Source organism: Paenibacillus sp. FSL R7-0302 (assembly GCF_038006885.1).
Lineage (GTDB): Bacteria > Bacillota > Bacilli > Paenibacillales > Paenibacillaceae > Paenibacillus_AQ.
Genome location: NZ_JBBOWB010000001.1, coordinates 3,919,794 through 3,975,946, shown reverse-complemented (window position 1 = coordinate 3,975,946; position 56,153 = coordinate 3,919,794). Strand labels below are relative to the sequence as shown.

Here is a 56,153-nt window from a genome sequence, read left to right as displayed (position 1 = left end):
TGCATGTGGACATGAATGCCTTTTACTGTTCTGTGCATGAGGCGGAAGATCCGGAGCAATATAAAGGCAAGGCGACTGCGGTGGCGGGCAGCGTGGAGGCTAGAAGGGGAATTATTGTCACCTGCTCCTACGCCGCGCGCAGGCTGGGCATCTCCACGGGCATGCAGGTGCAGAAGGCGCTGCGGATTTGTCCTTCCTTAATGCTTATTAAGCCGGATTTCCATCTATACCGCAAGTACTCCAATGCATTCATGCAGATTGCCTACAGCTATACTCCGCTGCTCGAAGCCGTCTCCATAGACGAATGCTATCTCGATATCACCGGCTCCCGCCAATTCGGAACGCCGCCGGAGATTGCCGAGGCGCTGCAGCGGCGGATTATGGAGGAGCTGGGTCTGCCTTGCTCCATCGGAATTGCCCCCAACAAGCTGCTGGCGAAGATCGCTTCCGATCTGAAAAAGCCCAGCGGCATCTCCGTGCTGCGGCTGCGCGATGTGCCGTCCGTGTTGTGGGACAAGCCGTGCAATGAGATGTTCGGCATTGGCGGCAAGACGGCTGAGAAGCTGCGCAAGCTGGGCATCTACAGCATCGGACAGCTGGCGGCGGCGGATGAGGCGATGCTGGTCGGCCATTTCGGCGTCATGGGCGCCTGGCTGAAGCGGGCGGGGAACGGGATTGATCACGGGATCGTGAATCCTGAGCGGGAGCAGAGCAAATCCATCGGCCATACCACCACGCTGCCGCATGATGTGGTAGGGCTGGCTGAGGCGCGCCCGATTCTGCTGAACCTGAGCGATCAGGTTGCGCGGAGGCTGAGGAAGCAGGGGCTGGTTGCAGCGGGAGTACAGCTGACGATCCGCACGCCGGATATGAAGACGATCACCCGCTCCCGCCAGCTTGAAGCTCCCACCGAGAGCGCCGAGGACATTTATAAGGTGGCATGCGACCAGTTCGCGCGCCACTGGAAGGGCGACAAGCCGGTGCGGCTGCTGGGGGTAACGCTCCAGGGGCTGATGCCCAAAGAGGAATCGGCCATTCAGCTGGATCTGTTCGACTACGAACGGCAGCCGAAGAAGGAGTCGCTTAATAAGGCGATGGATATGCTGCGCAACAAGTTCGGCGAGAATGCGGTGCTGACCGCAGGCATGCTGAGCGACAGCCACTCGGCGCGGCTGCGTAACCATAAGGAGCGGGGAACCTCGCTGCAGAAGGACAATCTGGGCGGCGCAGACAAGGATATAGACTTAAGTTAAGGCCCGGCATCAGCCGCTCGCAGCCTCGCAGAGAATGAGGCAATAATGTCAACACATTGAAAATTCATTGAAATTGTATCCTATTTATATTAATATGAGAAAAATAACAGGCTGCGACTGCAGGCTGTATAGTTAAGCGGGAGGCAGAGAAAAAATGGCTAAGTACACTTGGGTCGAGAAGGACACATGCATCGCTTGTGGTGCTTGTGGCGCGACGGCCCCTGATATTTTTGATTACGATGATGAAGGTTTGGCAGAAGTGATCTATGAGAACGACGGCAACCACGGTAATGTAGTGATTCCGGACGACTTGTTCGATGACCTGCAGGATTCAGCTGACGGATGCCCTACAGACTCCATTAAGATTGCAGATGCACCTTTCAACAAAGAGGGCTAAGCTACTGCCGTCTAACATAAAGACATCTCCGGTCCGCAATAAATGCGGCTTGAGGTGTCTTTTTTTGCGTCCACTGCCGATATACAATAGAAGGTACATACGAATACATAACCATACCACCAATAGTGGAGGCCAACATGAAGAATGCTCAGCATCTAAAAGCCTATGTACAGATGCATCCGGATAATAAGATGGCATGGTACTTGCTTGGTAAGGAATACTATAAGAACGGGCAGTATGGAAAAGCGAATTACTGCTATAATCAGGCCGGGGAAGTGTATGAGGCTTTTGAACGCAGCAAGGTGCCGGCGGATATGCTGCAGCAGTACGAGGAAGGGCTGCTGGAATCGGCCCGGGAACGGCAGACTGCGAGGCTCAGGAAGCGCCGGGTGCTGCTGGCCCTAATGCTGCTGCTGCTCATGCTTATTCCGGCTGCCGTCGCACCGGGAATTCTGCCGGACAGCAAGGGTGCAGCTGCGCCGGTCGCCAATATCTCAGCCGTGCTTACGGAGACAGCCGATGAGGCGCAGGTAAGTCCGCAAGAACCGGCAAGTCTGGATTTCACGGCGGTAGCAGCGGATGCTGCTGCGGGGGGCGGGGGCCTGGCAGCCATCCTGAAGTCGGCGAAGACGCCTTCCGCCGCCGCGCTGCTCGGTATGAAGCGCTCGGGCAAATGGCTGCTGTGGAAGAAAGGGCTGCCGCTGGAGGCTACTCTTGCCAAGAGCGGAGAAGGGCGTATAGTCTATCAGTCCTATAATCCGGCAGCGTGCGCATGCCAGCCGCCGGATTCGGCGGAGCTTAAGCAGCAGGGCCTGGACTGGCAGAAGCAGCAGGAGGAGCTGGCTGTGCTCTGGAGTGCGCTGCGTGCGTACAAGACCAGCAAGGGGGCTTATCCCGAAGCGGTACAGGAATTAGTGAAGCCGTTCCCGGCAAACGTGCTGGGCGGCATCACCCCGCTGATGAAGGAAGCCTTCGCTCCTCTGCGCAGAGCCGCACGAGGAGAGGCGCCGCTGTTCTCAGCAGCACCGCAGCCGTCCGGCGGCCAAGATGCAGGTATTCCGGGGCAAGAGCAGACGGGCGGCGGAGGTCCGGCGGCGGGGCCGGGGGAGAAGCTTTTTTTCAAAGAACCGATTGCTATTATTGTAGATAAGCAAAACCACCGTCTGGCGGTCACCAGCGGCAATGTGATTCTACGGAATTATGCCGTAGGACTCGGCGGAGATAAAACCCCTGAAGGGGAGTTCTTCATTAAGGATAAGGTTGTGAACCCGAACGGGCGCGATAACGGGGAGTTCGGCAGCCGCGGCATGCAGCTCTCGGACAGTAATTATGCAATTCACGGGACGAATGAGCCGGATAGCATTGGCAAGGATGAGTCGCTGGGGTGTATCCGGATGAGCCGGAAGGATGTGGAGGAGCTGTTCGCCATGGTGCCGATGGGCACGAAGGTTCAAATCAGTCAAGGGGTTCTGCCTGAGGAGCTGGTCGTACCGGAGGAACGTTTCCCTTCGGATTCGCCCCGTAATCAGACCAACCCCCATAAAGTATACCATTGGCTGAACTAATTCCCGACAAAGACAAATAAAACGGCGATCAGCGCAATCAGCAGTACCAGGCTGGCGCTGATCCACAGAATGGCTTTGCGGTTGACTTCTTCTTTTTTCTGCTGGAGTGTGGGAGGTTTGCGTTTCGTTGACATTTGGTCACCCTTCTTTCTCTCTTAGTCTGTGATAACCCTTACATGTGAGGATTGGTGGTGGTGCATGGAACTTGTACCCGCTCCTCTATTCTAGTCTGGATGAAAAGACAAGTCTAGCTGCAATCTCTTACGGTAGGGACTGGATGGCCGAAGTCTTGGTCTATACAGAGGAATACCGGCTGGAGTATCATAAGGAAGGTTTTATGCTGGAGCGTGAAGAACACAGAAGCAGGAGTGATGCTGCCATGGCAAGCAGGTCCAAAAGCGAAATTCCGGTACTGCTCTACCGCTACACAGGTCCGCCGAGGAATATAGGGTTCACCTTTTCCCGGTATAATTTGAACATGGACGCGGGCGGGAATGCACCGGGAGAGATGCTGTTTATTTATGAAGGCGATTTCGAATATCTTAAGCCTGCGGTCAGCAGGGTCTTCCCTCTATCCGATCCGTTCAACGGGGAAGAGATGACATCGCTGGACCCGTGCTGGGAGAACCCGATTCCGAAGAGCCAGTGGGAATCTATTTTGTCTGAACTGGAGCTGCAGCCGGTTACAGACTCTGAACTGCAGGATTTCCTGAACCAGTTCATAAGCTGGGCAAGGAATCATCTGCGCACTGCGGACGGAATTGAAATTACGGGGAATCTGTGAGAATTGGCGGCGGCGTGAAGGAAGTGCGGCAGGGCGGGGACAATCGCTGCGGCAAAAAACTTTTCTTTTCCCCCGGAAACGGATAAAATTAAGAAGAAACCTATAGATACGGGAGTCGTTATGTCAATTGTGGTTCCCTTGAAGGAGCGAGAACGGTGCTGTATCGACATTTTGGTAAACCAATTTTCTTTAAAATGGACCCGGAGACGGCGCATCATCTCGTCATCGGCGGACTGAATAAAGCAGATCTGGTTCCCGGCGGGAGCGCGGCCATGCGCCTCATGTACGGGGTTCCTGAGACCGCTGACCTTGCAGTGGATCTGTTCGGGGTACATTTCCCGACCCCAGTGGGCTTAGCGGCAGGACTGGATAAGAATGCAGAAGCGGTAGGAGGGTTCTCTTCGATCGGCTTCGGATTTATGGAGGTAGGCACGGTAACTCCGGTAGGCCAGCCCGGCAATGACAGTCCCCGGCTGTTCCGGCTGCTGCCCGACAAGGCGCTCATTAACCGGATGGGCTTCAATAATGAAGGCGCGGAGGCCATGGCTGAACGCCTCAAGAAGCTGAAGAAGCGCAGAATTCCGGTGGCGGTCAATATCGGACGCAACAAGGCTACCCCGAATGAATTAGCACATGAGGATTACCGCAAGTGTATCCGTACGCTGTATCCGTACGGTGATTTTTTTGTGGTCAATATCAGCTCGCCGAATACCCCGGATCTCCGGAGTCTTCAGCATGGCAGCGAGCTCTCGAACCTGCTTAGCGAGGTTAAGGAAGAGATGGAGCTGCAGCGGGCGAAGACGGGCGCCGCGAAGGGGCTGCTGGTCAAGATTGCTCCCGATGTCAGTGACGCTGAGCTGGAATATATGGTACATACCATCACGGAAGCCGGAATGGACGGTATCATTGCCACTAATACGACCCTCTCCCGTGAAGGGCTGCAGAGCGAGAAAGCCGGTGAGACGGGCGGGCTGAGCGGCCAGCCGCTGCGCGAACGTTCTACAGAGATTATCCGCAGAATCTATAGCCAGACGGGCGGCAAGCTGCCGATTATCGGGTCGGGCGGGATTTTTACAGCCCAGGATGCTTACGATAAGATACGGGCAGGCGCCAGTCTGGTCGAAATTTATACAGCACTCATCTATGAAGGGCCGGAGGTTAACCGTAGAGTGCATGCCGGACTACGGCAGCTGCTGCGGCGGGACGGCTTCGAGAGGCTCCTTGATGCGGTAGGCGCTGATCATCACTGAAGGATGAATGGACAGGAGGACAAGGCGATGGACGTCAGGGACTGGGGAACTTTTCTGCTTCCTTATGAACAAACGGTGGAGGAATTGAAGGTTAAATTCAAGACGATGCGCTCTGAACTCAAGAAAAGGGAAGAATACACTCCGATTGAATTCGTTACCGGCCGTGTGAAACGGCTGTCTAGCATACTTGAGAAGGCCAAACGGTTAAACGTAAAAATGGAGGATCTGGAAACGGGCATCGAGGATATCGCCGGCATTCGCATTATGTGCCAGTTCGTCGAGGATATCCGCAGAGTGGCGGAATACATCCGCGCCCGCAAGGATCTTGAAGTCCTCTATGAGAAGGACTACATTACCAATTATAAGGAAAGCGGCTACCGCAGCTTCCATATGATCATCCGCTATCCGGTACAGACTGCGCTGGGTCAAAAGATTGTACTGGCTGAAATTCAAATCCGTACACTGGCGATGAACTTCTGGGCAACCATTGAGCATTCGCTGAATTATAAATACCGGGAGAGCCTCCCCGATGAAATGCGGGTGCGCCTGAAGACGGCAGCAGAAGCGGCTTCCATTCTGGACAGCGAGATGTCGAGCATCCGGGAAGAGATTCTGGAGGCCCAGAAGACCTTCGAGGAGAACTCGAACATGACGACACAACTGCTGAAGGCTATTCATCAGCTGTATTTCTATCATCTTGTGAATGAAGCGATTGAGAGCCAGGAACGGTTCAATGCGATCTGGCAGGCTCAGGATATGGATGCGATGAAGGAACTGCTGGACCATGTGCGCGAGCTGCTCTCGAATGCCAAGAAGGGCAGCGAGCCGGATGGCTTATGAGCCGCTGTATCTGGCCTACCTCATCTACTTCAACCGGGACAGGGATTATTTCGAATGTCATGAGGTGCTTGAGGAATTATGGCTGGAAAAGCAGCGTGATCCGTTATACAAGGCTCTGCTGCAGGTAGCAGTGGGGCTGTACCATTTCCGTAATGCCAATGTGCGCGGGGGCCTGATTCTGCTGAAGCAGTCACATGAAGTACTGGGCAGATATCCGGCGGTGACGCTAGGTATTGATCTGGCGAAGCTGGTCCGGGAAGCGGGAGCGTATGTTGCCCGTCTGGAAGCTTACGAAGATCAGCCCTTTGATTATTATGATCTCACCATCCGCATCGTAGATCCCGTGCTGAAGGAAGAGGTCAGGCTGGCCGCTGAGTCCATTCAGCCTGTGCTGCCTCAGCGGCGCGGGCCACAGCGGCCGGACAGACCCAGGCACAGGCCGGATGGAGCTTGACCATAGTAAGTTAGAACAGGAGCACCCGCAGGGGTGTTCCTGATTATTTGAGCGGGAGGAAGGCATCATGACGGCACAACTGCCCGGAGCTTTCGCAGAGCGTATGAAAGAGCTGCTGGGACCGGAATATGAGCAATTTACAGATACCTATCAGCAGTCACCCTACGGGGGAATCCGTGTCAATACACTGAAAATAACGGTGGACGGGCTGCGGGAGCGTTCCCCCTTCACCCTGGAGCCGATTCCCTGGTGCCCTTCGGGCTTCTATACCGGTGAGGGAGCCAGACCCGGCAAACACCCCTATTATCATGCCGGGCTGTACTATATTCAGGAGCCGAGTGCCATGGCCCCGGTTGAACTGCTGGATGTTCAGCCGGGGGACCGTGTGCTTGATCTGTGCGCAGCCCCGGGCGGAAAGTCTACCCAGATTGCCGCCAAGCTGCAAGGCGAAGGACTGCTGGTCAGCAATGACCTGCATCCTGAACGGACGAAGGCGCTCGCCAAGAATCTGGAGCTGTACGGGGTACGCAACGGCATTGTACTTAACGAAAGCCCTGAGCGGATTGCGGGAGCGTTCCCCGGGTTCTTCGACCGGATTCTAATTGATGCTCCCTGTTCGGGAGAGGGCATGTTCCGCAAGGACGAGGATATGGTCAAGCAATGGGAGCCGGGGACACCGGACAAATACGCGGAGATGCAGCAGGAGATTCTGCGGGCCGCAGCTTCAGCGCTGAAGCCCGGCGGTACTATGGTGTATTCCACCTGCACGTTCGCTCTGGAGGAGAACGAGGAGATGATTGCCGGATTCCTGTCCAGGCATCCGCAGTTCTCGCTGGTTCCCGTAGGCGGAACCGGCCCGTTCGCTGCCGGACTCGGCCCATTGCCGGGTGCGGCGCGGCTGTGGCCGCATAAGGTCAAGGGGGAAGGGCATTTCATGGCGGTACTGCGCCATGACGGAAGTGGCGGACCTGCGAGAGAGGCATTTGAGAACGGGGCAGCAGAGAATGGAGCTGCGGTGACAGATACTTTAGAGAACGCAAAAGCACGAAATGATAAGAGAGAGAGAAGTCTGTCTGCCGCGCCCCGGAGCAAAGCTGCGAAAACAGACTTTCACAGTAAGGCAGTTCCCGGCAGGGCAGATCACGGCCGGGGCGGCAAGGGAGGACGCGGATCTGGACACGGCTCCGGCTCTGGTAGAGCCGGAACGGGTCCAGGTCCGCAGTCACAGCGAACTGGCGGGGAAGTGATAGCGCTCGCGGTCTATGCGGACTTTATTCAAAAGCTGCTGGGGACACAGCCGCCCGGACATGCCATATGGTTCGGCGATCATCTATATATCTCCCCGTTGCCGCGTGAAGCGCTGGACGGTCTGAAGACGGTTCGGCCGGGCTGGTATGTGGGGCAGATCAAGAGCGGCAGATTCGTTCCCGGTCATCCGCTCGCTACAGCACTGCGTCCTGAGGAATGTAGCCGCTTCGTATCGCTATCCAGCGCCAGCGGGGAAGCGGTATCCTACCTGAAGGGGGAGACCCTGTCGATCCCCGCAGAGCGCTTGTCGATTAAGGAAGGACATGCATACAAAGGCTATACCCTCGTCTGCATCAACGGCTTCAGCGCAGGCTGGGGCAAATGGCAGGACGGATTGCTGAAGAACGAATATCCCGCAGGCTGGAGGTGGACTTAGAGTATGGCTACAGGAGGAACTGCGAACAAGAAGCAGCGGCTTGACAAGGTGCTGTCCCACATGGGGATCGGCTCGCGCAGCGATATCCGTAAGCAGGCCAAGCAGGGCCTGATCACAGTAAATGGAGCTGTCGTCAAAGACAGCGGGTTCCATGTAGACCCGCAGCAGGACCGCATAGAGGTGGGCGGAGAGCCGGTCCTCTACCGGGAATTCATCTATCTGATGATGAATAAACCGCCGGGCGTATTGTCCGCCACTGAGGATAAACGGGACCGCACGGTTCTGGATCTGCTGAAGCAGGAGCATGCGCTGTTCGAGCCGTTCCCGGTCGGGCGGCTGGATAAGGATACCGTAGGTCTGCTGCTGCTCACGAATGACGGGAAGCTGGCACATGAGCTGCTGTCCCCGCGCAAGCATGTCCCCAAAACCTACGAGGCCACCGTCGAGGGTGAGGTCGATGCGGCGGATGTGGCTGCTTTTGCCAAGGGTGTTACGCTTGAGGATGGTTATGTGACCCTGCCCGCGCAGCTTAGCATTCTGAGCAGAGAACGGGGCAGCCGCGTGCTGTCGTATATCTCACTCACCATTACGGAAGGCAAATTCCATCAGGTGAAGCGGATGTTCGTAGCTGTGGGGAAGAAGGTAGTGTTCCTGAAGCGGGTGTCGATGGGCGAACTGAAGCTCGACGAGACGCTGCCCGAGGGAGCCTGCCGGGAGCTCACGGCCCGTGAGCTGGAGCTGCTGCGCGGCGGCGGGGCTGCGGAATAAAGGTATACTATACAGAGATAGGATGATGGGGTATGAAATACAAACTGATTGCACTGGATGTAGACGGAACACTGCTGAATGATGATCATCAGCTCAGTGAAGAGAACAAAGCGGCGGTTGCCGAGGTCACGCGTCAGGGCGGGCAGATTGTACTCTGCACAGGGCGCAGTCCGCAGAATTCGATTCCTTTTATGGAGGAGATGGGCTTGTCGGGGTATGTGCTGGGCCATAACGGAGCGGCTACAGTGAGTGTCAAGGACCGTAAGGTGCTGCACCAGTATGGACTGGACGCCAGAGGGCTGGACCCGTATATCGCCTATTGCCGCGAGCGTGATATCCATTTTGATGTAAACACTGCGTTTGAGATGTATGTGGACAATGTGGAGAACCTGACGAAGGAAGCCCACTTTATGTATGAGCATTTCCGCATTATGCCTGCATCTCTTCCAGCCTGGGAGGAGTTCCGCGAACCGATTGTGAAATTCACTGTGTTCACGCAGTCCGATATTCTGGATGAAGCGCAGCGGGAGTGGGCTACTTGGGGAGAGCAATACAATATTCTGCGCAGCGGAGAGTTCTTCGTTGATCTCATGCACCCGGAATCCTCCAAAGGCAATGCCCTGAAGCATCTGGCAGCTGAGCTTGGCATTCCGCAAGAGCAGGTGCTGTCGATCGGCAACTATTATAATGATATCTCCATGCTGACGTATGCCGGTCTGGGCGTGGCGATGGATAACTCTCCGGTAGAGGTCAAAGCAGCCGCAGATGTGATCACCGGTACCAATAATGAGAACGGTGTGCGCGATGCGCTGGTGAAATATTGTTTGTCTTGATGATGCGAATAACGGAAAAAGCAGCCTGCCCCCATAAAGGGGGCGGGCTGCTTGAGGTCCGTGTGCTGTGCTGCTTACAGCGGAATTAGACGAACAACGAACGGGAAATGATTACGAGCAATATGAAGAGTACCAAGATCGCACCGGTCGAAGTGAAGCCTACACCTGCACCCATGTTTGATTCCTCCCTTGATTCATGTCTGTTCCCACTTGCCGCCTTAAGTCCGGCGGACCGCCATGGGATAATGACATCATATGCTTATGAAGGCTTCATGAACTGGTCAACTGCCTAAACCTCGTCAAGATGGGCTTTTAGAATCCGCAGACCCTTGGGCAAATGATTCTTGAGCTGGCCGGAGCTGGCTTTGCCCCAGCCTACGGGCAAGCCGTCTACGGTTACCAGCGTCCAGCCATGCAGGCTTGGCGGAACCGGCAGACTCTCGCCGCGCAGCCAGGCCTGGATCTCCGTGCCGTCCGCAGGCATATCATAGCTGCGCGCCGCCTGATCCGGCCGGAGTGCCATAGCCAGAGCGTGGGCAGGCTCGATCCGGTTTTTCTTAAGATGGGCAATATGCAGTCCGGCACGCGGCACCTTGAGCCCGTCCAGTATCCCGGTGTGCAGCCGCTCATTGAATGCCTCAGGCAGCAGATACAGGGATTCGCCGAAGAGGAGCGGGATGCCGCGATCGGCGAATCCGGGCAGCTCTGCCGCCGCCCAGCTCATGAACTGTTGATAGGACTCTCTGAGCGTGGCATTTGTCTTCGGACCATTATTGCCGCGTTCGCCGCGTTTGCCCCGGCTCTTGCGCGGAGCAGAATCCGCCGGGTCTGCTGAAGCCGCCTTGTGCAGCAGGGCCACGAAATGCCCTTCGCCCCGCTCCAGATGCGGCCACAGCCGCTTCGTAACGATCAGCTCCATATCGGGATAGGTCTGCACGAAGCGCTCCATCGTCTCCTCATTCTCCTGGCGGTTGAAGGTACAGGTCGAATAGACCATATGGCCGCCAGGCTTCAGCATCAGATACGCATCCTGCAGAATATCCCACTGTCTGGCTACACAGATCTCCACGTGCTTCGGGGACCATTCGTCTATCGCCGCAGGGTCTTTGCGGAACATTCCTTCACCGGAGCAAGGCGCGTCCAGCATAATGCGGTCGAACACCTCAGGGAATCTTTTGGAGAGATCACCAGGGGCTGCGGAGGTAACCAGCGTGTTGCTTATACCGAGCCGCTCGACGTTTTCGGCCAGGATTTTGGCCCGCTCCGGGTGAATTTCATTGGAGATGAGCAGCCCTTCCCCTTGCATCAGTGCGGCGATATGGGTGGTTTTGCCGCCGGGAGCGGCCGCAAGGTCGAGAACGATCTCTCCGGGAAGCGGCTTCAGCAGCTCGGCTGCGGACATTGCGGAGGGCTCCTGAATATAATATAGTCCGGCGGTATGATACGGATGTCTCCCCGGGCGAGCGGGGTCTTCGTAATAGAAGCCTGACGGACACCATGTTACCTGTGACAGGCCGAATTGCGGGATTGCCTGCTCCGCTGCGGTGCGGCCGGAAGGTGTACTGCTTTTTAAAGTATTAAACCGCAGACCCTGGGTCCGCGCAGCAAGATAGCTCTTCAGAAAAGCGTCCGCTGAATCCCCCAGCATCTCTCTAATATTGGCGGTGTAAGCGGCAGGCAGTCGTTCTTCATTCATAAATCACTCTCCTCTAGTCCAAGTTCAAGATAAGTAAAGCTGTCATCTTAGTTGCTGTTTCTGGTGGATACCGATAAAATTAAGATATGGAACCTTAGCGTACCTATACCTGCAGCAGTACCCGAAATTGTAATTGTACATATACACAACTATATCATAATTGCCGGGCTTCACCGTAAATAGGGCAATTGTAAAGGGAGATGTACCTATATGAACTTGCTGCAAGCGCTATTCTTCCCGCCGGAGCAGCCCGGTGGTGTATCTTCTATGATTCCTTATCTCCAGGAACGCTTCCGGTCCAGCCGCTGGGAGATGGATTTGTTCTGGCTGCCCAAGCGCATCCGGGGCAAGGGACGCGAAGACATCGTCTTCGAGACCTTCGACTGGACAGTGTACGGCGAAAGTCCGGTTGTGCAAAAATACATTCAGACCTACCGGGATTACATTTGGTGGACCAAGCTGCGCATGAGCAAAAAATATGATCTGATCCATGCCCATCATCCGATTGCCGGGCTGGCGATGAAGAGAATTTATCCTGATGTTCCCTTGATTCAGACGCTGCACTCCAGCTATGAGCGTGAATTGATTCTGAACGGGCTGATCCGCGAGGGGGGGCTTGAGCATCAGTTCCTGGTCGCGATTTACCGGGAGCTGGAGCAGGTGAGTGACCGGCTGATGACGGTTTCGCGTGCTTTTGCCGATTATGTAACTCCTTATATTGACCAGCCTGACAGCATTGGAGTCATTCCCAACGGATTCGATGAGAAGCGGTTCAAGCCTGTCCCGCATGAGAATGACATTCCGCAGCTGGTCACGGTTACCCGTCTCGTACCGGCCAAAGGCATAGATATTCTGTTCAAGGCCTGTGCCGAGCTGAAGAAGCGGGGGCATGAATATGTGCTGCATATCATCGGGGACGGACCGAGCCGGGCGGAGCTGGAGCAGCTTGCGCAGAAGCTGGGCATCTATAATGAGACTATTTTTTACGGCTATACGCTGCATCCTGAGGAATTCATGCCGTTCTTCGATATCTTCGTATTGCCTTCGCGGGCGGAGGCGTTCGGTTCGGTGTTTGCCGAGGCTGCGCTGAGCTGTCTGGCGCTGGTCGGGACGAATGTGGGCGGTATTCCCGAGCAGATTGAGGACGGGGTGAATGGGCTGCTGGTGAATCCGGATGATGAGCTGGGACTGGCGGATGCCCTGGAAAAAGTAATTACGGACCCCGGCTACCGCTATGAGCTGTCGCGTTCGGCCTGGGATAAAGCAAAGAGCCTCTACTCCCTGACCCGTGTAGCCAATGAGCTGAAGAAAACCTATCTGCAGTTCCAGCCGGGAATGAAGGGGTGAGGCTATGATTCCTTTTCGTTTCCTGCATGCTGCGGATCTGCATCTGGACAGCCGGTTCGCCGGTCTGTCCCATCTCCCGCAGGATATCCGCTCCTATCTCCGGGAGTCTACCTTCGCCGCCCTCGGGCGGCTTGTTGGCGTAGCCATCCTGCAAAAGGTAGATTTCGTAGTCATTAGCGGCGACGTCTACGATGTCTCAGAAGCTTCGCTTCAGGGGCAGCTCCGGTTCCGGGAGGCCCTGGAGGAACTTGGACGCCACGGGATTCAGGTGTTCCTGATTCACGGTAACCATGATCCGCTGGACGGCCCGCGCCTCAGCTCAGCACCGCCTGCCCATGTTACGGTATTCGGCGGCAGTGAGCCGGAGCACGTGACCGCCCGCCGCAGGGAAGACGGACGGGAGGTAGCTGTGGTTAGCGGCATCTCCTACCCGACCTCCAAAGTGACAGAGAATACAGCTCTGCGCTTCAGCCGCCAGCCGGGCAGCAGCCTGTTCCATATCGCCCTGCTGCATGGCAATGTGGACGGGGATCTCCAGCATGAGACGTACTCCCCGTGCACCCGGAAGGATCTGATCGGCAGGGGCTATGACTATTGGGCGCTCGGGCATATTCATAAGCGGAGTATTCTGCATGAGCATCCGCCTATCGTCTATCCGGGCAATATTCAAGGGAGAAGCATTAAGGAGACCGGGCCAAAGGGCTGTTATACAGTTGATGTCAGTGCAGAGGGGGGAGTCCGGCTGGATTTCCATGAACTGGACAGTGTGCGCTGGCAGGTCCGCGAGCTCTCTATTGATGGGCTCACTGACGAGGCCGAGTGGACCCTCGCTGTAGAGAATGCAGTGGAGGATATCCGTAGCGAGACCCCGCAGATGATGTCTGTGGTCAGGTTCCGCCTGACGGGGCGGGGCGATATACATAAGGTGCTGGCGGAGAAGGGGGCGGCGGATGACCTGCTCACCGAGCTGCAGCGGCGGGAAGCTGTGCGTGCGGTGCGCAAGGAATATGCAGGCTTGGTCTGGACGGAAGGCTTCTCCATTGAAACGGGACTTGCGGTTGACCGTGAGCACTTGCTTCTGGAGGACAGCTTCCTGGGTGAAATGCTGCGGCTTGCCGAACACAGTGGCGGGAATGCCGCAGAATTGGACGAGCTGGTCGCTACTGCGCTGAGACCGATGATGGAGAATCAGGAGCTGCGCAGGCTGCTATTATCCGTAGGCCCCGAGGAGAAACAGGAATGGCTTAGAGGTGCAGCGGAGCTGGGCATCACACTGCTGAGCGGACTGGACGAGTCCGGCGGGGCGCAGCTGAATGCTGCGGAAGAAGGCAAGGACCGGTCTGCTGAGGGCAGTGAAGCATTCATGGAAGGATCTGGATTGTTGGCGGGAGGGAAGACGAAGGATACTGACGGATGGGTGATGAATAGGGCCACTGCTGCGGATACAGGAGACAGCGATGGACAGCAAGGCCGGGAGGTAGAGGAATGAAGATCGATTCATTGCGGATAGGCGGCTATGGCCGGCTGGCCAAGCGGGAGATCGGACTGAATGAAGGGGTCACGGTTCTGTTCGGACGCAACGAGGCTGGTAAAAGCACGACCCTGCAGTTCATCCGTGCCATGCTGTACGGCATCCCCGGCCGGGGGAATCCGGTTGAACGGTACGAGCCGCTGCAAGGGGGGACGCACGGCGGGGTGCTGGAAGCAAGGGATGAGTCCGGCGCATTATGGACTATCCGCCGGTATGCATCCGGCGGCGCGGGGCCGGGCAGAGCAGAGAAGCTGCAGATTGCACTCAGCCATCCGGATGGCCGCACGGAGGAGCTGAATCAGGCGGAGCTGGAGCGGCGTCTGCTTGGCGGCATCTCCCGGAGTATGTTCCGCCAGCTGTTCGCTGTCTCGCTTGACGAGCTGCAGGAGCTGGGTGCCTTGCAGTCCGGGGAAATGAGCAGCTACCTGTTCCATGCCGGGATGGGCGGCGGCGGGGAGATTATGAGAGCAGAGAAGCGTCTGGTTCAGGAGGCCGAGAAGCTCTACAAGCCGCGCGGCAAGGTCCAGGAGGCGGCCAGGATTCTGCAGTCTATCGGGAAGCTGGAGCAGGAGGTAGCAGAGAGCCGCTCTTATCTGCCAAGATATAACGGGAATACTCTGGCTCTGGAAGCTGCGGAGCAGCAGCTGGAGCAGATGAAGCTGGACCGCGAGCTCGCCGGAGCAAGGCTGATGAAGCTGCGCAAGGCACAGGACATCCGGGAGCTGTGGCTGAAATGGAGCGAAGGCCGGCTGGAGCTTGAAGAGCTTCCCGTGATTGCATCGTTCCCGGATAACGGGGCGGAACGCTGGAGGTCACTTACAGCCGATCTGCGCAGCTTGCAGGGCGCAGCGTTCCGGCTGGAACGGCTGACGGCGGAGCTTACCGCAGAGCTGGCGGCGAATCCGCCCGACCCTCTGCTTGCGGAGCAGGGGCCTGCGCTCGAAGCGCTGGACCGCAGCCGCAGCAGCTATGAGGATAAGCGGGCGGAGCAGCAGCGGCTTGCCGCGGAGCTGACGGCTCTGCGGGAGCAGCTGGAACGCCTGCTGCGCAGCATTGGTGCAGGCTGGGACACCGCAGCGCTTGCGGGCTTCACCCCGGCCGCCGCGGACCGGGAGGCCGCGCGGCGTTATGCCGCCTCCTTTGCCGGGTATGACCGGCAAATGGAGACCCGGGGCGCGGAGCTGCTGAGCCTCCGCGCCCGCAAGGCCGCCGCCGCTGCTGCGCTGCAGGCGGCTGAGCGCCTGCTGGCTCAGGAGCACGCCAGCGGCGCAGCGGACTTCGCGGGCCTAGCTGCGCGCAGCCCGCGTGAACTGGTGCAGCTCTGGGACGAGCTGCAGCAGGCCGCCGAGCGCTGGCGCGAAGCGCAGCTCGGCCCGGAAGGCGGCGCGTCAGCTCCGCGCCGCCAGGGCCCCGCCGGGGGCAGCCGCCCCGGCGCGAACGGGCGCCGGGCGGCACGCTACCGGCGCTTCCTGCAGGCGGGCGCAGCGCTTACGCTGCTGCTGCCGCCTGCGCTGTGGCTGACCGGCGCACCGCCGGTCAGCGTATGGTCCGCGCTCGGCCTGCTGGCCGCAGCGGACCTGTGGCTCTGGGCCGCCCTGCGCGCAGCGGGGGCGGCGGATTCCCCGCCGGAGCCGGACGGCGGGGCGGCAGGCAAGGCCGCAGCGGAGATGCTGCGGCTGCGCGGGCAGCTGCTCTCCGGTGCGGAGCGGGAGAGCGGCAAGCCGTCCAGCCCTGACGCAGGCGGGCTGGAGGCCGGGATGCGCGAGCTGCGCCGGCTGATGGAGGCCTGGGGCACCTGGCGCCAGCGCGTAGACCGGCAGGCGGCTGAGGCCGAGGCCTGCCGGACGGAGCTTGAGCGGCTGAGCGGACAGGAGCAGGTGCTGACCGGCGAGCTGGAGGAAGCGGAGGCCCGCTTCACAGAGCTGGCGGCGCGCTACGAAGAATGGCTGCGTCAGCGTAGACTCCCCGAAGGGCTGTCCCCGGACGGCCTGCCGGATATTTTCGCCCTGGCAGAGCAGGGCCATGAGCTGCTGCGCCAGGAGGCCAAATGGTCTGCGCGGCTTAGCGGCCTGGCGGCGGAATGTGCGCTCTATGAACAGGAAGGGCTGAAGCTGCTTGCAGCTGCCGGGACCGGACGGATAGATTCTATTCCCTTTATAGCTGATCAGCAATCGCTACCGGCTTCTCCGCTTACTGATCAGCACCCGCTCCCCGCAACCAACCCTGCTGCCCAATACACAGCCGCAACTCCAGCGGCTCCCCGCCACCCCACACCAGCCGCCCTATTAACCTGGCTGGAGCTGCGGAAGCGGGAGTGGGATCAGCTGAAGGCGGAGCTGCTGCGCAGAGAGAGTGTGGAGGCGCGGCTGGCTGAAGTCCGGGAGGAGCTGGCAGCGAATCACAGGGAGCAGGCGGAATTGAACCAGCGCTGCTCGAAGCTGCTGGAGGAAGGCGGTGCTGAGGACGGCGAGCAGTTCCTGCGCCGTTCCTCGGCGTGGCTGAGGCGGATAGAGGTTACGCGGTCCGTGCGTCAAGCGGAGCTGGCGATGTTCAGCGGATGGGATGACGAAGGCCGGGCAGAGCTGCTGAGTCTGCTTACGCATCTGGATGCCGGGCGGCTTGCGCAGGAGCGTCAGGCCGCGGAAGAAGCGGCGGCCGAGCTTGAAGAGGAACGCAGCGCACTGCTTGAGCAGCGCGGCAAGCTGCTGCAGGAACGGGAAGCATTGACGAAGCGCGGCAAGGAAGATACTGCGCTCCAGCAGCTGGATGAACAGCGGGCGGCACTGCGTAATCTGGCCGGGCAATATGCGGTAACGGCGCTGGCGGCCGAGCTGATGGGCCGGACACGCCGGATCTATGAGCAGGAGAAGCAGCCGCAGGTGCTGCAGCTGGCCTCCGTGTATTTCGCGAAGCTCACGCACGGGGAATACCGCCGGATCGTGATGACGCTGGGGCATAAAGAGCTGAAGGCTGAACATAAGGATGCCGGACTGCTGGACAGCGGGCTGCTCAGCCGGGGAACTGCGGAGCAGCTGTATCTGGCAATCCGGCTGGCCCTGGCAGAAACGATGAGCAGCAAGGTGAATCTGCCGCTGTTCTTCGATGATCTGTTCGTGAACTTCGATGAACACCGGCTTCACGCAGCCCTGGCTCTGCTTGGCGAGCTGTCGGCTTCCCGGCAGATCGTCATGATGACCTGCCACCGCCATGTCGCTGAAGCCGTGGCGGGCATCATTCCTGCCGCAGCCATTATTTCCGTGTAGGCCGGATCGCAGGCTTGATGCTGACAATCGTGATTCCCTGCTTCTTGCCGCCCGCTCCTCCTGCGGGCGGCTTGCCCTGCCCCGGCGGCGGAGACATAGGGGAGCGCACCAGCATGACCACCCATATCAGACACAGCGCGCCGAAGATCGGGTAGAAGATGCCCAGCAGCGAGCTGAAGCCAAATTGGCTGAACACATAGCAGATCAGCATCAGCAGCGGGGCGACAAGCGCAGGGGCGACCGGGAGCCGCTGCTGGAGCTGTACGCTTACCCCGTAGATACCGGCGACGAAGGTGCTGAAGATTTCCATGAAGATCAGCAGCAAGAAGACCATCTGCACCACCGGACCCAGCCGGATGGCGATGCTTCCCATCGGAATCTCGAACTGCAGGATGCCCGGCATCTGCGAGCTCATGGCAAAATGGGCCGCCAGCAGCATGAACCCGATGCCCGCTCCGCCCAGAATCCCGCCGCGCACCAGCGCACGTTCGTCATCCGTATGACGGGCCAGCGGAACCAGCACTGCCTGGGCCATGCCAAGGTTGAACGAAGTATAGAGCAGCGGAGAGATCCAGGCATTGATGCCGCTGTGATCCGTGGGCAGGAAGAGGAAGCGGTCGGCTCCCGGAACGCCCAGCGTATTACAGACAAGGATCAGCGACAAAGTAAGCATCAGGGGCACCACCAGGCTGTTGATCTGCAGAATTCCGGAAATGCCGCGCTTCAGCAGCAAGTAAGATCCGAGGATCGTCAGAAGCAGCCCCGCCTGATAGGGGAGGCTGAGATGCTCCTTGAAGATCGCCCCGGCGCCTGCCAGCATGATGCTGTTCACCCCGATCAGAATAATCATGGTGAACAGGCTGATGATGGTCCCGGCCTTGGCGCCGAACAGGTGGCGGTTGAAATCCTCATACGAGTCCGCAGAGATTTTCCGGGCGATGATCATCATTTTGGTGCCCAGCCAGATAAAGAGAGCGGCAGAGAATAGAATCGTCAGCAGCGCCCAGTGGCCGTATCTGGTGAAAAAACGGAGGATTTCCTGGCCGGTAGCGAATCCGGCGCCGACAATGGTGCCGATATAAGTGAAAGCGATCTGTAATGTGCGGACATGTGACTTCATGCTTAGCCTCCTTATGAATGCTGCGAAGTTTACAATCGCGGGGCCTGCAAGGATATAGCCTTGTGTAGTCCGCATAGTACAGGTTATGATGAGGAACAGAGGGACATGACTTCCGCCTGGACGAACAGGTGCGATTTCGGTGGAACGTCTGCAACAAATAAATTCTTATATTTTTATTAAGGGTAATGGAGGTTTACAATGATGGAAGTATTGAAACAGCGGATATTGGAGGAAGGCGTAGTCGTCTCGGATCAGGTGCTTAAGCTGGACGGACTGCTTAACCACCAGGTCGATCCGATGCTGACGATGGAAATGGGACGGGAATTTGCCCGCAGATTTGCTGAGGCTGGAGTTACTCGCGTAGTGACTGTGGAATCCTCGGGGATTGCCGTGGCATTTGCCACCGCTTATGAGATGAAGGTACCGCTGGTGTTTGCCCGGCGAAAAAAAACGCTGCTGGCCGATCCCGATGCTCTGTGTGAGCGAGTTCCATCTTTTACCAAAGGAATTGTTACGGACATTATGCTGTCCCGCCAGTTCATCTCGGAGGATGACAAAATCCTCTTCATCGATGATATTATCGCCAACGGCGACGCGGCGCGCGGCTTGATCAAGATTATCCAGCGTTCCGGCGCTGAACTGGTGGGTCTTGGCGTAGTGGTCGAAAAAAGCTTCCAGGCAGGCGCCCGTACGATCCGGGAACAGGGAATCCGTCTGGAGTCTCTTGTTGATATCACCTCTCTTAATGACGGGACCATTGTTTTTGGATAAGGCTGAAGTGACAATAACAGGATCTCAGCCTATTTTTTAAACATCTGCTTTTCACCCTATAAGTTTTCCTTTATAATAAAAATTAGACATGAGAGAGGAGGCGTCACAATGGGGAATGAACCGGTGACAGAGCAATTTTTTATTGATAAACTAACCGAGGCTAAGGATCACTTCGAACGTGCGCTGGATTGCAAACACACGGAGTTCGACGATTTGTACCCCTATATGATCGAACATCCTCAGTTTTTCTGGTACAAACGTTATGTTGCTTGGTCGGAGCTTTTGACAATCACAAGTTTGTGTGAAGAGCTGTCGTATGGCTGGAGACAGACATTCACAGAGCATCAGGTCGAATATCTGGAACAACGTGTGATGTCCGCTAAAGTTCTTGACTTCTGGTTTGAGAAGAATGAAGCGCTGATATAGGAACTTCGTAAGATATACAGATTGCTTTGAACGTAACTAGACCCGGATGATTCTCATTTGGGTCTTTTTCATGACCGGATACAGGTTGAAATTGGACAAGCTAAGCACAGAGGGGAGAGAAGAAGACTATGATCAGTGATGAACAATTGGATGCTTACCGGATCTCCGGGGAAAAGATACGCGTTGTGCGGGACGGGCTGGAGAGTAATGATGTGAGGGGGATCGTGCTGGCCTGGGATGAGTCCCAGGTGATGATCCGCCGACCTAATAAGCGGGTGGTTAAGCTGGACCGGGGCTATCTGTATCAGCCGTTCAGTGAACCAAGACCAAAGACCGATACTGCGGAGTAAGCGGATTAGGAGGGAACCATGAGCCATCTTCATAAAATATCAATTGTCACAGGTGGCGCAAACGGAATTGGACGCTGCATCACCCAGGAATTACTGAAGGCGGGAGCAGTGGTTGCCTGCATCGATAAGGATCTTGCCGCCGGACGCTGGCTGGAGGCCAAGTATGGAAGAGAGCGGCTGTTCTTTTATCAGGGAGACATTGCGGAGCAGTCCGTGCTGGATGATTTCATCTCACAGGTAATCAGCCGCTACGGACAGGTGGATTACCTGATTAACAATGCCTGTATCAGCCGTAAAGGGCTGCAATCAGAATGCAGCTATGAGGATTTCGAGTATGTGCAGCGGATCGGAGTGACAGCGCCTTATTATCTGACGCTGCGGCTTAAGCCGCATTTTGCCCAAGGAGCCTCTATTGTGAATATCTCCTCCAGCCGGGAGCGGATGTCACAGCCGGATACCGAGAGCTATACTGCAGCCAAAGGCGGGATCGGTGCATTGACTCATGCCCTTAGTGTAAGTCTTAGCGGTAAAGTGCGGGTTAATGCAATCAGCCCGGGTTGGATTGATACCACCGCTTATCACGGTACAGAGGAATCGGCGGAGCCGGTTCATACAGAGCCGGATCGGCTGCAGCATCCTGCGGGACGGGTAGGAACTCCGGCGGATATCGCAGGCATGGTGCTGTTCCTGTGCAGTGAGGCTGCGGGATTCATAACGGGCGAGAATACGACAATCGATGGCGGGATGGGCAAGCAGATGATTTACCACGGAGACGAGGGCTGGACCTACCACCCTGGAGGGCAATCATGAAGCTGCCGGTTATTAAGAACGCCGGGGAACTGGCTGCGCTGGTGCGGGAGATCGGTTATCTGCCCTTGTTCCGCTGTGAGATCGCAGGCTTCTCTCTGGAGGAATGCACACCTGCGGGCTACTGGTTCGTGAAGGATGTCATCGGGCCGTGGGAATGGCGCGAGGAGATTGCGGCCGGGGGCGAGATCGCTTATGCGAAGCTTTTTAACAAGAAGGCCGGGTTCATCAGCAGAGAATGGTACCCGGACTTCGCCAATTACCGCCGGGACGGTTATGATTTCGATGCCAGATATGATGACGGACTGGCCTCCATGGCCAGCAAACGAATCATGGATGTGCTGCTGGAGCATGAGGCGGGGCTGCTGTCCAACGAGCTTAAGCAGCTGGCGGGCTTCGCAGCCAAAGGTGCGAAAGGCTTCGACACAGCCATGACGCTGCTCCAGATGCAGACCTACATTACAGCCAGCAAATTCGAGTATAAGCAGGACAAGCATGGCCGTCCCTACGGCTGGGGAATCGGACGTTATGCCGTGAGCGAGCATGTATTCGGAGCAGACTGGGTGACTTCGCAGTACAGCGTTCAGCCTGGGGCATCCAGGGAGCGGATCGTGGAGCATACGGCCAGGCTGTTCCCGGAGGCAGGAGCGAAGCAGCTGGAGAAGGTTCTAAAGTAAGGTTAGGCGTCACAAAAACCGAACACAATAGCTCACACGAAGGCACCTGAGCCAAATGTATGCGAAAAACCAATTACAATTGCTCGCGAAGCTACCTGCTCCAAATGTAATCGAAAAACCGATTACAATTGCTCGCGTGGAGCTACCTGATCCAAATGTAATCGAAAAACCGATTACAATCGCTCGCGTGGATCTACGTGGGCCAAATGTAATCGAAAAACCGATTACAATTGCTCGCGTGGGGCTACCTGGTCCAAATGTAATCGAAAAACCGATTACAATTGCTCGCGCGAAGGTACCTGCTCCAAATGTAATCGAAAAACCGATTACAATCGCTCGCGTGGATCTACGTGGGCCAAATGTAATCGAAAAACCGATTACAATTGCTCGCGTGGAGCTACCTGTGCCAAATGTATGCCGCCTGTGCTCCAGACGGCAAAGTCTAATCAAACCACTCCCCGTCAACGTATCATATATTGATCTGCACCCGCACCAAGAGCCTCGTCCAGAATAGGACGAGGCTCTTATGTCAGCAGTACAATCCATTACAAGATGCGGCTTAAATGGACATCGCCAACTGTTCGGCTTGTTCCTCCCGGGGGAGGACCGAGGCAAGCTCTGCACCCAGTCCGAGGTAGGCGCGCATGCGCTGCATCATTTCATTACGGAAGCCGGGCCATAGAATATGGATCTCGCCGACATAGCCCCGGCAGTTATACTCGGCGGTAACTCCGCGCTGGTCCTGGCGGACGGTATTGATCTTCAGCTGATGGGAGGTAAGCTCGCGGGTGACCTCCTGCAGCATCAGGGATGTCTTCTTGGTAGCGCTGGATACCAGCTCCATGTAGAGCTGGGGAGTCTTGAACAGACCGCTCTTGCCGATGGCACGGCAGTCGCGTTCAAATACTTTATGAATAAACGTTAGCAGCAGATAGCTTCTGACCAGGGACAATTCATCTTTGGTTATATTCTCAGGGATTGTTGGTGTATTTAGGGGGTGTCTCTTGGTAATCGCCATTATAAATCACCTCATTTATAGTATGCGAACCTTTGTTCTCATTATACACCGAATCCGCAAATAAAAGCAATATTTTACTTGCAATTTATGGATAGCAATTTACAATAAAATAAACTTGACTCCATAATTCCGGCATGGTAAAATCTATCTTGTGACTGCGCAAGCAAGTCAACTGAATATGCGGTCATGGCGGAATTGGCAGACGCGCTGGCTTCAGGTGCCAGTGGTAGCAATATCGTGGAGGTTCGAGTCCTCTTGACCGCATCACTATAAACTTTTAAGATCTTGATTCGTCTTCATAGACGTTGTCAAGATCTTTTTTTGCATGCCATTATCATCTTTATAATTCAGAATAACATATTGCCGATGATCATCATTTAATGATAAACATTAAATAATTATTGAAAAACATAAAAAAATCTGTTATATTCTAATCAACCTAATGAGGGAGTTCGATTAGATGAGTATTTTGAGAATCCAGAAGACAAGCAAAGTATTGTCCGTATGCCTGCAGTTGCTTTGTAACATGTTACTTCTAGCCACTCTGGCCATGATTGCTGCAATGGTCTGGCTTGCTGTGCTGTCAGGAGATGGAATTCCGACTGCACTACACAATATGACTCATATTTTTGTCAATAAAGATCATGGTGATTATGCCAAATCCGACCTGATTATTAAATTCAGCGGGGATGTAGCAAGGCTGTGTTTAATCATTTTTGTACTATTTTTAGTGAGGATGATATTTAAGGATATAAGCAGAGACTATACACCGTTTGTTGCCAAGCATACGAAGCGCTTGAAACTGATTTCCTTGTTGATGGCAGGCATGGCCTTTATTCCTGGACTCGTTGAAGTAGTACTGATACAAATAATTGATCCTGTGACGTTTGTGTATGCGTCGTTTGAGCTGTTTTTTGTTTTAGTTGCCATTGTATTTTTTTGTCTAGCTCAAATATTTGAATATGGCAGAATGCTGCAACAGCAATCTGACGAAACCTTGTGAGGATGTATGTGCGATGGCTATTATTTTGAGGCTAGACCGTGTAATGGCGGACCGTAAGATATCCCTGAACGAACTCGCGGATAAGGTGGGCATATCAAATGTGAATCTCTCAAACATTAAAACGGGTAAGATTAGCGCCATTCGCTTCTCTACACTTGATGCGATTTGTAATGTGCTCGATTGCCAGCCAGGTGATATTTTAGAGTTTCGGAGGGAAGAATAGTATATGACTGTTTCAATGATGGTGTCATCCCTTATACAATTAATCCTATTTAGCTTTATACCTCTGGTTTGTTGGTTAATATTCGCAAGAAAGAAGCAGTCTTTTTGGAGCTGGATCGGCTTAAAAGCTCCTGAAATAAAAAAGAAAAATCTATTTTTCATCCTGTTTTTCTCAGGGCTCCTTTTGTTCTTGTCGCTTGGATGGGTAATCATGTTGTTTTTTACCAATGGGTCCGACGTTGCTGCATCACAATTTGATGGCGTAGGCGTTGCAGGTATAGCGGCTGCTTTATTTTATGCTTTTGTACAAACTGGTTTGTCTGAAGAGATAGTATTCCGGGGGTTTATCGGAAAAAGGTTGATTTCTGCGGTTGGATTTACGGCAGGGAACTCGGTTCAGGCGGCATTGTTCGGCTGTTTGCACGGAGCTATGTTTTTTTCACATGCCGGATGTTTAAATGCCTTAATCATCACACTATTCACTGCTGTAATTGGCTGGTTTATGGGTTACATAAACGAGAAACTAGCAGGAGGATCGATTGTTCCAAGCTGGATTATGCATGGATTGGCCAATTTATTTACGGCGATGATGATGATGTTTAACTTGTTTTAGTAGTATAAGCCGTATTTCCGCTTGAATATAAATTCTCCGCTAACTGGATGAATTCTTCTGGGGGTACATCCTTATCTCTTTGAAGCCAAAGACGAAATAAAGAAAGGGTGGTCGTCAGATAAAACTCAATGAAGTACGGTGTTAAGGAGTGGTTTTGCGGAAGGCTTAGCAATTGCTCCATGGGAATTTCTTTTTTCAAGCGTGCTAAGAAATGCGGGCTTCCATAATCGCCCAGAAGGGCATGGAGCGCCAGGAGATGTTCTTTTTTGTCCAGACAAGAGAGCGCATCCTGAACCGAATGCACCGACAGCTCTTTACCGGCTAATTCTGCTTTGATGTCATGGAGCAAGTTATTTTCCACAGCATCCAGCAATTCGTAAATGTCAGTAAAGTATTGATAAAAGGTACTGCGGTTATACCCTGACCGGTTGGCGATTTCCTGAATGGAAATTTTCTCAACCGGCTTTTGGCTGTATAGCTCACAAAAAACTTCTATAAACCTTTGTTTAGTTTTCTCTGTGATTTGAGGCTGCTTCTTCATGTGTCCCTCCTGCTGTCGTATAAGATATCATCCGACAGATTTTAAAAAACTGATGATTGATCAAGGAATCCTAAAGCTTTATGATCACATCATACAACATGTTGTTGGATGATTACACGGAAATATGAATCAGCGGGGTGGTAAAATGTCAGCAGTAAAACAAAACAGAATTTTAATTTTCGGTGCAGGTGTCATCGGAAGCATCTATGCAATGAAGTTTATGGAAGCCGGGTTTGACGTTAGCCTGTTTGCACGTTCGGACAGATTCAGAGCCTTACAAGAAAAAGGTCTGCAATATAATGACAAAGGTACAGTCAGAACGATTCCGGTGAAGGTCATGGATACGCTCGAAAATGACGATATATTCGATTTTATTTTCGTTACCGTCCGTTATGACCGGGCCGAGTCAGCGTTGCTCGCGCTTAAGGATAATCAAAGCCCGAATATTGTTACGATGACCAATAGCTCCATTGGATTTTCTTCGTGGCGGAGGATTGTCGGGGATCGGCTCCTGCCGGCTTTTCCCGGCTTCGGCGGACAGATCAAAGATGGGGTCCTGTACGCCCGGTTCATGCCCAAGCTTCTAGTGGCTACCACCTTTGGAGAAATGAACGGCGCAGTGACGCAGCGCATCGTAAAGCTCTCACAAGTATTTCAAGCCGCCAAGCTTCCCTACGCTATAAAAAAGAATATGCAGGCGTATCTAATCACACATTCTGTATCAGACATTGCGCTGCTGGGCGGTTTGTATTCCGGGCATCGGATGACTGACCCTGTAACACCCGGAACCAGACAGACGGCACGCCAAATAACAGTTACTTTAAAAGCGTATCTAAAGGCAATCCGCAAAGCAGGTGTTGCCGTTGATCCGCCTTTCTTTAAAATAGTCCCTAAACTCCCAAGCTTCATGCTTGATCTTCTCTTCATTGCATGGCTGCGCACGAACATGGTTAAGGATATGCTGCTGCCGGATTATGCGAATGCTGCGAATCAGGAGGTTGTTCAGCTAGAGAATGATCTAACGAAATTTTTAACTATGCAGAACGGCTGATACCGGATAATTGTAATCTGAGCAATTAAAACCTGCAAAAAAGGGTTAAATGTATTACATCGCTGCAGTCTGTACTACTAATTCTGCCTCAATCTTAACCAAGGAGTGAGCAATGATGAGCTGGGATGTATTTATCATGAAAGAGAAATACGATTTTGAAGCGCCGGAGGAAGAACAGCCCCCAATGCCTCCCCTGGGACAACGTGATGAAATCATTGAGAAGCTGACCCGCCGTATACCGAACCTGGATTACCGGGATAAGGCTTGGGGCTTCCTTGAGGGCGAGGGGTATTCGATCGAGTTCAACACAGGCGATGAGGAGCTCGTGAATTCCATCATGCTGCATGTCCGGGGCGGGGGAGCAGTGATGGAGACGATCCAGCTGGTCTGTGAGACACTTGAAGCTTATGCGCTGGATACATCGGATTCCGGCTATATCGATTTTGAGCAGCCTGAGCAAGCGGAGCAATCCTGGGAGCAATTTCAGCGGTATCGTGACCAGGTGTTGAAGAATGATAACTAAAGAGGTATAGGGAAATCAACAGAGGCACAGGATGGTAATCACCTGCAGCCTCTGTTTTTTTGCTGTGTACAGCCCTCTCAAAATCCCCTGAAATAACGTGCAGAAGGGTATTGACGCCTGAAGATTGATCATGTTAATATTTTCACGTAGCAAACTAACATGTCAGTATATATGAATAGCATGTTAGCATGTTAACTCATTTATCCTACTTCAGGAGGTTATTTTGTGGATGTGGCTAATGTTGTAATCGGTTTCATTATGGTCTTATCGTTTTTTGGATTGGTGTGGTATTGCGTCAAGGGGTATAACCTCATGGTTGGCTTCTTCGTCATGTCGGTGCTGTGGACCTCGATTGCCCTGATCGGAAATAGCATTCATCCTACCTCCGTGATGGAGGGCAAGACTTTCATTGATGTCCTTACCAACGTATTCCAGACAGGGCCGGAGAATTACGGGAAGGCGATCCTGGTTAATATTTTCTTCGGCGCCTTCTTCGGAAGAGTCCTGATCGACACCGGGATTGCCGCTACCCTGATTCGTAAGGTTGTAGAGCTTGGGGGAGACAAACCCAGAATCACCATGTCTCTGCTGTGTATCGTTACCGCTGTAATCTTCACATCCATGACCGGTATCGGCCCGGTAATCTCCATTGCGGTCATCGTGCTGCCGATCATGCTGTCGCTCGGGATTCCTTCACCGATTGCCTTGTTCTCCTTCATGGGCTCGATCATGGCGGGGATTTTCGGGAACATTGTGAACTTTAAGCAATATCAGGCGATTTTTGCCACAGCCAATGAGAGTTATGCCAGCTACGACTACAATACATATTTCAAATTTGGCATGATTGCGATGGCTGTATCCTTGATCGTGGTTCTGGTGGTATCTAATGTGATGATGAACCGGAAGCTCTCCCGGGCCTGGGCGGCAACACCGGATAGCGGAGCTACTGTAGATGCACCTGCTATCTCCTGGATCTCAATCATTCTGCCGGTAGTAGGTGTGGTGGTGCTCAAGGTTCCGATCATTTTTGGATTTATCTTCGCCGCCTTGTTCGCCCTGTTGACCTGCGGTAAGCTGAAGGGCGGTTTTGCAAGCGTTTGCAGAATGCTGTCGAAGCAGTTCGCGGACGGAGCCATAGATGTAGCACCGATGATCGGGTTCCTGCTCACGCTGTCCATGTTCAACAATGCGGCCACCTATGCTTCCCCTTATTTCAAAACCCTGCTGGACGGCGCGATGCCCCAGACCGCGCTGCTCTTATGTATTGTATTTGCAATCCTGACACCGCTAGGCTTCTTCCGCGGCCCGATGAACCTTGTCGGTTCGGGTTCGGCCATCCTGGCCGTCGTGGTGGCAACCGCAGCCTGGCCGGTACAATTCCTCTATCCGCTGTTCGCCATTACTACAGTAGCACCGCAGCATTTGGACGTTACACAGTCCTGGGTGGCCTGGGGCTTCGGCTATACGAAGGTTCCGGCCAAGGAATATATGAAGATGTCGATTCCTACCGGCTGGATCATCGGGATTATTCTCTGCGCGGTTGTGTTCTTCATGTACGGCAATTTGGTGTAGCACTATATTAATGAAGAGAAACGGAGAAATCATATGAGTACAATGGTTAGAATGGGTATCGATGTGGGGGGAACCCATACCAAGGCAGTTGCGATTGACAACGCCACACATGAGATTATCGGGAAATCATCCGTGAAGACGACGCATGATCATGCCACAGGCGTAGCCGCAGGCGTGGTGAAATGCTTCATGAATTGCCTGGAGGAGAATAATATCCGTCCGGAGGATGTAGTGTTCGTGGCCCACAGTACCACGCAGGCAACGAATGCGCTGATCGAGGGCGATATTGCCCAGGTGGGCATCATTGGCCTGGCGAAGGGCGGTCTGGAAGGCTGGCTCGCCAAGCGTCAGACCCGGCTTCAGAATATCGACCTGGGCAACGGCAAGGAGATCAAGATCTACAATAGCTTTCTTAATGTTAAAAAAATGTCTGAAGCTTCCGTGCTGACGGTCATCGATGAATTGAAGCAGCAGGGGGCGCAGGTGATTGTGCCTTCGATGGCTTTTGGCGTAGATAACGGGCGGCCCGAGGAACTGGTCTATATAGAAGCAGAGAAAAAAGGCATGCCGACCACCATGGCCTCCGACATCACCAAATTATACGGGCTGACCCGCAGAACGCGGACGGCGGCGATTAATGCAAGCATTCTGCCGAAGATGCTGGATACCGCCAATTCCACAGAGAAGTCTGTGCGGGAGGCCGGGGTCCATGTTCCGCTGATGATCATGAGAGGCGACGGCGGCGTCATGGAGATCAGTGAGATGAAGAAACGGCCTGTGCTGACGATGCTGTCGGGACCGGCGGCTTCGGTCATGGGCTCACTGATGTATCTGAGAGCGTCGAACGGGGTGTACTTCGAGGTCGGCGGCACGACTACCAATATCGGTGTGATCAAAAACGGCCGCCCGGCCATCGACTATTCCATCGTCGGCGGTCATCCGACCTATGTCAATTCCCTGGATGTACGGGTGCTCGGCGTGGCCGGCGGGTCCATGATCCGGGCGAACAAGAGCGGAGTGGTCGATGTCGGACCAAGATCGGCGCATATCGGCGGACTGGATTATTCGGTATTCACCGATCCGGATCAGATCAAGGGAGCACAGGTCGAATTCTTTTCTCCGAAGCCGGGTGATCCTGCTGATTATGTGGCCATCCGGCTGGAGAACGGGGAGCGGGTGACGATCACGAACTCCTGCGCGGCGAATGTGCTGGGACTGGTGAAGCCGGAGCATTTCTCCTACGGGAATGTGGAAGCGGCCAGAAGGGCGATACAGGCACTGGCGGATTATTGCGGAACAACGGTAGAGGATATCGCCAAGCAGATTATGGAGAAGGCCTATGCCAAGATCGAGCCGATCATTCTGGCACTGGCTGAGAAATACAAGCTGGAGAAGGATCAGATCTCTCTCGTCGGCGTGGGCGGCGGAGCGGCTTCGCTGATTGTCTATTTTTCGGAGAAAATGGGCCTGAAATACAGCATCCCCGAGAATGCCGAGGTGATCTCTTCGATAGGTGTCGCCCTGTCGATGGTCCGGGATGTGGTGGAGCGGATTATTCCGTCCCCGTCCAAGGAAGTGATTGCCGCCCTGAAGATGGAAGCCTTGAACAAGGCCATCCAGAGCGGAGCGACCCCGGAGAGCATCGAGATTCATATCGATATTGATCCGCAGACCTCCAAGGTGACAGCGATTGCTACCGGTTCCACCGAGGTGAAGACGACTGAGCTGCTGAAGGAATGTGATGAGGCGGAGCTGCGGGAGCTGGCTGCCCAGGATATGCGCATCCCTGTGGAGCGGACGGAGCTGCTGCAGAAGACTAGATATGTCAGTATTTTCGGCGAAAAGATGGATAAAGCCGGTGAAGCCGGGGCAGTCCGTATCCTGGATACCAAAGGCTTCATCAAAGTGCAGAGAGGCCGGGCTATGGCGTTGAAGACAACAGCCGGGGACTATCTGAGCGCAGTGAAGCAGTTGTGGGAGGCAATGGCTGTGTATCAGACGGAGCTGATTGCAAGACCTGACTTTTACCTGTGTATCGGCGCACGTGTGATGGACTTTACAGCCTCTGACTTCGAACAGCTAGAGCTGCTGATGGACATCGAGGTATCCACGTTCGAGCCGGACACGGAGGTTATTGTCGTGGCGGCCAATATCAAGCAGAGTTAAGAGCCGCGCGGAAGAGCGTGTAGACAGGAGGACGTATGCAAGTACAGACGAAGCTGGGAGAGCTGCTGTATCCATTGCTGGAGGTTGACGATGAGGCTTGGGGAATGTATGCCTTCAGGAGAGACATCCTGAACCGGCGTATTCCGCCGGAGACGAAGCGGGAAATGCTGAAGCAGGCCAGAGCCTGCGGCATAGAATATGCACAGCGGATGATACTTGAATATGGAACCCGAGATGTCCGGGTGCTTGCCGGGCGGATGAACCTGAAGCTGGAATTCAAGGATGCGCTCATGACCGGCAAGCGTGTGCTGTTCGCCTCCTATACCCCTCCGGACCGGATCGAAATCATGGAAGAACCCTTGCGCAGAGCGGCGGAGCAGGTGCGGGAGGCGGGTCCTGGTCTAGTTGAACTTTTTCCGCAAGCTGGTATAATGAATACTATCCTTGGCCACGAAATTTATCATTTTGTAGAAGACCGGTTTGCACAGGAAATATACACCCGGACCGAGCGCATTCTGCTATGGAAGCTGCTGGGCCTGAAGAATTATTCTACAATACGCACCTTAAGTGAGGTTGGAGCCATGGCTTTTACACAGGAGCTGAACAGACTGCGGTACTCGCCGTTTATTCTGGATGTTCTGTTGTATTATGCCTACGACCCGGCCAGTGCGGAGACAATAACCCGTGATGTACTAGGAGTGAGTTCAGGGAAGGTGTAGGGAAGCCGTTGAAGATTATGAATAACAGTAATTCACTGAATGATGTAACTTATAATAGAATAAAAGAAGACATCATGAATATGACGCTCGAGCCGGGAATGGATGTCAGTGTGCAGAAGCTGTCTGAACGCTATGGCGTCAGCCGGACGCCGGTGCGGGAAGCTGTCGTCCGCCTTCAACAGTCAGGACTGGTGGAAATATATCCGCAGCGCAAAACGGTAGTCTCGAAGATCGATCTGCAACGGGTACGTGAGGAGTGGTTCATCCGCACCTCGCTGGAATCTGCGGTGATCGATGAATTCATCCGCAAGTGCAGCGAGCTGGTAGCAGATACGATGCAGGAACTGATTAATAAGCAGAAGAAATACATGGACAAGAAATACTTTAGAGAATTCTATATTAAGGACAACCGGTTCCATCAGCTGATCTTCCAGACGGCCGGAGAAGAATTGTCCTGGTTCACCATCGAAGAGGTAGCGTCCCATTATAACCGTATCCGTCTGCTCTACGGGAAGATGGAGGGGGTCCAGCCATCCGATATCGATAAGCATGTGAAGATGGTGGCGGCTACCCGCAAGCGGGATGTGGAAGGAATGCGCAAGGTCGTGATGGAGCATTCCAATACGCTGCTGGACCGGGTCCAGAGCATGTCGAAGCAATACCCGCAATTCTTCTAAATGTACACAAGATTAAAGAGGCGTATCCGAAAGTTCCGCTCTATGGAGAGGACTTCCGAGATACGCCTTTTTGTTAAAATATAAGAAATCCTATTGCTGCTTGAGCCGCCGGTAATATAGCCAGGTTCTGCCCGCGAACGAGCCGAAGAGCAGAATGGAAAGGAACATAATTGAAGTGTTCCACGCCTGGGAAGTGGTAAATTCATCCCGCAGGATGCTATCTATGAAGGCCGACACATTCAGGCTGTAGAGTAGGATCATGGGCAGGAACAGCAGGGTATAGCTGATGGCGATTTTACGTGCGTGCTTCAGGCGGTGTAACGGATCGCTGTAGAGCTCCGGGTATTCGGCATGCTCCGGGTTCTCCCGGCTCCACAGGGTCCATTTCTGCAGAGAGAAGGGAGAACTGTAGAGCCTGGTCCAGCCTGCCTCCTGATGCAGCTCGAAATACCCTTCACCCGCAACGACCTGATAGTCAGCGTGATATTTCATACGGCGCGGACGGCCCTTGCTGAAATGGAACAACGTTCCTCCGAAGCCTACTTTATAGAGATTCCAGCCGTGCAGCTCCTGCTCCTCCAGCCATTGCTCCAGCCGGTCAGGGGCATACATCCAGCCTAACTTCATCCGCGCCATCGTAGTGCCGGCGGGCTTCTGCGGTCTGGAGGGCTGCTTCAGGTCCTGATGATCCAATAGAAATACCTTACTGGCAGCCCGGAGCTTCACCATGGAGTAGATTGCAAGAACAAGCAGGGCCAGGGCTCCCGCTGCTGCGGTCCAGGTAACAGCCCACATCGGGCTTGGCTGAATGCGGACTGGAGTGTCCTGATTGAAGGTGAGCCCTAGTACAAGCAGTGGAATAAGTGCTATGAGCAGCAAATACACCAGGATTCCCATGAAAAGATAGGAGATGATGCGGTTACGCCTCAGGACATCCTTACGTGAAGGATAGGCGCTAATCTGTGACGGGGACCGGTCATTCTCGTACAGGCTCCACTTTCCTTGCTGTAGCCTCCTGCTCCATCCCTCTGCGGACAGATAAGGAGACATGGATGAATGCTTGGATGAATGATAAGCCAGCTGATAAGTTAGCAAGGCGGGCTCAGCCTGCCGGAAGGTAAAGCGCCGCAGCAGTAAGCTCCATTCCTCCAGACGCCATCCCCTGCCGGCCATATCGGCCAACCAGGCTTCTGTCCCCGGCAGATCGTAGCTCCAAAAGGGCCGAAATACAGTTCTCATTGAAATTCCTCCTCACTGGTGACGGCGTTGCGGTGAAGTTCCTTTAATCTGCCGATTTCTGCGCGCATGACTTCCTTCCCCAGCTCAGACACCTCGTACACCGTCTTTCTCTCTTCATCGGCAAATACGGTAATTAGCCCATCCTTATTCATCTTGGTCAAGGTTCCATACACCGTACCGGAGCCCAGCCGCAGCCGTCCTTCCGACAGATCATCCACATGCTTGATGATTCCGTATCCATGGCGCGGCTTGGTTAAGGACAACAGAATATAGAAGGCCGTTTCGGTCATGGGGACGTACTTTTTTAGAACCTTTTGTGCTGCGGACACCGCGTTCACCTGCTTCGTCAATTCGTTGTGCCAAGTCATAGCTATAAGAGGATATGTCATGCTGTGACTATGTCATATCATGACTATATCACGTTGCGACATATTATTCAACGATAAGTGAGCGAGCTGAGGCAGCAGAGTTACATTGGCGTAAGAAGCAGGGGCTGACACATTGGCTGCCAGAGCTCAGGTACAAGCTGGGGCTGTGAACAGTAGACCGTCTGTAGATACTGGCTGAGCGGGGCCAGCTTGTCCTCAACGAGCACCTCCTTGATGTCGGACGGCTTGACGGGTATAGCTTGTCCGGTGGAGGACATGAATTCGGCTAGGGGAAGCAGCATTGCGCAGCTCTTGCGGTATGACATGCGGTGCGGGAACCTGGGGGAACTGCCGGAATCGTATTTGGACAGCCTGATGCGGGTGTAGTGACCCGCCAGGACGCTGCGGGCATCGAGCTTCAGCACAGCGAAGACCTCGCCCGGCTCTCTGCGCGAATACATTGCAGCCATTGCGAGGCAATCGCGCCAGGTCGGCCACAGGAACACATGGCGGTCCAGGCAGCGGCGGAATTCCTCCGCCGTTGTCCCCGGAGCCATCGCCTCAGGCGCAACACGCAGATGGGCATTCAGAATCGCGGCTTGCCCGGCGTAGCTTACCCGGTGCGCAGCAGTACGCCGCTCTCCGGCTGCATGGGCGGGACTCAGCACGGCAGAGGAATAGATGGTGTCAAGGGCAGCCATGGCGGGCAGATTCACTGCCCGGGTGAAATGATAGAAGGAGGTGCGGAGCGGGCTTTTGGTCATGGCGTCAATCCGGGAGGGGTTCATGGGAGCTTCTGCCCTTTGAAGGAGCTGAAGGGCATACTCTTCACCTTGCGGTTCAGCAGCACGGCATTGATCTCGCCTCCGGCCAGGATGATAAATGAGCTGATATACAGCCAGATTAGCAGCACTGTTACGCCCCCGAGACTGCCGTAGGTTTTGGAGAAATCACTGAATTGATTGACGTATACCGAGAACAGGATCGAGGTCGTAATCCAGCCGATGGTGGTGAACAACGCCCCAGGCATAACCTCCCGCAGCGCCAGTCTCCGGCTGGGAGCGATCCAGTACAGCAGGGTAAAGACGATGAACATCACGAGCAGCGGAACCAGGTATTGCAGCAGATCCCAGAGCTTTTGGAATCCATAGGGAAGGTCAACCAGCAGGAAGACTTGCGTCTTGAGCCAGCTGCCAAGGACCAATAGCAGAATGCTGAGCAGTACGACGAACCCGATCGTCAAGGTAGCGAGCAGGGCGATCCCCCGGATTTTCCAGAACACTCTGCTCTCGTCAATCTCGTAGGCACGGTTCAGCCCCTTGATGATGGCATTGATTCCTTTGGAGGCGGCCCAAAGGGTAGCCAGCATCCCGAAGGACAACAGTGTCTGGCTGCGTCCGGCGGATACATCCTGCAGAATCTCTTCTATGATAGAGATGGCTTCGGCGGGCATGATCTGCTCCAGCTGCTCTATATTTTTCTCCAGGGAGATATTCGCATACCCGATCAGGGTCATGATGAAGATCAGAAAAGGAAACAGGGACAGGATTAAATAATAGGTCAGCTGCGCAGCGATGCCCTGGACATCATCGTCGTTGATTTTCACCCATAGCTGCTTGATGAACTTGAAAGTGCCTCTTCTACTGCCTGAAGTGCTGTTCATAAGACCCTCCTTCATGAATTGCCGGATAGACTGACGTGGCAGCCAAATCGTTCCATATATATGTATACCCGTTAAAATATCCTTTAGTCCGTTAAGCTTAGTTTTATTGTACCATACGGGGATTCGATGGATTTTGAACAGTGAAAATTCAAGCAGGAAATTCACTTGTATTATACTGGAAAACTCTTAGAATAGTAGTAAAGATAACTACCCAAGGCTGCTAAGGTCTGTCGGTTAAAGTACATTATCAAACCTACTATAAGGAGATTGCCCATGAAGCTGCTGCTGGAAGATTTCGAAGGAATCAGGCGCTGGATGTACCGCAATGCCCGTCCGCTGGACCTGGCGAGATGGAGATTTCACTTTGAGGGCGGCGGGTCTGCGCCGGTACTGGAAGCGCTGTCCGCCTACCAGAATGAGGATGGGGGCTTCGGCCATGCCCTGGAAGCAGACGCGTGGAATCCGCATTCCACGCCCATCCAGACCGCTACGGCGGTAGAAAGGCTGCTGGAGCTGGAATTCGCAGATGCCGGGCATCCGCTGGTGGAGGGAATTCTGAAATACCTGGACAGCGGTGCGGATATGGATGGCCGAACGTGGAGGAATGTCGTAGCTTCCAATAATGATTATCCTCATGGCCCCTGGTGGCATACAAGCTCGGACAGTACTTCCCGCAGTATGTATAACCCGACAGCTATTCTGGCCGGATTCATTCTGAAGGCTGCTCCGAAGGATAGCGGGCTGTATGCCACCGGACTAGGGATTGCCCGTGAGCTGACGGAGCTTTTCCTGCGTGATCCAGCTATTGAGATGCACCCGCTGAAATGTGTGGATACGCTGCTGCATTACATCACCTGGGCCGGGCTGCAGGAGCACTTCCCCTATGTGGAGTTGCACAAATCCTTCAAAGAACAGAGCGCACGGCTGATCAGCCGCGATGAGGGGAATTGGAGCGGGTATGGCTGCAGACCGTCAGCGTTCATCCATTCGCCGCATAGTCCCGGATACGCTGAACTCGGCGGGCTGCTGCACCAGGAGCTGGATTATCTGCTGGAGACCCGAAATGCCGCAGGCGTCTGGGAGCTGACCTGGAGCTGGGAAGGATATGAACGCGAGTATGCTGTCAGTGAGAATTGGTGGAAGGCACATATCGTGATTGAGAATTTGCGGCTGCTGCGGGAATTCGGACGAATAGCGGAGCTGCCGGGGACTGACTAGGAATTGAATTTACCTTAAAAAAATAATGCAGCGCATGTTAAGCCACAGCTCTCCGGATGGAGGGGCTGTGGCTTGATTTCGTACCGGATGCTTGCAAAGGCAGCAGACAGAAGCCGTTACTGTGCTCTATCCGTTTGAACAAATTCCTGCTCGTAAATGGCCTGTACGTCCTTCAGGATACGGCTGCAATGCTCTGTGAATTTCAGCGGTCGTACCTGATTCTTGATCAGGAAGACACCGGACTTGCCGCTGTGTTCACCCAGAGCCGCCTGATACAGCAGGCCTGCTCCATGGGTAGGCTCCGGGAAGAACAGGCGCGTAATGGGTTTTAACCACAGCGGGATACCGGATTTTTTGCCGCTGCGAAGGGTATTGTTGCCGCCGGGATCGGCGCTCCGGATCAGGATGCCTTCGGCTGCAAGCGCCGGGGCTACCGCCTCCGTCCACAAGGACATGGCGCGCTTGGTGTCGGCATACGGGCCGGTCAGCATCTGAAATTTCGCCGGATGCTCCAGTGAAGCCGGGTCGAAGCTGCGCTTCATCATAAAAGCATTAGAGGACGTATTCACGACCGTGCGGAGCGTGCCTTGCAGCAGGAGCGGCTTCAGCTCCATCGTAATGATGTACGGAACCACCGTCTGCAGCTCATAATGCAGCTCACGCCCTTGCTTGGACAAGAGTAACTCGGGGAAGCTGCCCCCGGCATTATTGAACAGGAGGTCAAGGTGCGCTTCGTGGCGGTTAATATCCTGCAAGGCACTCCGTAATTGGCCGAAATCGCTTAAATCAGCCTTATAGATTCTTAGCTGCCCGCTGCTGAGCGCCTGCCCGATGAGCGGGTCATCTTCAGCAAAAGCTGAGCGGATCAGTGCGAGCACCTCCCAGCCTTCGTCCAGCATCCGGCGGGTCAAGGCCAGTCCGATGCCATGATTTGCTCCAGTGATCAGCGCTGTGCGAGGGGGATGCGTTATGTTCATTATAATTGCTCCTTCGGATTTGATTAGGTGAATGGTGTCCATTCTATAACTTGGAGCTGAGTCCAAGTCAAGTGCCGGAATTAACCGTTGACTTGGAGCTGACTCCAGGTTATACAATGGTACGAAGGAACTTTTAGAGCAAGTAGAGAGGGAGTGGTTCTATGAGTCTGGCGGAAGCGGATCTTGCGCAGGGATATTCGATTAAGGAAACGGCGGAGCGGACCGGAATGCCGGAGGATACGATACGGTACTACGAGAAGATAGGACTGCTGCCCCGGGCGAAGCGCAAGGGGAACAGCCACCGCATTTATAGCGATGCGGATCTGGAGATGATGCAGATGATCTCCTGTCTCAAAAAAACAGGGATGTCACTCGACGATATGCGGCCCTATCTGAATCTGTCACTCGACACGGACTTGTCCGGCTATCCCGAGCTGCATGAGATGATCCGTAATCACAGAAGCAAGATCCTGGAGCAGATCGCTTCACTGCAGCAGATTGTAGACTTCATTGATGTCAAAATAGAGCAGGGAACGCTGGGCCCGCAGACCTGCGAGCTGACCGGAGACCGCAAGCAGATGCCAAGAGGACGTAAAGCCAAAGCTAAAGCTAAAGCGTGAGGGTTAATGCGAAGCAGGAGGGGATTCAGGTGCTGAAGGCTATGCTTGACGCTGACAGGCGCGGAGCCGGAGGAATGGCATAGATGCCGACAGGGCCGCCCGTGCCGTATTCACATCCCATTGTTAATAATTGCGTTAAGACTCTGTACATATTTAACCTTCGTGAGCCAAACAATGAGAACAATTGTTGAATCACGAAGGAGGTGTTCCATCATGAAAATAAACAACCACAGAGTGAAGTGTGTTCTTCTATATCCCTTGGCCGCAGCTGTGATTATGTCGGCGGCGCTGATCCCGTCAGGTCCGCATGCAGTGTCTGCTGCATCGCCAGACAAGGCAGTTTCAGCACCCGCACCTGTGGATAGCAGAGGGAGCAGCGCATCGGGCAACCGGACAGCCGGGAATCAGCAGCAGGCGCCCAGCCGTGTGGCGGTCATTATCGATGATTTCGGCAACAGCATGCGCGGGACAGAGGAAATGTTCAAGCTGCCCGTCAAAATCACCGTCGCAGTCATGCCATTCCTGCGCTCCAGCGAGCAGGATGCCCGGCGCGCCCATGAGCTGGGCTTCGATGTGCTGGTCCATCTGCCGATGGAGCCGCGTCAGGGCAAAGCGGAATGGCTGGGACCGGGGGCCGTGCTTACAAGCATGAGTGATGCCGAAGTCCGGGGGCGGGTGGAGGCTGCACTTGATAATGTGCCTTACGCGATCGGCATCAACAATCATATGGGCTCCAAGGTGACCGGAGATGAACGGGTCATGGGTATTGTGCTGGAGGTCTGCAAGGAGCGCGGTCTATTCTTCGTAGACAGCCATACCAATTACCGTTCAGTCGCGGGACGGATGGCCCGGGAGCTGGGAATGCCGCCGGTGGAGAATCATATTTTCCTGGATGATGTGCATTCGGCAAGCCATGTGGCGAAGCAGATGAAGCTGGTGCAGGAGCGGGCCTTGAGCCACAAGTTCTGCGTTACCATCGGTCATGTCGGCATCCAGGGCAAAGAGACCGCCGCGGGCATCCGCAGCGGCATTGCCGGAATGAAGGACAAGGTGCAATTCGTCGGCATTTCCGATCTGGTCCGCGAGGAATGGAAGTGGAATTCCCGGCTTACACTTCCATAAGGTAGGCAGCAATCCCGTTCGCAATGGCTTCGGCGATCTCTTCCTGACCCTTTGGTGTACAGAGCTTCTCGCGGTCAGCCGGACTGCTGACAAATCCCGCCTCAACGATCACCGTTGTGGCGGTTATTTTGTTGAGCAGGTAAAAGGGCTTGCCCCGGACAGGATCATTCTTCATCCTGTAGAGCTGGTTGAGCTGATCCTGAATGGTCCGCGCCAGCAGGAAGCTGCGCCCTTCCTGGCGGTACAGGACGAGCGGACCATGCTTGGACGGCGATTTCGCCCAGTTAATATGGATGCTGACGACTACATTAGCCGGAAGCGTCTCTGCCAGCTCCTTGCGCTGGGCCAGATCGCGCAAATGCCGGGATCTGCTTCTCAGCCACAGATTCTCATCGCTGGGTGCATAATCGCCGGTCCGGTTCAGGATGGTATCGAAGCCGTCCGCACGCAGCAGGAGAAAGAGGCGGCGTGAGATGGCGAGGGTGATGTCCTTCTCCAGAATGTTGCCGTAGGAGGTTCCGCCGTCAATCCCCCCATGGCCGGCATCGATCAGAATGATCCGCTGGTCATGGCCGAGCATATGCTGGCGCTGTCCGGGCTGCTCAGCCTGCGGATCAGTACGGGGGGCAGCCGCATGGATCTCTGCGGGGTCGCCTGTTGTAAGCAGGAGCAGAATGCTTGCTGCGGCAATAATCCGCTGCAGCTGCCGCCGGGATCTCGTCCGGGGCTGCTCTTTTGAACGGTGGGACTGTGTAGCGCTATAGGGCTCCAAAGCTTCCGATTGTCTCATGTGAATAACCTCCCTGCCGGAATAATCAACAGCTACTTGTACTTAATGACGGTTTATACAGGTGTAGTCTTGTTAGATTGTGCCTTAACAGCCCAACCTATACGAAGCTTCGGATTCCGGTTTAGAGATCAGAGGATTGGAGCACACTATAGACATAAGGTCAAGCGGCGGGAACCCGCCAAGCACTCACCTGGGAGGTGTATGAGATGGCATCCGGCGGAGATGATCTGGTGAAGTATATTACGGAGAAGGTAGTCGTCTACATTGAGAACCCGCGCGCTGTCCATGCCCGGCGGAAGGCAGAGAAGCAGCCGTGGGCGGAAAAGTGGTTCGGCACGCTGCCGCTCGCCTGGTCCGTCTGGCGCAGCAAATGGAGCCGGGGCGGGGACGGTAAGGAGTAGCGATTTAGGCAGTGAGCGGGCGTTGAGAGGAATTCAGGTGTATAAATGCACCTGAATCTGGAGAAACAGGGCGTTGAGAGGAATTCAGGTGTATAAATGCACCTGAATCTGGAAAAACAGGCGTTGAGTAGAATTCAGGTGTATAAATGCACCTGAATCTGGAGAAAGCAGGCGTTGAGAGGAATTCAGGTGTATAAATGCACCTGAATCTGGAGAAAGCGGGCGTTGAGAGGAATTCAGGTGTATAAATGCACCTGAATCTGGAGAAAGCAGGCGTTGAGAGGAATTCAGGTGTATAAATGCACCTGAATCTGGAGAAAGCGGCCGTTGAGAGGAATTCAGGTGTAAAAATACACCTGAATCTGGAAAAAACGGCCGTTGAGTGGAATTCAGGTGTATAAATGCACCTGAATCCCGAGAAAGCGGGCGTTGAGAGGAATTCAGGTGTAAAAATACACCTGAATCTGGAAAAAACGGCCGTTGAGTAGAATTCAGGTGTATAAATGCACCTGAATCTGGAAAAACAGGCGTTGAGAGAAATTCAGATGCAGAAACAAACAGCCTTCCAGAGAGGCGCCGTGCAGGCGGCACCCGGGAAGGCTGTTTCAGTATGGAGCGGGAATTCTGCCAGTGCCAGTCTACCGGTTTGAACCGGGCAGAACAGCCGAGCCCAGCGTGGCTTCCCCGGGCAGCGGCACCGGCAGCTTGTGGAAGCTGCCTGCCTTCTGAAGGGCGCTAAGCGGGAGATAACGGATGCCACCGGGACCGGCGGCGGCATAGACTACGGCGGCTTCAGTGCTGCCTTCGTCCCGGGAAGCGCCTGGCTTCAGCCAGCTCTGGCTGCCTGTAATCATGAATGGCGCGCCCAGCGTGTCGTTGTGCCCCGGGGACTGGAAGGCGAGACTGCCCCGCTCCTGAAGCAGAGCGCTCAGGCTTGCTCCGTTCAACGTTTTCAGCCCGGGTGCGGTCAGCCACAGCAGATCGGCATACGGGTCATCCTCTCCGCCGCTCCGCAGAGCGGGCTGGGGAGTGCGCACCTGGCCTGGGCCGGAGGACAGCATAGCTGAGGCTTCCGGTGCAGCATTCAGAATAGGCTCAGCCTGACTCTGACTCCAGGGCAGCGTCTCCAGAACGGTAGCATTCAGATACAACGTTCTGTTCTCCGTAGTGATTTTCCAGACGGGCAGCATTGGAGCATAGAGCGCCGTAACCCCGATGGCTCCTGAAGAATTAGAGGGTATCAGTCCTTGCTGCACCAGATACTGGCGCAGTTCAGTCATACTGTAAGGGAGACCATCGGTTCCGGCTCCGTATTCGCTAAGTAGATAGCCGCCCTGATCCGCAGCGGAGATAATGAGATAGCCGATCCGCTGACCGCTGTGCATCACATTGACCAGCCAGCTCCGCGTTCCCGGACCAAGAGGGTAGACCTCCGTTACGGCATCCTTCCATTCCTTAAAAGGAGCATCCGCCGAGAGCTGGCTAATCGTCTGGCGGGTGAAGGCCTGCAGTGTTTCCGGCGCTGGAATCGGCTTCATCTCAAGTCCCGGAAGAAGCACCTCCTGCGTAACGGCCTGCGTCACGCTCAGCCGGGTGGCTTGTGACGCTAGCGCCTGGGGAGAGGAGGCGCTGGCAGCCAACAGAGTCAGTCCAAGAATCAGACATAGGAGCAGGCGGCCACGCCGCCGGAAGCCCTTCTGCCTCGCAGTGATATTCATAGGTTCAGTCACCTTTCCTGTTTAGAGGGAATTTACGCTTCTTACTGTTCATTGTAGGGGACAAGCCCTGAAAAGGCTGTTGCTTGCTGTCGCGGCAGGCGGCGGGAGTTTCGCTGTTTTTTTGCCTGCTTTTAGCGGACAAGGTCGCATTCTATGTGCTGCGCAGATGAAACAATCCGTACGTAACGGCAGAAACTGCAATCTGCGGCTCGTATTGCCATGAGGTCTCCTGGCGGCGGCGGTTGTACTGCTCCTGGATAGCCAGGCGCTTCTCCTCATCCTGCTCCTTTAGCAGCTCCTCGTAATAGATATCCACGATGCTAAGCTCCAGCTCCAGCCGCTCACGCGCTTCTTCCGCCCAGGTGTAATCCAGCAGCGCCAGCTTCGAGGTCAGATATCCCTCCAGCCGGTCGGCCCCGTCCGTAATCCCCAGCTCGAACGGCTGGACATGAATGTTCTCCGGCAGCCGGGGCGTCAGCTCCTTGCCGGCCAGCCGGGCCTCGAAGTCCGGGACAATCAGCCCGGAGGTTAACGACACCGCGATGAAATGCAGCTCCTCCCGCTTCAGGTCACAGGTCATCTCGACCTTGTAGCAGACCGCCAGCCATGGCTCGTAGGCGGCCGAGAACAGCGTGGTCCGCTGCCTGAGGCCAGGGTCCTCGAACAGCTGGAGGCACCGGCCTTCGTCACGCGCCGCCGACCAGATCTGCCGCAGGCGCTTGCTGCCGTAGGTCACATCCTCGCGGCGGATCATCCCCGGCCCAAGGCGCGGCAGTGCCGGAACGATGCCGAAGTACCGCGCAAGGATGCTGTCCTCCGGCGCAGCCGAGACCCCGGGCGGCAGCACTGCGCCCGGCACTTCAGTCTGCGCTCCGCCCGTCGCCGCGCCAAGCTCCGCCCCTGCTTCGGCATCCGCCTCCCCGGGCAGACCCGGCGGCGCTCCCGCCCCTGCCGGGCGGCTGGCCCCGCCGCGCGGGCGGGCCGCAGGTGCAGCGGCCTGCGCGGCCAGTTCATCGTACTTCTGCGGGTCGAAGACGAAGCTGAAGGAGAGGGTCTCGGGATCTACACCGGTGCGCTCCACGAAGCCCCAATAATAAGGGCGGTCCGTCAGCATCCGGTCCGCGCGCGGGGAGAGCTTCACCGTCACATGCAGCGGAGAGGATTCAAGAATGGTGCATTCGGTCGCTTCGAGATAATCCATGACCTGCTTGCGCACCTCAATAGGGGTCAGCATCAGTTAGGCACCCCGCTATCATCCAGCTTGGCGTGAGTCAGCTCGCTGAGCGAATCGCCGATCGTATCCAGCCCGGTGCGCAGCTCCTCGTCGCTGCCCGCTTCGAGAACGATTTTGTACAGGCTTTTCTCAAGCGAGCCCTTCTGCTCGAAGCGCTCCAGAATGACATCCAGCCCGCCGATGACCATCTCGAACATGTTGATTTTCTCATGCAGCAGGTGGAGGATATGCTCTTCAATGGTCCCTTCGGTGGAGAGGTTATAGATGACCACATCATTCTCCTGACCGAGCCGGTGGACCCGGCCGATCCGCTGCTCGACCCGCATAGGATTCCAGGGCAGATCGAAATTGATCATATGGTGGCAGAACTGCAGGTTGATGCCTTCGCCGCCGGCTTCGGTGGCAATCATCACCTGGGCGCGTCCGCGGAAGAGGTCCATCATCCAGTCCTTTTTGCCGCGGTTCATCCCGCCGGAGTAAGTCACACATTGCAGTCCATGCTCACGGAAATACTGGAGCAGATACTCCTGCGTGGCGCGGTACTCTGTGAAGACGATGACCTTCTCGTTCATTTCACGGATTAACTCCATCGTCTTCTCCGCCTTGGTATTCGTCTTGACCGTACGGATCGTCTGGAGCAGCCCCATCATCCGCTCGCGCTTCGGCGAATCGGCCGGCAGCTTCTTGATCAGATTCACCAGCGTTACGAACACCGCATCCCGGCTGCTGCACACCTCACGTTGAAGCGTGACTAGGGAGAGCATACTGCTGAGATTGCCGCCCGCCTCCTGATACTGTTCTTTGACAAAAGCGGTCACGCCGTCATACAGCGCCTTCTCCTCTGCGGAGAGAGTGAGGGGGATATTGCGCACCTTGCGCTTGGTGAAATTCACCGGGCCTTCGCCCCGGCGGTTGCGGATCATGACCTTGGACAGCTCGCCCCGAAGCTGGACCTCGTTCTTGGGCTGGCGCTTATCCACCACGAAATTGGTAGCAAAATCGCCCTGATTCCCCAGCTGGCCCGGCTTCAGCAGGGTGATCAGATTGAACAGCTCGCCGAGATCATTCTGCACGGGGGTGGCGGTGAGCAGCAGGCAGTACTTTTTGCGGAGCTGCTGTACGAAGAGGTAATTGGTCGATTTCTTGTTCTTCAGCTTATGGGCTTCGTCAATAATCAGCATGTCGTATTCCTGGCTCAGCAGCATTTCCTTATGCGGGTCACGCTTGGCCGTATCCATCGAGGCGACGACAATGTCATTGCCCCAGGAATAGGCTTTCTTTTGCGCTACGGCAGAGATTCCGAACTTGGTATTCAGCTCCCGCACCCATTGCAGGACAAGCGAGGCCGGCACCAGAATCAGAACCTTGCTCACCAGCCCGCGCACCAGATACTCCTTCAGCACCAGCCCGGCTTCGATGGTCTTGCCAAGTCCGACTTCATCGGCCAGAATCGCCCGTCCAGACATCTCGAACAGCACCTTGTGCGCCGTATCCAGCTGATGGGGAAGCGGAGACAGCCCGGACAGATGCTTCATACACTGCAGCTCATCGAAGCTGGTAACCAGGCCCGACTGCTCTCCCTGCACGGCAAGGCGGGATAAGCGCCAGTCGCCCCACGGCCCCCCTTTATCCAGTCTAGATTCCAGATCATGCAGCCAGTTGCGCTCAAAAGATAGAGGAACAGGCAGCAGCGGCGCAGAAGTTACCTTCTCTTGGGGCAAGGAATTGCGGAATAATTGCGTCATGTTGCAGCCTCCTCCGTCGCAGTTTTCATATCGAAATGCGTAGCAGTAGTATGCTCGTTTCAGAGAGATTTCATAACCAGAGGAGTATGGAATTCACAGAGGAACGCTGTAATCCGCCTTGAAAGCTTTCAGTTCCGGTGTCTGCAAAAAAGCGAGAAAGAGGGAGGAAATGAGCCTTTCTTTTCCTAATTTTCCGTTATTCCTGCCTGGGGCTGCTTTTTCAAAAAAGACCGCTATCCACAACATGTGGTATAGTTTAAAAGTTAACGCACACCATATATTGTTACAAAAGCATGAAATTTAGCTGGTATGCGGATTTTTTCGGCTGTTTGTTATTGACAAGAGGAGCTTCCGCAGGACAAGCAGGCTGCGGCTGCCCAGCCGCCGGAAGCATGACCATTAATCCCCGGGAGGTTTTGCTATTGAGTACAGTGGAACACAACAAGCGTCTAGAGGGTCTGAGCGAGAAAATATTCCTGGACCGGTATGCCTGGAAGGACGCAGACAGCAATAATGCCAAGGTTGGCGATGTGGTGCTTGTGCTGACCAAGGACGATCCGAAGTTCCCGACCAAGGAGGTTGGCGAGATTGTAGAGCGTACAGGCCGTATGGTAACGGTAAAAACCCGCAGCGGCGAACTGGTGCAGTCGGATGTGGAGAAGCTGACGCTGAACATCGAGAAGACGCCGGAGGAGATGTGGGACCGTCTCGCGGGAGCGATGGCCTCTGTAGAGAAGACTCCTGAGCTTCAGGAGGAGTGGACAGGCAAATTCCGCTCGATTCTGGATGACTGGAAGCTGGTGCCGGGCGGCCGGATTGCGGCGGGTGCCGGAGCGAGCGAGGAGCTTACACTGTTCAACTGCTATGTTATTCCATCGCCAAAAGACAGCCGGGGCGGCATCATGGAGACACTCTCCGAGATGACCGAGATTATGGCCCGCGGCGGCGGGGTTGGGATCAATCTGTCTTCGCTGCGCCCGCGCCGTGCTATCGTCAGAGGGGTGAACGGTTCCTCCAGCGGCTCCGTGTCCTGGGGCGGCCTGTTCAGCTATACCACGGGACTAATTGAACAAGGCGGCAGCCGCCGAGGCGCGCTGATGCTGATGATCAACGACTGGCACCCGGATGTGCTGGACTTCATTACCGTGAAGCAGACCATGGGTCAGGTTACCAATGCCAACCTGTCGGTATGCGTAAGTAATAGCTTCATGAAGGCGGTCAAGGAGGATCTGGACTGGGAGCTGGTTTTCCCGGATACCACCGACCCGGATTACGACACCCTCTGGGACGGCGATCTCGATAAATGGAAGGCAGATCACCGCCGCGTCATTCCTTACCGTACCGTCAGAGCACGCGATATCTGGCATACGATTATCGAATCGGCCTGGAAGTCCGCAGAGCCGGGCGTTGTTTTCATGGAGTATTATAATCAGATGTCGAATAGCTGGTATTTCAATCCGATTATTTGTACGAATCCGTGCTTCCACCCGGACACCCGGATTGCAACCGAATACGGTCTCTTAACCATTGAAGAGTTATATAAGAAGGTCGGAACGGAATCCTTCCTGGTGGGAACCGATTTGAGACTCGTGGAGCAGGCCAAAGTGGTTGGCGGAAGAAGCTATGAAGTCCCAGGTCTACAGATGAGACGGGCTACAGTGTTCCCAACCGGGACCAGAGAAACCTTGAAGATCTCGCTGCAAAATGGGGTGGAGCTGTCCGTAACGCCTGAACACCGCTTATTTACTGACTCCGGCTGGAAAGAGGCTCAGACTCTGAGTGCTGAAGATAGTGTATATTTGCAGTCTGGTGAGGGCGGGTTCGCGGCTGAGGATGAACTTGGTGAGGATTGGGTCATTGAACAACTTGAGGAACTCGAAGTCAAGGCAGTTAGAGCCGCCGACAAAGAGGTTCCGGCTGCGGTGTATACCGCTTCACGCCAGACTGTTGTAGCATTCCTGCAAGGATTATTCTCCGCAGACGGAACAGTATATGACCGAGATGAGATGCATCCTACTGTCCGCTTGACCTCAGCTTCAAAGAAACTTCTTCAAGGCGTTCAGTTGCTGCTGCTTAATTTCGGAATTAACAGCTCCATCTATAACGACGAACACAGCGGATTCTATGAGCTGATCTTAAGCGGCAACAACATTCTTGAATTCAAGAATAAGATCGGTTTTAAGCTGATCTCCAGAAAACAAGAGGCGCTGGAGCTCATTGCCAGACCTTCCCGCAAAAATGAAAAGTTTATCTCCAAGGTCGTTAGTGTCAAAGCAGGCGAGGTTGTGACGGTATACGATATTACCGAGCCTGTAACGCACTCACTGATCGCTGGTGGTGTTGTTGCCCATAACTGTGGAGAACAGGGCCTGCCCGGCTGGGGCGTGTGCAACCTGTCCGCCGTCAATCTCTCCAAGTTCTACGATGAAGAGAAGCATGATGTGGACTGGGCAGATCTGGCGAGAACAACCCGGTATTCTGTGCGTTTCCTGGACAATGTTATCGACAAGACACCGTATCATTTCCCGGAAAATGAAGCCAACCAGAAGCTCGAACGCCGCGTAGGCCTCGGCACTATGGGACTGGCTGAGCTGATGATCAAGCTGAATATCCGCTACGGCAGCCCGGAATCGCTGGAGTTCCTGGACAAGCTCTACGGCTTCATGGCCCGCGAGGCCTATCTGGCTTCTGCGGAGATTGCAGGCGAGAAGGGGGCGTTCCAGGCCTTCGACACGGATAAATATTTGCAGAGCGGCTTCATGCGGAATATTACCGAGGTCTACCCTGAGGTCGGCGAATCCATCCGCAAGCACGGAATGCGCAACGTGACTGTCATTACCCAGGCGCCTACCGGCAGCACCGGAACCATGGTTGGTACATCTACTGGCATCGAGCCGTATTTTGCCTTCAAATATTTCCGCCAGAGCCGTCTCGGCTATGACGAGCAATTCGTGCCGATTGCCCAGGATTGGCTGGAAGCCCATCCGGGAGAGGAACTGCCGGACTACTTCGTCACATCAATGGATTTGTCCGCTAAGGATCATATCCGGGCGCAGGCCGCGATCCAGCGCTGGGTGGACAGCTCGATCTCGAAGACAGCGAACTGCCCGTCCGACTTCACAGTGGAAGAGACCGCCGAGCTGTACGAAATGGCCTTCGATCTGGGCTGCAAAGGCGTAACGATCTACCGTGACGGCAGCCGTGATGTGCAGGTACTGGAGACCAAGAAGAAGGAAGATAAGAAGGATGCTGCGGCAGAAGTTGAAGTTAAGGAAACCGAGGAGAAAGAAACTGCATCAGCAGCTCCGGCAACTGTAGCAGTAGCTCCCGGCCCGCAGGCAGCAGCCAGCGGAGTAGATAAGCAATACAAGAAGCGCCCGCAGGTGCTGCGCGGCGCGACCTATAAGATCAACACGCCGTTCGGTATGGCGTATATCACGATTAACGATCTAGACGGCATACCTGCTGAGATCTTCCTGAATGTCGGCAAGGCCGGCTCTGACGTCTTTGCCATGGCCGAAGCCCTCGGCCGCGTCTGCTCGCTGTTCCTGCGCTACGGTGACCACGGCGAGAAGGTCGGCCTGCTGATCAAGCATCTCAAGGGCATCGGCGGCTCCGGCGCCATCGGCTTTGGTGCGAACCGCGTTGAGTCTATCGCCGACGCCGTAGCCAAAGCCCTGGAGACCCATGTGCTGAACAACGCCCATGATGACCATATCCCTGCACCTATCGCGGCTACTCTGGAGCTGGACTTTAACGAGGCGCTGAGCGCTGAATTGAAATCCACCGTTCCTGCAGAAGCTGCCGATGATGGCCATGGCGGTCATGGTGGACACAACCATGCTGTCGCTTCACGCGACCTCTGCCCTTCCTGCGGAAGTGCCTCGCTGATTAATATTGAGGGGTGTAAGACCTGCGGGAATTGCGGGTATAGCCGGTGCGGGTGAGTGGTTTTAATAATTAAATAATGTATATATAGTTTTTATTTTAAATGAAAATTGTCTATGAGATGGAATTAATGCCTTGATGATAAATATTTCGGAATCTATTTCGTTTGGGCCTTGACGTTCTTGAATTTTTCTCACAATAAATGAAATATAAATTTTGATTATATAGGGTTTTGAAAGATTTTTTCTCATCCTAAATGAAAAATCACATCAGTTGTGAAATTCCATAATTAATTGAATGATGAATAATTAGGCATCGGAAATTTTCGCCCAAGCCCAATATGTATAGCCCAAACCTCTAAGGTTTGGGCTATACATAATGCAACTCCATTTGAATCTCAATACAGAATTGCAATGATGTTACTTGGCGATTTGGGCGAAGTATTCTAATGTTCTAACCAGTTGTGCGGTATAAGACATTTCATTATCGTACCAGGCTACAGTCTTCACCAGTTGCTGGTCGCCGACGGTTAGAACTTTGGTTTGAGTTGCATCAAAAAGAGAACCTAATGTCATTCCTCTAACATCGGAAGATACGATCTCATCCTCTGTATAGCCGTATGTTTCTGGATCTGATGCTTGTCTCATAGCGGCATTAACTTCTTCAACCGTAACCTTCGTGTTCAAAACAGCTACGAGTTCTGTTACGGAGCCTGTTGCTACAGGGACTCGCTGAGATGCACCATCAAGTTTCCCCTTCAATTCAGGAAGAACGAGGCCGATGGCTTTTGCAGCACCGGTGGAGTAAGGAACGATGTTCTCTGCTGCAGCCCGTGCTGCGCGGAAGTTTCCTTTTGCATCTGGCGCATCCAGGGTATTCTGATTACCGGTATAGGCGTGTACGGTGGTCATCAACCCGGACTGAATGCCAAATGTATCATTCAAAGCTTTAGCCATAGGAGCGAGACAGTTCGTTGTGCAAGAAGCAGCGGAAATGACGGTTTCGGTTCCGTCCAGTATTTCATGGTTCACGTTATATACGATGGTCTTCATGTCGCCTGTTGCCGGAGCGGAAATAACACCTTCTGTGCTCCGCCTTTCAGATGAAGCTCTGCCTTTTCTTTGGTGGTGAAGAAACCAGTACATTCGAGTACGATAGCTACGCCAAGCTCGCCCCAAGGGATGTCTTCAGGGTTGTGGTTGGCCAGCACTTTAATTTCTTGACCGTTAACAGTAAGAGCTCCATCATGAACCTCAATATCGCCTTGGAAAGTGCCTTGTGTAGTATCATATTTGAGCAGATGCGCTAGCATTTTTGCGTCAGTTAAATCGTTTATGGCTACAACCTCGATATTCTCCATTTCCTGAATGCGACGGAAAGCGAGTCTGCCAATTCGCCCAAAACCATTAATGCCTACTTTTATTCTCGTTGAATAGCCCTCCTATTTCGTTTCAAACCCATCCCGAAGCCAAACGGGTTTGCCTTGGGAATGGGTTTGTTTTATAATAAAAAGATACCTAATGGTATCTTTTTATTATATCAGAAGTTAAAACTTTGGCAAGGTTTCGGCCTAGATAGGACGTAATTAATAAACTAACATAATTTTCGCGTCACCAAATCGGGTAATACCTAGTACCTTGACCGATTTTAATTGTAGTTTTATGCTCTCTCTATAAGAAAAATATGGGAGGGCTAGCAGATGTACAAAAAATATGAGATTCGACTTGAACCGAAAGAACGCGAAAGAATTGAACAGGTTCTTCATGCAGATTCAACTTCCCCCGGTATTCGCCGTCGCTGTCTCGTGCTGTTACTCTCGGATGAAAACCAAGGTGCGATTCCGAAACAAACTGAAATTGCCAGTCGATGCGGAGTGAGTCATGTCACGGTCTTTTATATGGGTAAGAGACTATTGTACACGTGGGTTGGATGAGACTCTTCAATATCGCCGCCGCGCTGAGCCGCCACGCGCTTCCCCTATCACGGGTGAGGTGGAAGCGCGAATCATTGCGTTAGCCTGTTCCGAACCTCCAAAGGGGTATGCTCGCTGGACGATTCGTTTGTTGACTCGCCGAGTAATCGAACTGAATATTTTGGAATCGGTTGGACGAGAAACCATTCGGACGACTTTTTTAAAAAAAAACTTAAGCCTCACCTAAAAAAGCAATGGTGCATTCCCGCCAAAGCGAGCAGTGAATTTGTCGCTCGGATGGAAGATGTCCTGGAGACCTACGCTCTGCCCTACGATCCTGAAATTCCGCTCATTTGTATGGATGAACAGCCGATTCAACGGCTCGATCACTCTCGACCTCCAGAACCCATGAAGGCTGGCCAGGTGCTTCGGGAAGATTATGAATATGTTCGCAAAGGAAGCTGCAGCCTGTTTCTATTCACAGAACCGCACGCCGGGTGGCGTCACGTGCAAGCGTCGGAAAGACGCACGAAATCGGACTGGGCTCTGCAAATCCAGGAACTGCTGGAGGTCCACTATCCAGAGGCAAAACGGATACGGCTGGTCATGGACAACTTGAATACCCATACTTGTATGAAACTTTTGCACCAGAACAGGCATGGGCCTTGGCGAAGCGGCTCGAGATTCATTACACCCCTAAGCATGGAAGTTGGTTGAACATGGCGGAGATTGAGCTCAGTGCAATGACTATTCAATGTCTGAACCGCCGAATCGCCTCTATAGAAGAATTACAAGTCGAGGTGTCCTCTTGGGAAACCGAGCGTAACCAAAGGCAGAAGACCGTTGACTGGCAATTTACCACGGAGCAGGCAAGAGGCAAATTAAAACACTTGTATCCTGTAATTTAAGCTGGTCAAGGTACTAGTACCTTGACCAGCTTAGCATTTTAGACTTACCCTCTTGATATAGAAGTATACGGGAGGGTTAAACCAATGTACAAAAAATATAAGATAGAATTGAGTCCAAAAGAACGGGAGCAGATTAATCGATTTATTCATGACAAGAAGACTTCCAAAGGGAATCGCAACAGCTGCCTCATTTTGTTATTGGCTGATGCAGAGTCAGGGGCAGATTCCAGTACGGATTGAAATTGCCCAGCGTGTCAGCGTTAGCGATGTTACCGTCTATCATACAATTAAAGACTATTGTACATATGGGCTGGAATCGACACTTCACTATCAGCAACGTCCCAATCCCGGCGGCAAGCCATTACTTAGGGTTGACGGCTTATTATGTCTACGTAAATTCAAATTTTTTTGATCTGTACAGAGAGGTAGACTATTACAGTATAGTGACCAGACAGGTGACATCCTTAGTTTTAAATACAAGGCCCAGCTTCCAAAAAGGAAAACATGCTGCTCCATAGCGATCAGGGCAACGTGAACTCAGGCATGCCAGACCGTGGTCAAAGGAAAAGACACTACCATGAGCATGTCCAGTAAATGAACGCCCGTTGATAATGCCTGCATTGAATCATTACATTCTGCACAAAAGTCCAAAACGCACTACTTGGAAGATCTTATATGTATAATGACTCTGAAAGTGTTGAACAGACTATTAGAGACTACATCATCTAAATATAACTTAATTCGGATTCCAATTAAACTAAATAACCAGTCACCATTTGATTTTTGGCGACTGGCTGCTTAAACATGCAAGATGTTTTAATTACTGGCTTACAAAGGGGGGCCTTTTAATGTAAAAAGCTCTTTTACCAAGGTACTATTATATTGAAAGAACATTATTTGTACTAATCCGCAACACTTATCATTCCATTTGAAATAGTAAAGGTGTAGTCACATAATATCTGTATATCCTCTTTATTATGGGATGTCATTACAATTAACTTATTATCTGTTTTCATTTTTTTTAAAGTTTGTCGCAGTATTTCAACCGAACTTTCATCTAATGCATTAAATGGTTCATCCAAAATAATTATTTGTTGATTTTCCATTATCGCTTGAATAATCCCCAATTTTTGCTTCATCCCTAATGAATACTCTTTAAACTTTTGGTTTGATTCCCAATTTAAATCGAACAAATCCATAAATATTTGAATTTCTTCTTTGCTTGTGACACCCCTAATTTTAGATAACATTTGCAAGTTCTCGAATCCAGTTAGATTTGATAGAAAGCTAGGCTTTTCTAATAGTATTCCTAAATTATCAGGAAATGAAGACCCTTTGCCTAAAACCTTCTTATCTACTCTAACTTCACCTTCAGTTGGCAGTATTAAGCCAGCAATCATTCTCAAAAACATGGTTTTACCGCTTCCATTTTTGCCGATAATTCCATAAATGTGTCCACTTTCCAAAGAAATATTTATTTTATCAAGAACATTAACTTTGCCGATAGACTTAGAAAAATTGACAACCTCAATTTTCATAAGATAACAGCTCCCTCTTACGACTTATTCTTTTGATATTAGAAATTAATAATAAGGCAAAAAGTACGTTTACAGAAACGTTGAGAAATGTATTCAAAGAATTCTCGAACTGAGGTAAAAAATTTAATAATATACTATTGTATTGGCTGATCATAGTGAGAAATACTGAAACACTTCCCATTATCATATAGGTGTTTGTTTTCGTCATCTTTAATAATAAACTAATCTGCAACAAAATTGTTATAATGCTAAACAAGTAGACTCTCCCTATGACTCCAATAGTAGTAATAGTAAGTACTTCAGAAAAATTAGAATTATTAAATACTAAGTCTAGAATTAACCATAAAGAATAAAATAATAATACAAAGAACAATGTGATAATAAACGTTCCTCTTAATAAAGCTTTTATCCAGGCATTTCTACTACCATATCGAATAGATAGATGGTCTGAATTGTCTATAAAAAAAACGACATAGTCAATATGAATATACTGCAATAAGAAGAAAGTCATTATAAATAGTCCTTTTAACATTATTCCATTTAAAGGTTTTCCTCCAAAAATAGTTTGATACATGATAGTAAGATCATCATTTCCAATGATCTTAAGGTAACCATAACTAATAAGAACGCACATTATAATAAAAAAAAAGGAAGGTTTTATATTTTTATAAATTGCTATCATATAAAGTCCCTCTTATCACACAATGTTATATTTATAATTAAAGTGATCAAAAACCAAGAAAACAAAACTAAGTAGCTTATCGTTCCATCATGAAAGATCCAGGAGAACAAAAAATTAATGTCAAATGAATAAAACTTCTGAATATAGGGTTTGAGCAGTATTAGTTCAAGCACCAGCCATAAATATGTAACTATATTATAGTACTTATTTAAAATAAGATTATTTGACCATTTTAAACATGACATGACATTTATAAAAACTAAAATTCCTAACAAATATCTCACATAGTATTCTATCAAAAGAACTAAATATCCCCGTTCATTAAGTAGGAACACTCCTAATAAAATGAATATGCACATAATATTTAAGCATATAATTCCTTGTTTGTAATAACCTAATAATTCTCTTCGAAGTATTTTTCTTCTGCTACTTATTCTTACATAAGATAAAATATAAAAGTATTTACTTTCAATGACCAGCCCTAAAATAACTACTGAGATAAACTGAAAAACAAAAAATTTGTCAAAAAACCATTGATTGAGCCAATTATACCCTCCCGACAATTTTGTAATGAAGAGTATTGCATTAACTGCAATATACAAGGCAAATATCCAGTTGAATAAAATTCTATGCATCAATTTATTCATAACAATCTCTCGCTTTAAAAAATACTATGAATATAAGAATTATATTCAATAATATCCAACTTCCGAAAACTATAAACACATCATTCCAAGTAATGATGGTAGTAATGGCACTTGCAGCTCTTGGTTGAAGTATCATTCGAATATTATATTTAAAAAGAACTGGATAAGAATCAAAGATAAAGTTAAAACCATACAGACTTATGATAGGAATCAATAGCGCAACATACCTATTCGAAAAATTAAATAGCATATTAATACAAAGCGAAAATACAACAAAGATAGAAATCGCAATAGCATTTAAAAAAGTATATATTTGAACCATTTTAAATGGAGAGGATAAATATGCCTTATAAGCAAAATGCCCCACATGTGGAGCCAATCTGTTGTATGAGTCTGTTGTAACTGATCCATCATTAAATATTACATACGTAACAAATACGTTTATTTCTAGAACAAGAAGTAATAAAACAAAAGATAACAAACCTACTGATAAAATCTTTGAGATAAGATACTTAATCTTAGTTTTTCTAATAATTGAATACAAATACATAGAGGAATTTTTATCATCATAATAAATTAGACCTGTTAATAAACCAGCAAATATCCAAAACATAATATTGTATAAATTGTTCCCCCAACTTACAGAATTCATTAACATCCAAAATTGAAAGGGATTCTGCCCAATACTTTCTGCTAAATTTACATGTTTAGAAAAGTATCTAAAAACAGTTAATGGATCAACTATTGCAATAGACAGGAGAATCAATACTACGACTAATACCATTTTACTTGTAATCAATCTCTTAATATCAATTTTTAAATAGCTCACTTACAAGCCTCCTAGTACTATTTGAATCATTGTTAACATATTTGAGATGGAGTAAGCGGCAATACCTTAATTACATCAAAAAGAAGGTACTATAATGCAATTCCTCACAAAAAAAGTATAACAATTGTTACCTCATGGTGCGTTTTACATAGAGAACATTAAGTCCCCCATGTAAAACGCAAAATGGATGTTCCTTTAAATTAAAACTTTAGTTAGGACTCCAATTTCCACCTACAGATACAGAGGAACTGGTATATACCGGATTATCAAGATTGAGAGTTACATTAAGTCCCTTCGCAGGATACGAATCATATGAAACCGTTGCCTGATTATTCAGTGTGACTTCAGTATAAGGACTAGAAAGGTTAATCCCGGTGCTATTCTCTGTCCATGCTCTAACAGAGGAGTACCCAGAACCTAAACTTGTAATTTTAATACTGAAATACTGTACTACATTCCATTCATTAGCTCTGGACACAGTACTAATTTCAGTATCTCCTTGATTGGAAGGAAGAGTACCGGAGAACGTAGCGGTAGCGGCAAAAGCTGTAGTTGCAAACAATAACGACAATGCCATACCAGCAATTGTTAATTTCCCTTTATTTCTCATGAATGATTCCTCCATTTGTTTTTTTTGGATATAATTGGGCGCCCTAATCCCATCATACACTCCCAGTAAATATATTGCAATGATTATAATAAATGTATCCCTGTACCAAGTTGTACAATTAAT

At 52.6% G+C, this 56,153-nt stretch carries 56 protein-coding genes, 1 tRNA gene and 1 pseudogene (1 of these 58 only partly in view); 39 read left to right on the top strand and 19 right to left on the bottom strand.

Annotated features, from left to right (window positions below; genetic code table 11):
• From MKY96_RS17330 to MKY96_RS17320, 3 genes are all read left to right on the top strand, one after another.
• Nucleotides 1–1,253, top strand: the 3' portion of a protein-coding gene (locus MKY96_RS17330) for a DNA polymerase IV (RefSeq protein WP_340941915.1). 46 nt of this gene lie to the left of the window's left edge; only the last 1,253 of its 1,299 coding nucleotides appear in the window; the start codon falls outside the window, past its left edge; it ends in the stop codon at nucleotides 1,251–1,253.
• Nucleotides 1,254–1,407: 154 nt separating this feature from the next.
• A complete protein-coding gene (locus tag MKY96_RS17325) occupies nucleotides 1,408–1,650 on the top strand; it encodes a ferredoxin (protein ID WP_036702186.1) in 243 nt (80 codons plus the stop codon).
• A gap of 137 nt (nucleotides 1,651–1,787) precedes the next feature.
• Entirely contained in the window at nucleotides 1,788–3,215 is a 1,428-nt protein-coding gene (locus tag MKY96_RS17320; protein WP_340941914.1) for a L,D-transpeptidase family protein, read from the top strand.
• Here MKY96_RS17320 and MKY96_RS17315 read toward each other — a convergent pair.
• Complete coding sequence (locus tag MKY96_RS17315; protein WP_200869536.1) at nucleotides 3,212–3,349, bottom strand: hypothetical protein; 138 nt, start codon at nucleotides 3,347–3,349, stop codon at nucleotides 3,212–3,214. The two genes, MKY96_RS17320 and MKY96_RS17315, sit on opposite strands and share 4 nt — an antisense overlap.
• Before the next feature lie 143 nt (nucleotides 3,350–3,492).
• On the opposite strand from MKY96_RS17315, the gene MKY96_RS17310 reads away from it, so the two are divergent.
• The 7 genes from MKY96_RS17310 (at nucleotide 3,493) to MKY96_RS17280 (ending at nucleotide 9,828) form a co-directional block, all read left to right on the top strand.
• A complete protein-coding gene (locus MKY96_RS17310; protein WP_340941911.1) occupies nucleotides 3,493–3,999 on the top strand; it encodes a hypothetical protein in 507 nt (168 codons plus the stop codon).
• A gap of 155 nt (nucleotides 4,000–4,154) precedes the next feature.
• On the top strand, nucleotides 4,155–5,249 hold the full coding sequence (locus MKY96_RS17305; RefSeq protein WP_340941910.1) for a quinone-dependent dihydroorotate dehydrogenase: 1,095 nt from the start codon (nucleotides 4,155–4,157) through the stop codon (nucleotides 5,247–5,249).
• 27 nt (nucleotides 5,250–5,276) lie between these two features.
• Nucleotides 5,277–6,089, top strand: coding sequence for a GTP pyrophosphokinase (locus tag MKY96_RS17300; RefSeq protein ID WP_036725183.1), 813 nt, complete (start codon nucleotides 5,277–5,279; stop codon nucleotides 6,087–6,089).
• The gene (locus MKY96_RS17295; RefSeq protein WP_340941909.1) at nucleotides 6,055–6,543 is read left to right on the top strand and encodes a DUF309 domain-containing protein; all 489 of its coding nucleotides are present in this window, start codon (nucleotides 6,055–6,057) and stop codon (nucleotides 6,541–6,543) included. Before MKY96_RS17300 ends, MKY96_RS17295 begins: the two co-directional genes overlap by 35 nt.
• Before the next feature lie 67 nt (nucleotides 6,544–6,610).
• A complete protein-coding gene (locus tag MKY96_RS17290; RefSeq protein WP_340941907.1) occupies nucleotides 6,611–8,227 on the top strand; it encodes an RsmB/NOP family class I SAM-dependent RNA methyltransferase in 1,617 nt (538 codons plus the stop codon).
• Nucleotides 8,228–8,230: 3 nt separating this feature from the next.
• Entirely contained in the window at nucleotides 8,231–8,995 is a 765-nt protein-coding gene (locus tag MKY96_RS17285) for a pseudouridine synthase (RefSeq protein ID WP_340941905.1), read from the top strand.
• 32 nt (nucleotides 8,996–9,027) lie between these two features.
• Nucleotides 9,028–9,828, top strand: coding sequence for a Cof-type HAD-IIB family hydrolase (locus MKY96_RS17280; RefSeq protein ID WP_340941903.1), 801 nt, complete (start codon nucleotides 9,028–9,030; stop codon nucleotides 9,826–9,828).
• Nucleotides 9,829–9,913: 85 nt separating this feature from the next.
• On the opposite strand, the gene MKY96_RS17275 is transcribed toward MKY96_RS17280, so the two are convergent.
• Both MKY96_RS17275 and MKY96_RS17270 read right to left on the bottom strand, forming a co-directional pair.
• Entirely contained in the window at nucleotides 9,914–10,003 is a 90-nt protein-coding gene (locus tag MKY96_RS17275; RefSeq protein ID WP_143803672.1) for a sporulation protein YjcZ, read from the bottom strand.
• A 114-nt stretch (nucleotides 10,004–10,117) separates the two neighbouring features.
• Nucleotides 10,118–11,524 (bottom strand): RsmB/NOP family class I SAM-dependent RNA methyltransferase, encoded by a 1,407-nt coding sequence (locus MKY96_RS17270; RefSeq protein WP_340941902.1) that lies wholly within the window; start codon nucleotides 11,522–11,524, stop codon nucleotides 10,118–10,120.
• A gap of 210 nt (nucleotides 11,525–11,734) precedes the next feature.
• On the opposite strand from MKY96_RS17270, the gene MKY96_RS17265 reads away from it, so the two are divergent.
• The 3 genes from MKY96_RS17265 to MKY96_RS17255 are packed head-to-tail and all read left to right on the top strand — an operon-like array spanning nucleotide 11,735 to nucleotide 17,665.
• A complete protein-coding gene (locus MKY96_RS17265) occupies nucleotides 11,735–12,871 on the top strand; it encodes a glycosyltransferase family 4 protein (RefSeq protein ID WP_076078456.1) in 1,137 nt (378 codons plus the stop codon).
• A gap of 4 nt (nucleotides 12,872–12,875) precedes the next feature.
• Nucleotides 12,876–14,360 (top strand): metallophosphoesterase family protein, encoded by a 1,485-nt coding sequence (locus tag MKY96_RS17260; protein WP_340941901.1) that lies wholly within the window; start codon nucleotides 12,876–12,878, stop codon nucleotides 14,358–14,360.
• Entirely contained in the window at nucleotides 14,357–17,665 is a 3,309-nt protein-coding gene (locus MKY96_RS17255) for an AAA family ATPase (RefSeq protein WP_340941899.1), read from the top strand. The genes MKY96_RS17260 and MKY96_RS17255 overlap by 4 nt, the downstream gene beginning before the upstream one ends.
• Here MKY96_RS17255 and MKY96_RS17250 read toward each other — a convergent pair.
• Nucleotides 17,652–18,785, bottom strand: coding sequence for a YkvI family membrane protein (locus MKY96_RS17250; protein WP_340941898.1), 1,134 nt, complete (start codon nucleotides 18,783–18,785; stop codon nucleotides 17,652–17,654). The two genes, MKY96_RS17255 and MKY96_RS17250, sit on opposite strands and share 14 nt — an antisense overlap.
• A gap of 201 nt (nucleotides 18,786–18,986) precedes the next feature.
• Between MKY96_RS17250 and MKY96_RS17245 the strand changes: the two genes are divergently transcribed.
• The 6 genes from MKY96_RS17245 to MKY96_RS17220 all read left to right on the top strand — a co-directional run bounded on the left by MKY96_RS17245 (nucleotide 18,987) and on the right by MKY96_RS17220 (nucleotide 22,330).
• A complete protein-coding gene (locus MKY96_RS17245; protein WP_340941897.1) occupies nucleotides 18,987–19,556 on the top strand; it encodes a xanthine phosphoribosyltransferase in 570 nt (189 codons plus the stop codon).
• A 108-nt stretch (nucleotides 19,557–19,664) separates the two neighbouring features.
• Nucleotides 19,665–19,982: a hypothetical protein gene (locus tag MKY96_RS17240; RefSeq protein ID WP_340941896.1), complete on the top strand. Its 318-nt coding sequence runs from the start codon at nucleotides 19,665–19,667 to the stop codon at nucleotides 19,980–19,982.
• Between the two features lie 128 nt (nucleotides 19,983–20,110).
• Complete coding sequence (locus MKY96_RS17235) at nucleotides 20,111–20,332, top strand: hypothetical protein (protein WP_340941894.1); 222 nt, start codon at nucleotides 20,111–20,113, stop codon at nucleotides 20,330–20,332.
• Between the two features lie 18 nt (nucleotides 20,333–20,350).
• Complete coding sequence (locus MKY96_RS17230; RefSeq protein ID WP_340941893.1) at nucleotides 20,351–21,142, top strand: SDR family oxidoreductase; 792 nt, start codon at nucleotides 20,351–20,353, stop codon at nucleotides 21,140–21,142.
• A complete protein-coding gene (locus tag MKY96_RS17225) occupies nucleotides 21,139–21,816 on the top strand; it encodes an AlkZ-related protein (RefSeq protein ID WP_340941891.1) in 678 nt (225 codons plus the stop codon). The genes MKY96_RS17230 and MKY96_RS17225 overlap by 4 nt, the downstream gene beginning before the upstream one ends.
• Before the next feature lie 55 nt (nucleotides 21,817–21,871).
• On the top strand, nucleotides 21,872–22,330 hold the full coding sequence (locus tag MKY96_RS17220) for a hypothetical protein (RefSeq protein ID WP_340941889.1): 459 nt from the start codon (nucleotides 21,872–21,874) through the stop codon (nucleotides 22,328–22,330).
• Nucleotides 22,331–22,375: 45 nt separating this feature from the next.
• On the opposite strand, the gene MKY96_RS17215 is transcribed toward MKY96_RS17220, so the two are convergent.
• Nucleotides 22,376–22,834 carry a hypothetical protein gene (locus tag MKY96_RS17215; protein ID WP_340941887.1) on the bottom strand — a complete coding sequence of 153 codons (459 nt, stop codon included), beginning with the start codon at nucleotides 22,832–22,834 and terminating at the stop codon, nucleotides 22,376–22,378.
• A 180-nt stretch (nucleotides 22,835–23,014) separates the two neighbouring features.
• Here MKY96_RS17215 and MKY96_RS17210 point away from each other — a divergent pair.
• From MKY96_RS17210 to MKY96_RS17195, 4 genes are all read left to right on the top strand, one after another.
• Nucleotides 23,015–23,098 (top strand) — tRNA-Leu (locus MKY96_RS17210).
• Nucleotides 23,099–23,294: 196 nt separating this feature from the next.
• Nucleotides 23,295–23,837, top strand: a complete 543-nt coding sequence (locus MKY96_RS17205; RefSeq protein WP_340941886.1) for a hypothetical protein — start codon at nucleotides 23,295–23,297, stop codon at nucleotides 23,835–23,837.
• Between the two features lie 13 nt (nucleotides 23,838–23,850).
• Nucleotides 23,851–24,060 (top strand): helix-turn-helix domain-containing protein, encoded by a 210-nt coding sequence (locus MKY96_RS17200; RefSeq protein WP_340941884.1) that lies wholly within the window; start codon nucleotides 23,851–23,853, stop codon nucleotides 24,058–24,060.
• 3 nt (nucleotides 24,061–24,063) lie between these two features.
• On the top strand, nucleotides 24,064–24,672 hold the full coding sequence (locus tag MKY96_RS17195; RefSeq protein ID WP_340941883.1) for a CPBP family intramembrane glutamic endopeptidase: 609 nt from the start codon (nucleotides 24,064–24,066) through the stop codon (nucleotides 24,670–24,672).
• On the opposite strand, the gene MKY96_RS17190 is transcribed toward MKY96_RS17195, so the two are convergent.
• A complete protein-coding gene (locus MKY96_RS17190; protein WP_340941881.1) occupies nucleotides 24,659–25,213 on the bottom strand; it encodes a TetR/AcrR family transcriptional regulator in 555 nt (184 codons plus the stop codon). The genes MKY96_RS17195 and MKY96_RS17190 overlap by 14 nt on opposite strands.
• 145 nt (nucleotides 25,214–25,358) lie before the next feature.
• Here MKY96_RS17190 and MKY96_RS17185 point away from each other — a divergent pair, with 145 nt between their 5' ends.
• From MKY96_RS17185 to MKY96_RS17160, 6 genes are all read left to right on the top strand, one after another.
• On the top strand, nucleotides 25,359–26,264 hold the full coding sequence (locus MKY96_RS17185; RefSeq protein ID WP_340941879.1) for a ketopantoate reductase family protein: 906 nt from the start codon (nucleotides 25,359–25,361) through the stop codon (nucleotides 26,262–26,264).
• Nucleotides 26,265–26,400: 136 nt separating this feature from the next.
• A complete protein-coding gene (locus tag MKY96_RS17180; RefSeq protein WP_340941877.1) occupies nucleotides 26,401–26,787 on the top strand; it encodes a hypothetical protein in 387 nt (128 codons plus the stop codon).
• Nucleotides 26,788–27,012: 225 nt separating this feature from the next.
• A complete protein-coding gene (locus tag MKY96_RS17175; RefSeq protein ID WP_083684870.1) occupies nucleotides 27,013–28,359 on the top strand; it encodes a citrate transporter in 1,347 nt (448 codons plus the stop codon).
• 33 nt (nucleotides 28,360–28,392) lie between these two features.
• Nucleotides 28,393–30,525, top strand: a complete 2,133-nt coding sequence (locus MKY96_RS17170) for a hydantoinase/oxoprolinase family protein (RefSeq protein WP_340941875.1) — start codon at nucleotides 28,393–28,395, stop codon at nucleotides 30,523–30,525.
• 35 nt (nucleotides 30,526–30,560) lie between these two features.
• On the top strand, nucleotides 30,561–31,244 hold the full coding sequence (locus tag MKY96_RS17165; protein WP_340941873.1) for a hypothetical protein: 684 nt from the start codon (nucleotides 30,561–30,563) through the stop codon (nucleotides 31,242–31,244).
• A 17-nt stretch (nucleotides 31,245–31,261) separates the two neighbouring features.
• Entirely contained in the window at nucleotides 31,262–31,921 is a 660-nt protein-coding gene (locus tag MKY96_RS17160; RefSeq protein WP_076157574.1) for a GntR family transcriptional regulator, read from the top strand.
• Between the two features lie 90 nt (nucleotides 31,922–32,011).
• Here MKY96_RS17160 and MKY96_RS17155 read toward each other — a convergent pair whose 3' ends face one another.
• From MKY96_RS17155 to MKY96_RS17140, 4 genes are all read right to left on the bottom strand, one after another.
• The gene (locus MKY96_RS17155; protein WP_340941872.1) at nucleotides 32,012–33,160 is read right to left on the bottom strand and encodes a DUF2812 domain-containing protein; all 1,149 of its coding nucleotides are present in this window, start codon (nucleotides 33,158–33,160) and stop codon (nucleotides 32,012–32,014) included.
• Nucleotides 33,157–33,528 (bottom strand): PadR family transcriptional regulator, encoded by a 372-nt coding sequence (locus tag MKY96_RS17150; RefSeq protein WP_340941871.1) that lies wholly within the window; start codon nucleotides 33,526–33,528, stop codon nucleotides 33,157–33,159. The genes MKY96_RS17155 and MKY96_RS17150 overlap by 4 nt, the downstream gene beginning before the upstream one ends.
• A gap of 101 nt (nucleotides 33,529–33,629) precedes the next feature.
• Nucleotides 33,630–34,316, bottom strand: a complete 687-nt coding sequence (locus MKY96_RS17145; protein WP_340941869.1) for a DUF7002 family protein — start codon at nucleotides 34,314–34,316, stop codon at nucleotides 33,630–33,632.
• Nucleotides 34,313–35,191: a YihY/virulence factor BrkB family protein gene (locus MKY96_RS17140; RefSeq protein WP_340941867.1), complete on the bottom strand. Its 879-nt coding sequence runs from the start codon at nucleotides 35,189–35,191 to the stop codon at nucleotides 34,313–34,315. Before MKY96_RS17140 ends, MKY96_RS17145 begins: the two co-directional genes overlap by 4 nt.
• A 273-nt stretch (nucleotides 35,192–35,464) precedes the next feature.
• On the opposite strand from MKY96_RS17140, the gene MKY96_RS17135 reads away from it, so the two are divergent.
• Nucleotides 35,465–36,409, top strand: coding sequence for a hypothetical protein (locus tag MKY96_RS17135; protein WP_340941865.1), 945 nt, complete (start codon nucleotides 35,465–35,467; stop codon nucleotides 36,407–36,409).
• A 116-nt stretch (nucleotides 36,410–36,525) separates the two neighbouring features.
• Here the strand turns inward: MKY96_RS17135 and MKY96_RS17130 are convergent, their stop codons facing one another.
• Nucleotides 36,526–37,386, bottom strand: a complete 861-nt coding sequence (locus MKY96_RS17130; protein ID WP_340941863.1) for an SDR family NAD(P)-dependent oxidoreductase — start codon at nucleotides 37,384–37,386, stop codon at nucleotides 36,526–36,528.
• A 161-nt stretch (nucleotides 37,387–37,547) separates the two neighbouring features.
• Between MKY96_RS17130 and MKY96_RS17125 the strand changes: the two genes are divergently transcribed.
• Together MKY96_RS17125 and MKY96_RS17120 are read left to right on the top strand one after the other, a co-directional pair.
• On the top strand, nucleotides 37,548–38,006 hold the full coding sequence (locus tag MKY96_RS17125; protein ID WP_340941862.1) for a MerR family transcriptional regulator: 459 nt from the start codon (nucleotides 37,548–37,550) through the stop codon (nucleotides 38,004–38,006).
• Between the two features lie 213 nt (nucleotides 38,007–38,219).
• Nucleotides 38,220–39,128 (top strand): divergent polysaccharide deacetylase family protein, encoded by a 909-nt coding sequence (locus MKY96_RS17120; RefSeq protein WP_340941859.1) that lies wholly within the window; start codon nucleotides 38,220–38,222, stop codon nucleotides 39,126–39,128.
• On the opposite strand, the gene MKY96_RS17115 is transcribed toward MKY96_RS17120, so the two are convergent.
• A complete protein-coding gene (locus tag MKY96_RS17115) occupies nucleotides 39,115–39,918 on the bottom strand; it encodes an N-acetylmuramoyl-L-alanine amidase family protein (protein WP_340941858.1) in 804 nt (267 codons plus the stop codon). The genes MKY96_RS17120 and MKY96_RS17115 overlap by 14 nt on opposite strands.
• Before the next feature lie 206 nt (nucleotides 39,919–40,124).
• Between MKY96_RS17115 and MKY96_RS17110 the strand changes: the two genes are divergently transcribed.
• Nucleotides 40,125–40,319: a YqzE family protein gene (locus MKY96_RS17110; protein ID WP_340941857.1), complete on the top strand. Its 195-nt coding sequence runs from the start codon at nucleotides 40,125–40,127 to the stop codon at nucleotides 40,317–40,319.
• A 638-nt stretch (nucleotides 40,320–40,957) separates the two neighbouring features.
• On the opposite strand, the gene MKY96_RS17105 is transcribed toward MKY96_RS17110, so the two are convergent.
• The 3 genes from MKY96_RS17105 to MKY96_RS17095 form a co-directional block, all read right to left on the bottom strand.
• Nucleotides 40,958–42,037, bottom strand: a complete 1,080-nt coding sequence (locus MKY96_RS17105) for a hypothetical protein (RefSeq protein ID WP_340941855.1) — start codon at nucleotides 42,035–42,037, stop codon at nucleotides 40,958–40,960.
• A gap of 151 nt (nucleotides 42,038–42,188) precedes the next feature.
• Entirely contained in the window at nucleotides 42,189–43,271 is a 1,083-nt protein-coding gene (locus MKY96_RS17100; RefSeq protein WP_445671447.1) for a YqhG family protein, read from the bottom strand.
• A complete protein-coding gene (locus MKY96_RS17095) occupies nucleotides 43,271–45,016 on the bottom strand; it encodes a DEAD/DEAH box helicase (RefSeq protein ID WP_340941854.1) in 1,746 nt (581 codons plus the stop codon). The genes MKY96_RS17100 and MKY96_RS17095 overlap by 1 nt, the downstream gene beginning before the upstream one ends.
• A gap of 422 nt (nucleotides 45,017–45,438) precedes the next feature.
• Between MKY96_RS17095 and MKY96_RS17090 the strand changes: the two genes are divergently transcribed.
• Nucleotides 45,439–48,963 carry an LAGLIDADG family homing endonuclease gene (locus MKY96_RS17090; protein WP_340941852.1) on the top strand — a complete coding sequence of 1,175 codons (3,525 nt, stop codon included), beginning with the start codon at nucleotides 45,439–45,441 and terminating at the stop codon, nucleotides 48,961–48,963.
• Nucleotides 48,964–49,323: 360 nt separating this feature from the next.
• Here MKY96_RS17090 and gap read toward each other — a convergent pair.
• Nucleotides 49,324–50,327, bottom strand: a pseudogene (gene gap / locus MKY96_RS17085) (type I glyceraldehyde-3-phosphate dehydrogenase).
• Nucleotides 50,328–50,603: 276 nt separating this feature from the next.
• Between gap and MKY96_RS17080 the strand changes: the two are divergent.
• The 5 genes from MKY96_RS17080 (at nucleotide 50,604) to MKY96_RS17065 (ending at nucleotide 52,136) form a co-directional block, all read left to right on the top strand.
• Entirely contained in the window at nucleotides 50,604–50,837 is a 234-nt protein-coding gene (locus MKY96_RS17080) for a hypothetical protein (RefSeq protein ID WP_340944788.1), read from the top strand.
• A complete protein-coding gene (locus MKY96_RS17075; RefSeq protein ID WP_340941851.1) occupies nucleotides 50,785–51,063 on the top strand; it encodes a helix-turn-helix domain-containing protein in 279 nt (92 codons plus the stop codon). Before MKY96_RS17080 ends, MKY96_RS17075 begins: the two co-directional genes overlap by 53 nt.
• Before the next feature lie 50 nt (nucleotides 51,064–51,113).
• A complete protein-coding gene (locus MKY96_RS33950; RefSeq protein ID WP_445671446.1) occupies nucleotides 51,114–51,533 on the top strand; it encodes a transposase in 420 nt (139 codons plus the stop codon).
• Nucleotides 51,446–51,724, top strand: coding sequence for a transposase (locus MKY96_RS17070; protein WP_445671445.1), 279 nt, complete (start codon nucleotides 51,446–51,448; stop codon nucleotides 51,722–51,724). The genes MKY96_RS33950 and MKY96_RS17070 overlap by 88 nt, the downstream gene beginning before the upstream one ends.
• A 148-nt stretch (nucleotides 51,725–51,872) precedes the next feature.
• Complete coding sequence (locus MKY96_RS17065) at nucleotides 51,873–52,136, top strand: hypothetical protein (protein WP_340941848.1); 264 nt, start codon at nucleotides 51,873–51,875, stop codon at nucleotides 52,134–52,136.
• Between the two features lie 490 nt (nucleotides 52,137–52,626).
• On the opposite strand, the gene MKY96_RS17060 is transcribed toward MKY96_RS17065, so the two are convergent.
• From MKY96_RS17060 to MKY96_RS17050, 3 genes are all read right to left on the bottom strand, one after another.
• The gene (locus MKY96_RS17060; RefSeq protein WP_340941847.1) at nucleotides 52,627–53,262 is read right to left on the bottom strand and encodes an ABC transporter ATP-binding protein; all 636 of its coding nucleotides are present in this window, start codon (nucleotides 53,260–53,262) and stop codon (nucleotides 52,627–52,629) included.
• Between the two features lie 1,321 nt (nucleotides 53,263–54,583).
• The gene (locus tag MKY96_RS17055; protein ID WP_340941845.1) at nucleotides 54,584–55,420 is read right to left on the bottom strand and encodes a hypothetical protein; all 837 of its coding nucleotides are present in this window, start codon (nucleotides 55,418–55,420) and stop codon (nucleotides 54,584–54,586) included.
• Nucleotides 55,421–55,628: 208 nt separating this feature from the next.
• Nucleotides 55,629–56,030, bottom strand: a complete 402-nt coding sequence (locus MKY96_RS17050; RefSeq protein WP_340941844.1) for a hypothetical protein — start codon at nucleotides 56,028–56,030, stop codon at nucleotides 55,629–55,631.
• Between the last annotated feature and the right edge of the window lie 123 nt (nucleotides 56,031–56,153).

Bases quoted from the DNA above. Each gene is read 5' to 3' on its own strand.
- MKY96_RS17275 (WP_143803672.1), bottom strand. From the start codon at position 10,003: ATGGGTGCAGGTGTAGGCTTCACTTCGACCGGTGCGATCTTGGTACTC.
- MKY96_RS17320 (WP_340941914.1), top strand. From the start codon at position 1,788: ATGAAGAATGCTCAGCATCTAAAAGCCTATGTACAGATGCATCCGGAT.
- MKY96_RS17205 (WP_340941886.1), top strand. From the start codon at position 23,295: ATGAGTATTTTGAGAATCCAGAAGACAAGCAAAGTATTGTCCGTATGC.
- MKY96_RS17310 (WP_340941911.1), top strand. From the start codon at position 3,493: ATGGCCGAAGTCTTGGTCTATACAGAGGAATACCGGCTGGAGTATCAT.
- MKY96_RS17155 (WP_340941872.1), bottom strand. From the start codon at position 33,160: ATGAGAACTGTATTTCGGCCCTTTTGGAGCTACGATCTGCCGGGGACA.
- MKY96_RS17190 (WP_340941881.1), bottom strand. From the start codon at position 25,213: ATGAAGAAGCAGCCTCAAATCACAGAGAAAACTAAACAAAGGTTTATA.
- MKY96_RS17240 (WP_340941896.1), top strand. From the start codon at position 19,665: ATGGGGAATGAACCGGTGACAGAGCAATTTTTTATTGATAAACTAACC.
- MKY96_RS17245 (WP_340941897.1), top strand. From the start codon at position 18,987: ATGGAAGTATTGAAACAGCGGATATTGGAGGAAGGCGTAGTCGTCTCG.
- MKY96_RS17200 (WP_340941884.1), top strand. From the start codon at position 23,851: ATGGCTATTATTTTGAGGCTAGACCGTGTAATGGCGGACCGTAAGATA.
- MKY96_RS17290 (WP_340941907.1), top strand. From the start codon at position 6,611: ATGACGGCACAACTGCCCGGAGCTTTCGCAGAGCGTATGAAAGAGCTG.
- MKY96_RS17050 (WP_340941844.1), bottom strand. From the start codon at position 56,030: ATGAGAAATAAAGGGAAATTAACAATTGCTGGTATGGCATTGTCGTTA.
- MKY96_RS17060 (WP_340941847.1), bottom strand. From the start codon at position 53,262: ATGAAAATTGAGGTTGTCAATTTTTCTAAGTCTATCGGCAAAGTTAAT.
- MKY96_RS17125 (WP_340941862.1), top strand. From the start codon at position 37,548: ATGAGTCTGGCGGAAGCGGATCTTGCGCAGGGATATTCGATTAAGGAA.
- MKY96_RS17130 (WP_340941863.1), bottom strand. From the start codon at position 37,386: ATGAACATAACGCATCCCCCTCGCACAGCGCTGATCACTGGAGCAAAT.
- MKY96_RS17270 (WP_340941902.1), bottom strand. From the start codon at position 11,524: ATGAATGAAGAACGACTGCCTGCCGCTTACACCGCCAATATTAGAGAG.
- MKY96_RS17160 (WP_076157574.1), top strand. From the start codon at position 31,262: ATGAATAACAGTAATTCACTGAATGATGTAACTTATAATAGAATAAAA.
- MKY96_RS17220 (WP_340941889.1), top strand. From the start codon at position 21,872: ATGTATGCGAAAAACCAATTACAATTGCTCGCGAAGCTACCTGCTCCA.
- MKY96_RS17080 (WP_340944788.1), top strand. From the start codon at position 50,604: ATGTACAAAAAATATGAGATTCGACTTGAACCGAAAGAACGCGAAAGA.
- MKY96_RS17065 (WP_340941848.1), top strand. From the start codon at position 51,873: ATGACAAGAAGACTTCCAAAGGGAATCGCAACAGCTGCCTCATTTTGT.
- MKY96_RS17255 (WP_340941899.1), top strand. From the start codon at position 14,357: ATGAAGATCGATTCATTGCGGATAGGCGGCTATGGCCGGCTGGCCAAG.
- MKY96_RS17185 (WP_340941879.1), top strand. From the start codon at position 25,359: ATGTCAGCAGTAAAACAAAACAGAATTTTAATTTTCGGTGCAGGTGTC.
- MKY96_RS17100 (WP_445671447.1), bottom strand. From the start codon at position 43,271: ATGCTGACCCCTATTGAGGTGCGCAAGCAGGTCATGGATTATCTCGAA.
- MKY96_RS17110 (WP_340941857.1), top strand. From the start codon at position 40,125: ATGGCATCCGGCGGAGATGATCTGGTGAAGTATATTACGGAGAAGGTA.
- MKY96_RS17315 (WP_200869536.1), bottom strand. From the start codon at position 3,349: ATGTCAACGAAACGCAAACCTCCCACACTCCAGCAGAAAAAAGAAGAA.
- MKY96_RS17165 (WP_340941873.1), top strand. From the start codon at position 30,561: ATGCAAGTACAGACGAAGCTGGGAGAGCTGCTGTATCCATTGCTGGAG.
- MKY96_RS17260 (WP_340941901.1), top strand. From the start codon at position 12,876: ATGATTCCTTTTCGTTTCCTGCATGCTGCGGATCTGCATCTGGACAGC.
- MKY96_RS17285 (WP_340941905.1), top strand. From the start codon at position 8,231: ATGGCTACAGGAGGAACTGCGAACAAGAAGCAGCGGCTTGACAAGGTG.
- MKY96_RS17075 (WP_340941851.1), top strand. From the start codon at position 50,785: ATGTCACGGTCTTTTATATGGGTAAGAGACTATTGTACACGTGGGTTG.
- MKY96_RS17150 (WP_340941871.1), bottom strand. From the start codon at position 33,528: ATGACTTGGCACAACGAATTGACGAAGCAGGTGAACGCGGTGTCCGCA.
- MKY96_RS17115 (WP_340941858.1), bottom strand. From the start codon at position 39,918: ATGAGACAATCGGAAGCTTTGGAGCCCTATAGCGCTACACAGTCCCAC.
- MKY96_RS17250 (WP_340941898.1), bottom strand. From the start codon at position 18,785: ATGAAGTCACATGTCCGCACATTACAGATCGCTTTCACTTATATCGGC.
- MKY96_RS17215 (WP_340941887.1), bottom strand. From the start codon at position 22,834: ATGGCGATTACCAAGAGACACCCCCTAAATACACCAACAATCCCTGAG.
- MKY96_RS17295 (WP_340941909.1), top strand. From the start codon at position 6,055: ATGCCAAGAAGGGCAGCGAGCCGGATGGCTTATGAGCCGCTGTATCTG.
- MKY96_RS17095 (WP_340941854.1), bottom strand. From the start codon at position 45,016: ATGACGCAATTATTCCGCAATTCCTTGCCCCAAGAGAAGGTAACTTCT.
- MKY96_RS17280 (WP_340941903.1), top strand. From the start codon at position 9,028: ATGAAATACAAACTGATTGCACTGGATGTAGACGGAACACTGCTGAAT.
- MKY96_RS17135 (WP_340941865.1), top strand. From the start codon at position 35,465: ATGAAGCTGCTGCTGGAAGATTTCGAAGGAATCAGGCGCTGGATGTAC.
- MKY96_RS17265 (WP_076078456.1), top strand. From the start codon at position 11,735: ATGAACTTGCTGCAAGCGCTATTCTTCCCGCCGGAGCAGCCCGGTGGT.
- MKY96_RS17235 (WP_340941894.1), top strand. From the start codon at position 20,111: ATGATCAGTGATGAACAATTGGATGCTTACCGGATCTCCGGGGAAAAG.
- MKY96_RS33950 (WP_445671446.1), top strand. From the start codon at position 51,114: ATGGAAGATGTCCTGGAGACCTACGCTCTGCCCTACGATCCTGAAATT.
- MKY96_RS17120 (WP_340941859.1), top strand. From the start codon at position 38,220: ATGAAAATAAACAACCACAGAGTGAAGTGTGTTCTTCTATATCCCTTG.
- MKY96_RS17225 (WP_340941891.1), top strand. From the start codon at position 21,139: ATGAAGCTGCCGGTTATTAAGAACGCCGGGGAACTGGCTGCGCTGGTG.
- MKY96_RS17195 (WP_340941883.1), top strand. From the start codon at position 24,064: ATGACTGTTTCAATGATGGTGTCATCCCTTATACAATTAATCCTATTT.
- MKY96_RS17180 (WP_340941877.1), top strand. From the start codon at position 26,401: ATGAAAGAGAAATACGATTTTGAAGCGCCGGAGGAAGAACAGCCCCCA.
- MKY96_RS17300 (WP_036725183.1), top strand. From the start codon at position 5,277: ATGGACGTCAGGGACTGGGGAACTTTTCTGCTTCCTTATGAACAAACG.
- MKY96_RS17105 (WP_340941855.1), bottom strand. From the start codon at position 42,037: ATGAATATCACTGCGAGGCAGAAGGGCTTCCGGCGGCGTGGCCGCCTG.
- MKY96_RS17230 (WP_340941893.1), top strand. From the start codon at position 20,351: ATGAGCCATCTTCATAAAATATCAATTGTCACAGGTGGCGCAAACGGA.
- MKY96_RS17170 (WP_340941875.1), top strand. From the start codon at position 28,393: ATGAGTACAATGGTTAGAATGGGTATCGATGTGGGGGGAACCCATACC.
- MKY96_RS17325 (WP_036702186.1), top strand. From the start codon at position 1,408: ATGGCTAAGTACACTTGGGTCGAGAAGGACACATGCATCGCTTGTGGT.
- MKY96_RS17145 (WP_340941869.1), bottom strand. From the start codon at position 34,316: ATGAACCCCTCCCGGATTGACGCCATGACCAAAAGCCCGCTCCGCACC.
- MKY96_RS17140 (WP_340941867.1), bottom strand. From the start codon at position 35,191: ATGAACAGCACTTCAGGCAGTAGAAGAGGCACTTTCAAGTTCATCAAG.